This window comes from Cellvibrio fibrivorans (assembly GCF_031457055.1).
In the GTDB taxonomy this organism is placed as follows: Bacteria; Pseudomonadota; Gammaproteobacteria; order Pseudomonadales; family Cellvibrionaceae; genus Cellvibrio; species Cellvibrio fibrivorans.
The window spans coordinates 57,672-115,342 of sequence record NZ_JAVDVX010000003.1 but is presented as its reverse complement, the minus strand read 5'-3'; the positions used below and the strand labels follow the sequence as shown (position 1 = coordinate 115,342).

Here is a 57,671-nt window from a genome sequence, read left to right as displayed (position 1 = left end):
ACGATTACTCAGCAGCGCCTTCGGCAGCTACGTATTCATCTTTGTTTGGAACTGAAGATGCTGATTTACCACCTTCCAGACAAGCGTCAGCAATAGCAGCAACATACAACTTGATCGCACGGATGGCGTCGTCGTTACCTGGAATTACATAGTCAACGCCTTCGGGGTTGCTGTTAGTATCAACGATACCAATAACAGGGATTCCCAACTTGTTAGCTTCTTGAATGGCAATACGCTCGTGATCAACGTCGATTACAAACATTGCATCAGGTAGACCGGCAATGTTTTTGATACCGCCGATAGAACGCTCCAGCTTTTCCATATCGCGAGTACGCATCAAAGCTTCTTTTTTGGTCAGCTTGGTGAAGGTACCGTCCTGACTTTGTGTAGTCAGTTCTGACAGACGACGGATAGACGCACGGATGGTTTTGTAGTTGGTCAACATACCACCTAACCAACGGTGGCTTACGAAAGGCTGGCCAGCACGTTCAGCCTGCTCTTTGATAATTTTTTGCGCAGCGCGCTTGGTACCAACAAACAGAATTTTTTTCTTTTGCGACGCCATTTGTTGCACCAAAGCCAAAGCTTCGTTGAATGCAGGAACGGTGTGCTCAAGGTTAATAATATGGATCTTGTTACGTGCACCGAAGATGTATTTACCCATCTTTGGGTTCCAGTAACGGGTTTGGTGACCGAAGTGGACACCGGCAGACAACATGTCGCGCATGCTTACTTGTGGCATTTTAGTATTCCTACTGGGTTAGGCCTCTATACACCCCGCTAACCAACCATCATGTCCGCCGAAGCGAGCATTGGGCACCCAGGTTTTGCGTGTCGGTATATATGTGACGTTGGTAAATTAAGTGAAAACAAGGTTCTCGGATGGGTCGAGTAGCACTCAGCCCAAAAAGAGGCGCGCTTTATACCACAAAAAAGCTGCCGGAGAAACCAAAAACACGGTCCGACCATGATTTTGCCAGTGTAAGGAACTGCTTAGACTCTAGGCCAACATCCTTTCAACTTGTACACTAGTCATATAAGCTCCCGAAAAATTTCATCAGAGATATCACAATGAAAGAAACCTGGCGTTGGTTTGGCCCTAAAGATACAGTCAGTCTTGAAAATATCTCCCAAGCCGGAGCCACCGGCATAGTCACTTCCCTACACCACATCCCGACTGGAGCCGTTTGGCCGATGGGGGATATCCTCGAACGCAAACGATTGATTGAGGCCGCTGGCCTTGAGTGGGCAGTTATCGAAAGCATCCCACTGCACAACGATATCAAAACCCGCACCGGCAACTTCCAGCAGTATATCGACAACTATAAAGAGTCGATCCGCAATGTCGGTGCCGCCGGTGTTTACGATGTCTGCTACAACTTTATGCCGGTTGTGGATTGGACCCGCACCAATCTCAACTACACCTTGCCCAACAATGCCCGCGCCCTGCGTTTTGAGATGAGCGATTTTGCCGCTTACGATGCCTATATATTGAAGCGCCCCGGTGCTGAACAATCCTATCGCCCCGATGTGCTCGCCAAAGCCAAAGCGCGCCTGGATGTCATGAGTGAGGAAGAAAAAGTCCTACTGGAGAAAAACATCATCGCCGGATTGCCGGGCGGTGAAGGCTCCTATGATCGCGATGGTATCCGTGCGGCTATCGACCTGTTTATCCAAATGGGTGATGAAGGCATGCGCGCGAACCTGTTTGCATTCCTGCGCGAGATTATCCCCGTTGCCGAAGAAGCCGGAGTGCGCATGTGCATCCATCCCGATGACCCGCCATTTTCGCTATTCGGTTTGCCTCGGGTAGTATCAACTGCTGATGACGCCCGCGCGCTACTCAACGCAGTCCCCAGCCCCGCCAATGGCCTGACACTGTGTGCGGGCTCTTACGGCGCGCGCTGCGATAACGATCTGGTTGCCATGGCACGGGAATTTGGCGAGCGGATTTACTTTGTGCACCTGCGCAATATCAAGCGCGAAGAGGACGGCTCCTTCTTCGAGTCGGATCACCTTGATGGCGACAACGATATGGTCGGCTTGATAGATGCGCTGCTGGATGAAGAAGAGCGCCGCAAACGCAACCACATCAACCTTCCTGCAATCTCCATGCGCCCGGACCATGGTCATTTAATGGGGGACGAGATCGGCAAGCCAGGCATTAACCCAGGCTATTCCTATGCTGGCCGGATGAAAGGCCTGGCTGAATTGCGTGGAGTAATTCATACCCTGACCAGTTTGCGAGCGCGAGCTGCACAATAATAAGTGTTAGGGCGGAAACGGCAGACATCCCGTATTCCGCTGCGCTTCATAGCGGGCTACGAGTTTTGGCTATTACACCAATAAAGGATTGATCTTGGTCAAACCGGCATAGAATCGTTTAGAATGCGGCATCTTTTCATTCACCCGCTGAGATCGCCTGAATTCATGTCAGTTACTATCAAAACTCCGGAAGAAATCGAGAAAATGCGCATCGCCGGCCGTATGGCTGCCGAAGTGTTGGAAATGATTGGCCCGCATGTCCAGCCGGGCGTTACTACTGCCGAGTTGGATCAGCTCTGCCACGACCACATAGTGAATGTGCAAAAAGCCATTCCAGCCTGTCTTGGCTATCGCGGCTTTCCCAAATCGATTTGCACCTCTGTCAATCAAGTGGTGTGCCACGGAATCCCCTCCGATAAAAAAGTCCTTAAAACAGGTGACATCATCAACATTGATGTAACTGTGATTTATGAGGGCTACCATGGCGACACTAGCGCTATGTATTTTGTCGGCCCGCCCGCCCCGCACGCCGAGCGATTGGTTAATGTCACCCAGGAATGCATGTACAAAGCCATCAAACTGGTGAAACCAGGATGTCGCTTGGGCGATATCGGCCATGTCATCCAGCAACATGCTGAAGGCGCCTACTACTCGGTTGTACGTGAATATTGCGGGCATGGGATCGGCAAAGTATTCCATGAAGATCCACAAATCCTGCACTACGGTCGCCCTGGCACCGGCATGGAATTAAAAGAAGGCATGGCCTTTACCATCGAGCCGATGATCAACGCTGGCAAACCGCAAACCAAATTGAAAAATGACGGCTGGACAGTAGAAACAAAAGACGGCCGCCTTTCCGCGCAGTGGGAGCACACCATGGTGGTGACTAAAGACGGCGTGGAAGTATTAACCGCACGCACCGGCGAAGTTTTTTAAACGATGAGCTTGCCGGATTTTTTAAAGCGGGTTTTTAACAAACCCGCCTCAGCTACCCCACCAGCCCAGCCGTCAATTCCTCAGGAATCCAGTAAACCCATGTCGATTAATGCGGTGCCCTATTTCGAGCGGCCATTGTTTTTCTTTGACCAAAGCCGCTTTCGCCGCGCGCTGGCCGAAAAACCCATCATCACCGTTTTTAAAGATGCTATCAACGCTGCTGGCACCCAAGCCAATCGCCGCTTTATTGAAGGTGAAGACATACGCGCACTGGTGTATGAACGCGCGTTGTTTATCGACTGTGTATTGCACTACGCCTGGTATCAATTTGAATGGCCGGACAGCATAAGTCTTGAAGCCGTTGGCGGCTATGGACGCGGCGAGTTGCATCCAGGTTCCGATATCGATTTGTTAATTTTGCACCGCCCTGAAATATTGGAAAGCTGCAAAGACAATATCGAAAAATTTCTCACGCTCCTGTGGGACATAGGTTTGGAAATCGGCAGCAGCGTGCGCACCGTCAAACAAACGATTGAAATTGCACGCACCGATATCACCGTCGCCACCAATATTATGGAATCGCGCACTTTGGTCGGCGACCAATCGCTGCGCTATGAACTGCTGCAAGAATCAAACCCCGATAAAATTTGGCCGATCGAAGAATTTTTCCGCGCAAAATATCAGGAACAATTGGATCGCCACAAAAAGTACAACGATACCGAATACAACCTCGAGCCCAATATCAAAAACGCCCCCGGCGGCTTGCGCGACATCCAAACCATCAATTGGGTTACCAAGCGTTACTTTGGTGTACGCACGATTAAACAGCTGGAAGGTAAAGGATTTTTTACCGACGAAGAATTTTCCCTGCTCAATTCCGGCGAAGAATATTTATGGCGGGTGCGCTATGCGCTGCACATGACGGCCAAACGTCCGGAAGAGCGCTTGCTGTTTGATTACCAGCGCGAGATCGCCAAATTTTTTGGCTACGTCGATGGCAAGGAAGGTTTGGCGGTAGAGCAATTCATGCATAAGTACTATCGCACCGTGCTCGCATTGCGCGAACTCAACGATGTAGTACTGCAATTTTTGTCCGAAGCCATTTTGCAAAAAGGCAAAACCAAAAGCGTGGTATCGATCAACGAACGCTTTCAGTTGCGCGACAACTATATCGAAGCAACACATACCTATGTCTTTGAAGAAAACCCGTCGGCATTGCTGGAAATGTTTGTGCTGATGGCACAAAACCCACAGATTGAAGGTGTGCGTGCATCCACTATTCGCTGGATTCGCGAAAGCCGTCATTTAATTGATGACAGCTTCCGCTCCAATCCAAAAAATACGCAGCTGTTTATTAAATTACTGCAACAACCCGCCGGTTTGGTTGAACAATTAAAGCGCATGTCGCGCTACGGTATCCTCGGTTTGTACCTGCCGGAATTCGGCCAGGTTACCGGCCAAATGCAACACGATTTATTTCATATCTACACTGTCGATGCACACACACTCAAAGTTGTGCAGAACATGTGTAACTTCCTGTTGCCATCAGCAAAAGAAGATTTCCCTGTCGCCGCCACCATAATGAACCGCCTGCCCAAACTGGAGCTGCTATACATCGCCGGTTTGTATCACGATATCGGCAAAGGTCGCGGTGGCGATCACTCCACGCTCGGTGCAGTCGATGCCGAAGAATTTTGCGCGCGCCACGGCATATCGCCGCGCGAAACGCGTTTGATTTGCTGGCTGGTTGAAAAACATTTGTTGATGTCGCAGGTATCGCAAAAGCAGGACATTTCCGATCCAGAGGTCATCCATAATTTCGCGCTGACTGTGGGCGACCAGTTACATTTGGATTATTTATATTGCCTCACCGTTGCCGACATCAATGGCACCAACAAAGAATTGTGGAACACCTGGCGCGCGAGCTTGCTGCGCAATTTGTATTTGGATACCCGCCGCGCACTGCGTCGCGGCTTGGAAAACAACGTCGATAAGCAGGATTTAATCGAAGAGACGCAGCAAGCAGCGATTCGCAAGCTTGCGCGCAAAGGTTTGAGTAAAGAACAGGTGCTCGCACTCTGGGGCGATATGGGTGACGACTACTTCCTGCGCGAAAACTTTGTCGATATCGCATGGCACACAGAAGCAATTGCCGCCCGTACCGATGACAAACCGTTGGTGCTGATCAAAAAAACCACTAGCAAAGAATTAGCCGGTGCAACCCAAATTTTTGTGTACAGCAAAAACCAAAAAAACGTATTTGTCGCTGCTGCAACGGCACTCAGCAACTCCAACCTCAGCATTCAAGATGCAAAGATTTACAGCTCGAAATCCGGTTACACCATTGATACCTTTTTTGTACTCAACGAAAATGGAGAGCCATTAGGCAATAACCCCGCACTGCTTAAAAAAATCCAACAGGCATTGATCGATGAGCTGAGTTTGGTGAATGATAATTACCGCGAAGTCATTGGCCGTCGCACACCACGCCGTCTGAAATATTTTGCATCGCCCACACGTACCACACTCAATACCGATACGATTCGCAATTGCAGCGTGCTGGAAGTCATCAGTCCGGATCGCCCCGGCCTGCTTGCCTGTATTGGCCGTATTTTTATGGATTTTGATATTCAATTATTGAATGCACGCATCGCCACCTTGGGCGAGCGCGTAGAAGATATGTTTTTTATCGCCACGAGCGAAGGAAAACCTTTGAGCGACCCCGAGCTCTGCGAAAAATTACAACAACAAATTTGCGAGCAATTGGATAAACGCGTCGATAAACTTTAATTTATTTTGACAACACACTATGAACCCGGATTTAAACCAGTTACATCCCTACCCATTTGAAAAGCTCGCCGCCCTCAAAGCGGCAGTAACTGCACCTGCACAACTCACCGATATTATGTTGTCCATCGGCGAACCCAAACATGAGCCACCGGCATTTGTTCTGGAAACTCTGGTGAAAAATCTGGTGAAGTTATCAAACTACCCCACCACTAAAGGCTTACCGGAATTACGCGAGGCTATCGCTACTTGGGCAAGCAAACGCTTCCATTTAAATAGCGGAACTTTTACCGCGGATAAACATGTTCTGCCCGTAAACGGCACCCGCGAAGCGCTCTTTGCGTTTGCACAAGCGATTGTTGATCGCAGCAAACCAAACCCGTTAATTGTATCGCCCAATCCTTTTTACCAAATTTATGAAGGTGCCGCGATTTTATCCGGAGCAGAGCCTTACTTTTTAAACTGCACGCCGGAGAATAATTTTATTCCCGATTTTGCCGCAGTGCCTGCATCGGTGTGGGAGCGCTGCCAGCTACTATTTATTTGCTCACCCGGCAATCCAACCGGCGCAGTCATGAGTTGCGCGCAACTAAAACAATTAATTGCGCTCGCCGATCAATATGATTTTGTTATTGCTTCGGATGAATGCTATTCAGAATTGTATTTTGATGAACAAAATCCCCCCGTCGGTTTACTGCAAGCTTGCGCTGAATTAGGTCGCGATGATTTTGCCCGCTGCGTGGTATTTCACAGCCTATCCAAACGCTCCAACTTGCCGGGATTGCGTTCCGGCTTTGTCGGCGGTGATGCAAAAATCCTGGAAAAATTTCTGCTATACCGCACCTATCACGGCTGTGCTATGCCAGTACCAACGCAATTAGCGAGCGTTGCAGCATGGCAAGATGAAAGCCACGTGATCGATAACCGTGAAGCTTATCGCCAAAAGTTCGATGCCGTTTTGGCAATACTGGATGGTGTGCTGGATGTAGCAAAACCAGATGCCAGTTTTTATCTCTGGCCTAAAACGCCGATCAAAGGCGAAAAATTTGCCCAGCAATTATTTGCCCAGCAAAAAGTCACAGTTTTACCCGGCAGTTATTTAGCGCGCGAAGCGGACGGCATTAATCCCGGCGAACATTACGTGCGTCTAGCACTGGTCGCACCATTGGCTGAATGTATCCAGGCTGCAGAGCGAATCAAGGCATTTGTGCAATCGCTATGAGTGAGAGCAAGAGCCTAAGCAAAACGGCGCGGGTAGAATTTATTTTGCATAAACTGCAAAGCCTCTATCCCAACCCGCCCATTCCATTGCAGCACAAGGACCCTTTCACACTATTAATCGCCGTCTTGCTTTCGGCACAATGCACGGATGAACGAGTCAACACTGTAACACCAGCGCTTTTTGCACTGGCAGATAACCCTTTCGATATGGCAAAAGTACCTGTCGAAAAAATTCAGGAAATTATTCGCCCCTGTGGTTTGTCACCACAAAAATCCAAAGCGATTTCGGTGTTATCGCAAATCCTGGTTGATGAACACCAAGGCCAGGTTCCCGCTGATTGGGAAGCGCTTGAACGTTTACCTGGTGTAGGCCACAAAACGGCAAGCGTGGTCATGAGCCAGGCGTTTGGGCACCCGGCGTTTGCGGTAGACACCCATATCCACCGCCTTGCACAACGCTGGGGTTTAACAAACGGAAAAAATGTGGTGCAAACCGAAAAAGATTTAAAACGTCTTTTTCCACAAGACACCTGGAATGCATTGCATTTACAAATTATTTATTACGGCCGTGAGTTCTGCTCGGCACGGAGTTGCGATGGCACAGTGTGTGAAATATGCAGGACCTGTTATCCGACACGAAAAAAACCAAAAATTGTATTGAAACCTTAAACCTATGATTACTTTATACGGTATAAAAAACTGCGACACAGTAAAAAAAGCCCGCTCCTGGCTTGAACAGCATAATGTGGATTATCGCTTTCACGACTTCCGTGCCGATGGCTTAACCCTAGCGCAAGTAAAGAACTGGATAACAGAAATCGGTTTGGAAACACTCGTCAACAAACGCAGCACCACCTGGAAAGAATTGGACGAAGCCACCAAGACCCATTTTAACGAAACCACTGCGGCGACTGTTATCAGTGAAAACCCGACGCTGATAAAACGCCCACTGCTCGACACTGGCAAACAAAAATACGTCGGCTTTAAAGACGCCGAATACACCACCATTTTTAATTAATTATTTGAACTATCGTCAGGAAAAAAAATGACTCAACTCTACGCACTCGGTTTAGGTATAGGCACACAGAACGCAAAAGGTGAATGGCTGGAGGTGTTTTATGCACTTCCCGTATTAAATCCAACCGAAGCCAGCGCACGCGCGATTGCCAACATTGTGGGTTACACCGAAGGCAACCAAGCTACCGCCTTAACCAATAACCAAGCAAGCGAAATTGCACAAGCGCTGACGATTGCGGGCGATAGCGCGCAAGCTGAAATCGCTAAAGCATTGGCCAATAGCAAACGCCCGCTGGTCGCCACCTTACTCGCAACAGATACCAACCCCGCGTCAGTGCCGGAAGGTTATTTGAAACTGCATTTGTTATCGCACCGTCTGGTTAAACCGCATAACACTGTGCTAGCAGGCATTTTCGGCGTGCTGCCCAATGTTGCCTGGACCAACCAGGGCGCTATCGATGTCAACGAACTGCCTGCACGTCAACTGCAAGCGCGTTTGAATGGCGAAGAACTGGAAGTTTCCTGCGTCGATAAATTCCCTAAAATGACCAACTACGTTGTACCTAAAGGTGTACGTGTTGCACACACCGCGCGCGTGCGCTTGGGTGCCTATTTAGGCGAAGGCACCACCATCATGCACGAAGGTTTTGTTAACTTTAACGCTGGTACCGAAGGCCCCGCGATGATTGAAGGACGCATCTCTGCCGGCGTTTTTGTTGGCGCCGGTTCCGATCTGGGCGGCGGTAGCTCCACTATGGGTACCCTCTCAGGCGGTGGTAATATTGTGATCTCTGTTGGCAAGGAATCCCTGATAGGTGCCAACGCTGGCATCGGTATTCCCTTGGGCGACCGCTGCAAAGTAGAATCCGGCCTTTACATCACGGCAGGTACAAAAGTAGTTGTCCTGGATGATGCAGGTAGCGAAGTAAAAACAGTGAAAGCGCGCGAGCTGGCAGGCGTTTCTGATTTGGTATTTCGTCGCAACTCCATTACCGGTCGCGTAGAAGTAGTAACGAATAAAAGCGCACTGCAATTAAATACTGCATTGCACAAAAATTAATAGCAGGGCGCCGCTTGCTGCGCCCTGCTTTCAACGCATTATTTTTCGACAATCAAGGCGGGCGCAGCAAGCAGCGCCCCTACCAATAAACCAGGCACAATTGGTTTGTGCAAACAACGAGGCGATAATTATGGGCGCACAATGGAAAGCAAAACACAAAGAAGAAGCCGCAAGTGCTAAAGGTAAAATTTTTACCAAACTCACCAAAGAAATCATGATCGCTGCACGCGCCGGTGCAGACCCGGACATGAACCCGCGCCTGCGTCTCGCCATCGTCCAAGCAAAAAAAGCATCAATGACACGCGAAACATTAGAGCGCGCCATTAAAAAAGGCTCAGGCCAACTCGACGGTGCAGCCAGCTACGAAAAAGTCGTATACGAAGGTTATGCACCGCATCAGGTACCCGTGATCGTTGAATGCCTCACCGACAACGTAAACCGAACCATCTCCAATATTCGCGGTTTATTCCGCAAAGGCCAACTCGGTACTTCCGGTTCAGTCTCTTGGGATTTTGATCACTTGGGAATTATCGAAGCGAATGCGGCGAATAAAGATGCCGATATCGAAACCGCAGCGATTGAAGCAGGCGCACAAAATTTCGAATTAGACGATGATGGCACCGCAACCTTTTATACAGATCCAACTGATTTGGATATGGTGCAAAAAGCATTGCCAGACCAAGGTTTTACTGTTGTGTCAGCCAAACTCGGCTACAAACCTAAAAACCCTGTGAGCTTGTCTGGGGAAGCGCTAGAAGAAGTCGAAGCATTCCTTGCTGCTATCGATAATGATGATGATGTGCATGAGGTTTACGTGGGGTTGGCGGGGTAAGTCCCACATAAAGTTATCGTGCCATTGTTTGCAAAAAAGCCCGGCAGTTTCCTGTCGGGCTTTTTTTTAACAGAGATAAATATAGCGGTTAGTTGGATTTCTCGCCATTTAATATCCCCTGCATTGACTGATTTACCAAATTAGAAACAGGATCAGCTGCTGTATTACTTGAAGTAGATTCACTAGCAAGTAGCGCACCCTTATTCACATTCGCAATACGCTCAAACTCAGTCTGCGATAACTTGAAATACAAATCACGATCGCTGCGCTTCACAAAATAGCCGCCCCCCGCTTTAGTAAATTCAAAGTTAAATTCACCGGCAGCAGATTTGGCTGATAATTTTGTGGTTTCGCCTTGGGGTACTTGTGCTACCACCTCCTGAACTTGCAAGTTACCAATCGCATTCATCAACTCCGTTACTTTAGTTGCATTTACCTTTTGTGTATTTGCATCGTGAGTGGTGGCAACGAACGTCCAGGCTTCACCATTCTTTTGCAGCTCATAGTCAGAAGCTTTGATTGAGGTTACATCCTTGACTGCCAACAAATCGGATTTGAGCCAATCATTTGATGCAGTCGCAAATTCAAATGCTGTTAGCTCGACAGCGTAAACCTGATTCTCACCCTCGCGCCGTAGATGAATTTTTTTGAAGCCGGGTGTGGACCCCAACCAAAGATCTGCTTTTTTGGCATCGCCCTGAAACAGTTCGATTCGCCGTTGGAATTTACTTCCCGCAACTTCAAAACGTTCATGGCTGCTCGCCGTGGTTGTCACCGGCCAGGTCAGTTTTGTGCCATCGAGTTTTTGCAATATCTCATCCAACTTTTGCTTATCAACAGGAAGTTGATGCAACTCCGGCAACTGCCAATGGCTGCCGTTTTTTTGCAAGGTAACTTTGTTGCTGGCATCCTGAATGACCATTCGGTCTATGTCGGCAGATTTAATGCCAAGCAAGGGTTGTGCATCGACCTGTACGCGCGAATTTTCTTGGTACGCGAAGACACCTAGTATCAACAACACTTGCGCTATAAATAAAATCGTCAAGCGCCGCTGCCATAATTTTAGTGGTGACGCAGATGCGGATAACTGCTCCTGCGCCTTGCTTACATCAATAGTGACTGATTGATTCATCATAATTACCTCTAGTCAGGGCAAATTGTATTTGCGATTAACTGGCCAACCATTGGCGATATTGTTGTTCGCGTGCGCGCTTGACGCGGTACTGAACAAACCCGACGACCGCCAGCGCCAGCAAAGCCAATCCATAATTCAAGTATTCCCAGAATGCTTGTGTACTTTGCTCCATGGTTGGCAAGGTACGGTTGAAGTTGCTGCGCGCGCGAATGCTCATCAACCCTTCATCTTCCAGCGCCCAATCAAATGTGTTGGCCATTAATTGCAAACTATTCAAATATTGGCCGCCATTAGCCATGCCCGCCATAGACACCACAGGGTCGCTTAGGAAGTCATTTGAGCTAAACAAAATGATGCGTGCAGAATCGGGCGAGTGTTGGATAACACTGCCGATATTTTTACTTGCATCAGGTTGAGTGTTTTGCTCATTGGTAGAATCGGCATTCTCTTTTTTCAATAATGGTGATTCTTTTCCAGCAAAGAATGAATCAAAACGCCCCTGGGAAATTACACCTAACAATTGCGATTTTTGTTCGCCGCTAGGCAGATAGCGCGTTATACCCTCACTGGTAATTTGCGGCGCGATATTCATATCGCCGCTAAGCCAGGATTGATCCGAGCTGCGCAACAACTCAGTTACTTTGCGCGATTTTTGTTTATCGGCATCCAACACAATCGGCGAAGCCCAAGCCATTGTCGCTTGTGGCAAACTATTGGTGATTGCACTCTCAGCATTTAATCCATCCGCACGCACATCAATAAAATAGGGATAATCCAACATGCGCATTTCCTGCACACTAAAGCCGCCGATGTTGCGGTTAACTGGTAGCGGGAAAGGCACACTTTGTTTATCCATCACTAATTTTTCATCAATGCTTAGGCCGTGATGTTTTAACCATGCACTCAAGCCACTTTCCTGCTTTTGCAAACTCAGGCTGCGCTGGCTTAAGGATGCGGCATAAGGCGAAGTGGCTGCGATAACAGTGCCTCCTTGCATCAGGAATTGGTCCACAGCAAATAATTGTTTTTCATTCAGCGCTTTAGGCGCAGCAAGGAAAAGGACGTCCGCTTCACCGCTGACCGAGCCATCGCCCAGATCTTCGCGCACCACATTCAATTCAGCACCGAGAAATTGTTCCAACTGACCAAATTGTGTACCTTGCGCTTGGTAGTGACTTGCCATGGCTGCTTCAGGTGCAACGAATGCAACCGTTTTGGTAAAGCCGCTGGCAAAGCGTTTTAATGCCGATGCAAAGTTACGCTCAAAGCTGGCAGCACTCATATCATCGAGTGGAATTTGCACCACCTGATCACCCTGTGCGAGGGTCAGATAAAAATAAAAACGCTCATTGCTCAACAGACTGGTTGCCATGGGATTAAAACCGTAGTCCTGCGCGATTTGCTCACCCACTTTTCCACCATCTGCAGCAGGGTCGATGAAATTGACTTTCAAACGATTAGCCGATTTTTCTTGCTGCTTTTTCATTTCAGTTTCAAGCGCGCGTTTAAATTCTTGTAGTGGCTGCGGCAGAGCGGAATCAGTTGATACATAGGCATTGAAGACCAGCTCACCTTTGACGGTGTCAAATAAATTCCCTCCGGCTTGATAGCTGTGCAACACTTTTTTGATTGCGCGCGTCAAATCGTGTTCGGGGTTGCGCAATTTGACATCCAGATCGGCTTCACCACCGGTTTTGACTTCGATCAAATCGCGAAAACCGAGCACTTGATACTCATCGCCATATTGCACCAGCACGTTGAAATAGGAATTCACCACTGATGCTTGGTAGCGATCAGAAATTTGGAAAGGCACAGGTTGTATCGCGTATTTCTGATTGGCTTCTTGCTCCAGCTCAGGATTCGTTGCCGGATCAATAAATTCCACACGCACTTTTCCGTGACTTTCAATTTCATATTCTTTGATCAAGTCGCGAATTTGCGGCACCAAAGGCGATAGTAAAGGATGGGTTTTGCTACTGAAATAACCGCGAATCAACAGTGGTTCTTGCAGTTGATTCAGATAATGTTCAGTCGCCGAAGAAATGGAATATTGATTGCCTTGTGTAGCATCAACCCGCAGGCTGTTGATTTGGCCTAACCAAAGATTTGCACCCAAGGCATTAACCAACAGCAAACCAGTAAGCACGTGCCAGCCTTGGTGATGTTGTTTATTACCGGTTGCTGCCCAGCGCTCGCGTTCAAGCGCAAAGGTATTCAGCGCAAGGAAAATCAAAATCAGGCTGAGGTAGTAATAAAGATCGCGCACATCAATCACACCGCGCGTAATTGATTCAAAGCGCGAACCTGTGCCGAGTAAACGCAGCCACTCGCTAGCAGCGGTTCCAAAGAAATCGGTAATGGCTTTGCTGCCTAACAAATAAAACACACCGCACAAGGCCACTGCGGTAATCAAACTCACAATCTGGTTATCGCTGCGCGAAGAGACAAATAAACCAATACTTAAATATGCAGCTCCCAACAGCAATGTTGCAAGATAGCCTGCAATCACCGGCCCCCAATCCAAATCACCCAGAACAGCAACCGTAATGGGTAATGGTAGCGTGATCACCAACGCAACCACTAACAGTGCAACACAACCTAGAAATTTCCCCAACACAAAATGCCACAAGGGCACTGGCTGAGTCAGTACATATTCCAAAGTGCCGCTGCGACGCTCTTCACTCCACATACGCATGGTGAGCGTGCTGGCGAGGAATATCAGCAAGAGTGGCATCCATTCGAACAGCGGGCGAACATCGGCAATATTGCGCGCAAAAAACGCTTCGCCCCAGAAAAACGTAAACAGGGTTACGCCCGCAAAAGCCGCCAAAAATAAATAGGCGATTGGCGAGGAAAAAAATAGAGAGATTTCTTTATTGGCGATGCGCGCAATCGTATTTTTAGGCTGCATGATCTAACACCTCCTTTTTATTATTGGACGAGACATTGGTTAAGGGCAGATTGCTGTTCACTTCACGGAACAGACTTTCCAGGTCACGGGTTTCCGGTTGCAATTGATAAAGCTCTGCACCGCTGGAGATAATCGCTTTGCCAATTCCAGCGCTGATTGCTTTTACATCGCCAGCCTCACCCATATGCACGCGAACATGGGTTTCATTATTCTGGCTTGTGAGCAAATCAATCGCTTTCACACCCGTAATCGCGCTGAGTAATTTTTGTAATTCTGCCGCCGCCAGATTGGACGTCAGTAACAGTGAACGGCTAATACGCAGTTCAGCCAACTTTTCATCCAACACCAACCGGCCTGCACGCATCATCAATACACGGTCACAGAGTGCATCTACTTCCTGCATGATATGAGTAGATAAAATAACGGTGGCATCTTTAGCGATTGCACGAATTAACTCGCGCATCTGCAATGTTTGTTGCGGGTCAAGGCCGTTGGTAGGCTCATCCAGAATGAGCAGCCGTGGCTTGCCCAGCAAAGCCTGCGCAACACCCACACGCTGTTTATAACCGCGCGATAAAGTTGCAATGGGCGCGAGTAATTTCGCAGCAATATCCGTTGCATTAACAACACGTTTTACCTCATGTTGTTTTTCAAGGCCACGCAATCCTTTTAGTTCAGCGGCATAATCCAAATACTCGCCAACCGATAATTCCGGGTACACCGGCAAACTCTCGGGCAGATAACCAATTTTTTGCTGCTGGGCTTTCAAGTGATCCGCGAGTAGTTTTCCCTCGAAAAATATCTGGCCTGCGCTAGGTTCAAGATAGCCACTGAGCATTTTCATCACGGTGGTTTTACCCGCACCGTTATGGCCAAGCAAACCGACAATTTCTCCTTTGGCGATGGAAAAATCCACGGCATCTGCCGCGACAAAATCACCGTAGGCGCGCTTGAGTTTTGACACTGTCAGCATAAAAGCCTCCCTTGGATAGACGAATGAAGTAACTAGATGGACGAATGAAAAACAGCACAAATAATGGGCGTAACAATTTCCTTCATGCGAGGAAGTAGCACAAAACGGTTGGGAAAACGGGGAATTAATTTGGCGGCGGACGCCAATACAAGGCACGCCGGGAACGCAGCTGAGTGATCGCGTTATACATTGTTTTTTCCTCAGTAACGGGATAATTCCCAGAAAACAATCGTAGTGGACGAAGACGCGGGCTTAGATAGGGACGCCAATAAAAAGTTCAAGATCCCACTACACAAAAATATTAGTAAAAATTTTTATAAACAGTTAGCACGGAATAAATATTTATTATTAAAACAATAACTTGAATCCTGCCGAGGTAACCCTAGATAAGAAACGTGATCGGTGTCGCGTGCGAGCCATCACCTATTAATTGTTTTTATTTTCTATCGCTTCCTACGGAGGATATTTTATGAACGCAATTGATCTCTCTCCCCTCTATCGCAGCACCATAGGTTTCGACCGTTTAGGTGCATTGTTAGATACAGCTCTACGCGCCGATCAAAGCGCGGCTGGCTATCCACCTTACAACATCGAAGTTACCGGCGAAAATCGCTACGGCATCACCCTCGCGGTGGCGGGCTTTGAGCAACACGAGTTGGATATCCAAACCGAGCGCGGCGTACTGACTGTGCGCGGTAAAAAAGCCGAAGACAGTAAAGAGGAGCGCAAGTATCTGCATCAGGGCATAGCCACACGCAGTTTCGAGCGCAAGTTCAGCTTGGCCGACCACGTAGAAGTGACCGGTGCCCAACTCAATAACGGCTTGTTAAGTATCAGTTTGGTAAAAGAAATTCCGGAGGCGATGAAACCCAGAAACATCGCCATTAACAACACCGGAAACTTGATCCAACACAATGCGGATACCAGCAAAGCCGCTTAAGGTATACAGCGGGGGCAATTGTTTTGCCCCCGCTGATTTACTCAATTGATTGAGCAGTGATGACATCTTCTTTGCGATATTTGCTTTGCGATAGGAGGCATTTATGAACCTGCAACAACTTAACCCCTGGAATTGGTTTACCCATGAAGAAACCAATAAAACATCCACTATTCCCGTAAAACGTAATCTGGAAAAAACCGAGGAGAAAACCGCTCCAAACACAGCGCACCCGATGCTGCAATTGCATCGTGAAATAGATCGATTGTTTGATGATGCATTTCGCGGTTTTTCGCTGCCGGCATTCAACGCCCGCTGGCCAGACGACGGCATCTTCAGTGCAGCTGGCTTCCAAGCCAAACTGAATGTAGCAAGTGATGAGAAGGCATATCACATCAGCCTGGAAGCGCCCGGTCTGACCGAAAAAGATATTACCCTTGAGCTCAATAAAGGCGTGCTCACCATTCGTGGCGAGAAGAAAGAGGAATCGGAAACAAAAGATCGCCATTACTATCGCGTTGAGCGCAGTTATGGCAGTTTCCAACGCGTGCTGGCGCTACCCGATGACTGTGACCAAGGCAGTATCAACGCGAGCATGAAAAATGGCGTACTGGACATTAGTGTCGCGCGCAAGGCGTTGCCAGCCAGTGAGACCAAACGTATCCCCATCAACTAACCCGTTTTAATGCACCTCCTCTGCCGCAGCCTTGGCTCAATTGCGGCAGGGGCTTTTTTATCCGCAGGACTCATCGAATCCGGCGCAAAATCGCGTAAAATTCACCGCGAACTTTTCCCGAATTGATGCCCAACTGCCGGATGACACCATGACTGCTGCGTTAACCCCCACTTTGCAACTCGCCACCGACCTGATCCGCTGCCGCTCAGTAACCCCTGAAGACGACGGCTGCCAGGAAATGATGATTAAACGCCTTGAAGCGATTGGCTTTAAAACCTCGCGTTTACGCTTTGGCGAAGTGGATAACTTCTGGGCCATTCGTGGTGATAGCGGCCCTCTTCTCGCTTTTGCGGGCCACACTGATGTAGTACCAACAGGCCCCGAGGCCAACTGGAACAACCCTCCCTTTGAGCCGCAAATTATCGATGGCATGCTGCATGGCCGCGGTGCGGCTGATATGAAAGGTTCGCTCGCGTGTATGGTGATCGCTTGCGAAAACTTTATTGCGCAACACCCCAACCACAAAGGACGCATTGCGTTTTTAATCACCAGCGATGAAGAAGGCCCATCAGTTAATGGCACCGTGAAAGTGGTGGAATGGCTGGAAGCGCAGAACACCAAAATGACCTGGTGCATTGTGGGCGAGCCTTCCAGTACCAAGGTGGTGGGTGATGTGATTAAAAATGGCCGCCGCGGTTCACTGGGCGCGATTTTGAAAGTGAAGGGCATCCAAGGTCACGTTGCCTATCCGCACTTGGCGGACAACCCTATCCATAAGCTCGCCCCTGCCCTCGCCGAACTTGCCGCGGAGCATTGGGATAATGGCAATGAATTTTTCCCGGCAACCAGTTTCCAGGTATCCAATATCAATGGCGGAACCGGCGCTACTAACGTGATTCCCGGTGAAGTAGAAGTGGTATTTAATTTCCGTTTTTCTACAGAATTGACTGAACAAATCTTACGTGAGCGCACCGAAGCGATTTTGAACAAGCACAAGGTTAACTACGACCTGCAGTGGATTTTAAGCGGCCAACCGTTTTTAACACCGCGCGGTGATTTGGTGAATGCCGTGGTGGATGCGATTAAAGTAGAAACCGGACTGGATACCGAATTATCAACCTCGGGTGGCACTTCAGACGGGCGCTTTATTGCACCCACCGGTGCACAAGTGGTTGAACTTGGCCCTATTAACGCAACCATCCATAAAGTGAATGAATGTATTAGTGTCGAGGATTTGAATAAGCTGACCAGAATTTATGAGCGCACGCTGGAGAAATTGCTAGTGTAAACAAACGGATCTGCTGATAAACACACAGCAAATAATCCAGCATAATAAGGCGAGCGATGCTCGCTTTATTCCATCCGAATGCTTCACATAATTTTTGATTATTAATCCATTAAAACTCCACGCAACTTATCCACACTTACCTTCTTCTGCAAAATTAATAATGCACACTTTTTTATAATTACAATCCCGCTTTTAATCTGCCCTCTTGTCGCTTAAATCACCATAACTAAAAACGCACTACAGGATTGAAGCGTCAATTTGATGGCATCAACTACAAAATAATAATTAAACCCGTTGAAAACGTTAAGAAATTTAGATTTGTCATAGTTCTTGCTGATGCTTGTGTGACTGCCGCAAAAATGTCGAATTTTTGAACATATTTAAGCGAGCAGTAACAAGCCCACCTTTGCTCTTCAAGCAATTTTTGTCATTCAGCATTTGAAAGGAAGATGAACATGACTACCTCTTTTTTCAGCGAAGTATTGCGTATTCCCGGTGCCAAAGTCTTGAGTCGTGAAGAAGCGGCTTTTCATTACGGAGCAGATACCGGCGCAAGCCAACGTTTGCCCGCCGGTGCCATTGTCATTAAAGAAGTGGATGCAATTCAGGAAGTATTAGCACTCGCCAATGAATTTAAAATACCGCTCTGGCCAATTAGTGGCGGACGCAATTTTGGTTACGGTACTTCGCTACCCGTAGACAGCCGCAGTTTTATTGTGGATTTATCGCAACTGCGCCGCGTATATATCGATGTGCAATCCTCTACCGCATTAATTGAACCGGGAGTTACCCAAGCGGATTTACATGCGGCGATTAAAAAAAGCGGTGCGGATTTATTAGTTCCCACCACCGGCGTTGGCCCCAACGGCAATATTCTCGGCAATGCACTCGACGGCGGTTATGGCTTAACACCCATTACCGATCACTTTGATGCCATCAGTGAATTGGAAGGTTACTGGGGCAACGGCACCGAGTTTCGCCACACCTATCAGGATTTAAATTGTCCCGAGATGGCCAAGCGCTGGAATGCGGGCACCGGTTATTCATGGGCGGGATTATTACGACAAGGTAATTTCGGAATAGTCACCAAAGCGCGCGTGCAATTGGCTCGTTCACCGGAAGCTACCCGAATTTTAGTCTTCGAATGGAAAACCAATGACGCTTTTATCAATAGCCAATCCGAGCTAAACAAACTTGCAGAAGATATCCCCGGTATCGGCGGTATTATTATGATGAATGATTGCCGCATTCTCTCCACTCAAGTCGATACGCCTTTAGCATCGCTCCTAATGGGTGAGGCGCGTGCAAATTATTTAAAACGACTTGCTAAAGAACGAAAAATTTCTGCCTGGACAGGATTGGGAACCTTATACGGTTCACGTGCGGCAGTTGCTGGTTCTGTAAAAGATATTCGCCGCCGGTTAAAAAATTGTCGCGTATGGAGTTTTAGCCCGAACCAAATTAAACAGCTGCAAAAGATCCAGAGTTATTTACCACAATGGGGTTTCTCATCCTTGCGCCGTCACTTTGGTGCACTGGTGAATACTCTCGGCACTGTTGAAGGTTATCCGATCGTTGCGTTTTTAAAAATTGCTTACGCACTCGACCCCACCGCAAAAAAACTCGATGTGCATTCGCATCCCGCTAAAGATGGCGCTGGTATTTTATGGTATGCACCGCTGGTGCCTTTTACATCCGATGAAGTAGAGCGCTATCGCACAGTAATGAGCAAATGTTTAACCGATAATGGATTTGATCCGCTGCTCGCCGTAACTTCACGCTCATCGCGTACACTGTCAGGCACGATTCCAGTGTTGTTTGATCGTAAAAACCCTGAAGATGTCGCGCGCGCGAAAAACTGCTATCGCCAATTGGTAAAAACCGGCTTGGAAAATGGTTGGCCACCCTATCGCCTGGGTATTGATTATATGGATATGATCGCCTGCCCTGCCGATTCACCCAGCGCACAAGTGCAACACATATTGAAAAAGGCATTGGATGAAAATGAAGTGATTGCATCTGGCCGTTATGAGCACGTTAAACCAGTTGCGCCTTTTGTTCCTGCAGCCCCCGTCAAGGAAATGGAAAAAATTGCAGAGGCGGAACACAAGACTACCGAACCACAGCTCGACTACACCAAGGTATTCGGTTCCCGCTTGATTGAAACCGAATCTACCGAAGTGTAAGTACTAAATAACTAAGACCTGACAATAACGACACGAGAAGGAATTTCTCATGAACAGAATAATTGCCCAGCGCATCAGGGACGATGCTCTTGCCAACCTTGCCGCTAATCTGCTTTTTTATCCAGATTGACAATCAACAAGCTACCGGTAAACCGCTTGGGCTCCAGACAGTACCAGGTATGCATATCACAATCCCAACGCTCGTAGCACTTATCCACTAATTTTAAAAACGGGCTGCGCCCCGGATCGGCTAATACCAATTTTTTTACACCCGCGCTCGCGGCACGCTTAAGCATTGCAAACCATTCATCGGTCAATTCATCCCAGAAACAAATATCGCCACCGACAATTACATCGTATTTGCTCAAGTCGGCTTTTTTCATAGAGGCCATTGCTCCCTGGCGGGTTTTTACAGCAACACCATTGAGTTCGGCTTGTACATCCAAAAAAGCAAACACTTCATCGTCCACGTCCAAACCGGTAACGCCGTGGCCGCTGTTAGCCAGGTAAATGGAGGTGGGACCCCAGCCGCAACCCACATCCAATATCCGGCTTTTTTTCTTGAGCGGGTTATGGGTAAAGTAATCCATCAACAGGTAGCTTGAATCCCAATGTTTATCGCCATGTACACTTGGGCTGCGCTCTTTTTTGAGGCTTTTAATTTCCCGGCTTTTTTCGGTGTACAACCAAATTCCGTAAGTGTGATAGGTGTTCTTGGCAGGTGGGGCTAATAGTTCTGGCACTGTGTCATCTCACTCGTAAAGGGCTTGGGGAGAGTTCGCTCAATAACGTCGGAATTCTATGACAAAATTAAGACACTTATGTGACCGCTGGCCACAAAACATCACGGAGAGTTTATTTTTAATGATGCAAAAGCACTAACAAAAAAGCCGCAGAAGATTCTGCGGCTTTCATTACTCACTACATTTTACTTCACACGCACAGACGCACATCGCCGGGAGATGAGTAAAGAGCATAAACCCATTAGCAACAAGAGTGCGATATTGGATTCAGAGACTCTCAGTAATGGCTCACCAGATCCGAACAAGAATAAATTAGACAAACCACCACCCGTACCCGAAATTCTCTCATAAGAAAAGTAACCCGAGATTTCACCCGGTGTAATCAACCAGGCAAATGCATCAGGATTACCACCACCGTGACCAACATGCATGGTGATCACCGCACGACTGTAGTTATCCCAAAAAGAATCCGCGATATACCACTGTCCTTCGACATCAACGCCCCAGCTATCTGCAACAACAGTGAACAAATCATTTGCACCCGATCCGGTAAGCTCACCTTCTTTGACCCAAGGATCGCCGAGATCGTCGTAAAGCGCATCTATTTGGGCAGGTGAATTAAGGTTTACCGAGTTAAGTGTCTTGCATTCAATCGCATCACTTAATATGGCAACTCGCTGATTGTCCGGCAGGCATGTAATTTCACCGCCAAAAGCAGATAAGGCGGACCAGCCAGTTACCATAGTTAATGCCACAAATTTCCACAGAAGTTTCAACTGGCACTTCTCCTTCAAAGACCCATTAATGTGAGAAAAGCATCACATACCTATAGGCAATTTAGGTGCCACTAGCTTAAAAATACGCTCAAGTCATTGTTTCTATTAGGCACCCATATCGACAATATGGCACCTAAAACATCAAATGTGTTCATTTTATCGACAAATTGGCACCTAAAAAACGTCAATAAACTGACTGCATTAATAGGTCACCCACAAGACCATGTAGGCGATGCATCTCTGTAGCCGGGTTTTGATCGCCGTGCTATTTTTGCCGCGCTGCTATTTCGAGTCACACACCATGATGAAACGCGTTATTTTCTGGCCCTTATTTTTTACCTGCCAACTGATAGCACTCGCATTAGTGAGTTGGCATTTACTCGCGCAATACCATTTTGCTTATCCCGTTGGCTATAAGCTGTTGCATCTGGATAAACACATCGCAGACTTTGCACCGCAGAATCGATACAAAGATGATTTTGAATGGACGACACCTGCGGAGCACTGGCGTCTGTTTGGTGAGATCAGCGATGCAGTGCAAGCCAGTGGTAAAGGCTTACGCGAGATTAGCTACCATTTAAAAAACGGCGAAACCACAGCGTTAATGCATGAGGCAGAAATTATTCATTTGCAAGATGTGGCAAACCTCATCGACGTGTTTTATGTAACGGGCACAATGTGTTTATTGGTATGGATCGGACTGATTTTTTTCGCACACCACCAAAAATTAAAACTCCCGCCCGTAAAAAAAGTTCTACTCGGATTTTTAGCAGGCTTTGCAGCCATCACTACAATTGTCCTGATCATTGGTCCTACCGAAGTATTTTATTGGTTTCATGTGCAGGTATTTCCTGATGGGCATCAGTGGTTTTTTTATTACCAGGATTCATTGATGACCACCTTGATGAAAGCGCCTGATATTTTTGCTTTTATTGCCACACTCTTACTTTTATTACTTATTGCACTATGGTCTGCGAGCCTATATGGCATGAATCGCTTACTGCGCTTTACCCCACAACAACAATCTAACACCAAGGCCAGGAAGCGATAATGTTTAAGCAGTTCTCAACTTTGCCATGAGATCTAATTTATTAAGCTAGCGTTAAGCGAAAAAGCGCCCATACTGGCCGCACCTGCTGTAAATACAGCTGTTTACGTTAGCGAGGATGATCTTATGAACAAATCGATGATTATGGGTACTGTACTGGGTTTGGGTGTAGCCACCATGGGTGGCGCCATTGCTGGTTATCAATACGTAAAAGAGCCAGATCACGCCAAAGTGCTCAAAACCCTTGCAGTGACCAAAGAGATAAAAATACCGCACGAAGAATGCGTTGAGAAAACAGTGGTACGTCAAAAACCGGTGAAAGATACCAACCGCATTGCCGGTAAGGTGTTAGGCGCAGTCGTTGGTGGAGCCCTAGGCAATCAGGTAGGCGGCGGCAACGGTAAAAAGGTAGCGACAGTTGCAGGCGCAGTTGCAGGCGGTTACGCCGGCGATAAAGTGCAAGAAAACATGCAGAAAGGTGACACTTACACTACAGTCGAGCAAAGCTGCAAAACGGTATACGAAACCCGTGAAGAAATTACCGGTTATGATGTTACCTATCGCATAAAAGACAAAGAAGAAGTTGTGCGTATGTCTTACGATCCCGGTCAAAAAATTCCGCTGCAAAATGGTGAGTTAGTATTGAACCAACCTACCTCAACCACTAAATAATGAGTAAAGCTCCCAAGCGCAATGCTTGGGAGCTTTTTTATCCTTTTGAAACCCTGTAGCTACGCAATTTAAAAAACGCCCAACTAAACAATCCCAAAATAACCGCTACAAAAAATGGTACTTGCCACAGTAATGCACTGCGCAGTGCTGCGCCTTCTGGCGTATCGGGAAAACTGGCCAGCAAACCGGAAAAACCTAAGCTGAATAAACCGTAGCCCAAATTAAAAATTAATCCTTTAACTGACAGCACGGTTGCGCGCCGCGATGAATCTGCCTCTTCATGCAACACGCGGCTAACGGTAAAACCGAGAAATCCCATCATCATCATTAAAAATAATGTCGGCACTACACCATAGATTGGCCAAGCGGGCACCAATACCACCAAACCAATCAGTGTCATTACTGCAACCAAGCCCAAATTCGCCAACATGCCAAAACGCGCATTTAACTGTTTAGCTATCCCAGGGACAAACCAACCGAGTAAACCCATGGCTGCACCAAAAAAACCATAGGTCCATTCCGGCAAATCAATCAGCCGATAGTAACTACTGGTGATGGTTGCGAAATTGCGCACGATGGAATCCAGCGCAACGCCAATTAAAATAACCACCAACGTTTTGGGATTGGTAAACACCCAACGTGCAGTTGAAAGGGTGAGATGAAAAGCATGGGATAAAGTCGAACCCGCTGCCGCGTGAACCGGCTCAACCATCCGCCAGGTAATAAATAAACAAGCCAGCGCTTGCATCAGCACCAATAACACCGGCAATCGATGAGCCGTCTCACTACTGATGTGAAAGCTCGCGGGAAGAATAGAATTAATTGTATCCGCATCATAAAGCACACCGCCGATAATCATCGCCAGCACAAAACCTACCGAGCGCCAACGCATGGCATGGGCAAGCAAGTGATCCCAGGCACTGGCGCGATTTTCTGGCGGTAGTGAATCATAAGCGAGCGCCTCATCTGCCCCACTCGCGCAGGCTTCTGACAGCCCGGAGCAAATACGGTTGATTACACACATTATAAGCAACAGCATTCCCCCATCGCGCGGCGCGATCAGCAAGCACAGCATTTCAATCACCATCAATACTGATGCCGTCATCAATAATGTTCTGCGCCCAATCGTATCCGCCAAAGCACCCGAAGGAACTTCAAATAAAAAAATCGTCAGCGCCCAAATCAGATTGAGCATCACAAACTGATCGAGCGTTAAACCCAAGTCGATAAATAAAATTGCCAATACCGGATAGTAAGCACGCGCGGTAAAAAAAACGGTGAAAGTGACAAAGCGATTGGCGTTGCGGGATAGGTCTTGGGGCATGGCAGTTGGCCTACAGAGAATACAACAATGATGACAGAAACTTTCATTACCTACAGATTAACTAAAACGCCTTGCTTGGCACTCTGCTCAGCCGCCAACAACAACTCAACGCCCAACAAAGACTGCTGCGGCAAAAATGCCAGTGGGGCCTTGCTGTTAATCGCATCCACAATATTTTTATAATAATGCTCGTAGTAACCGCGTTGACCAGGAATGATCGAGCGTGTCGCTTCGCCATTATTGTGAACATGCAAAATACCGTAGTTATCTTCACCGGGTTGCGCCCAGCCTGTCATGCCGGGAATAACGCCACGCATCATTTGACTCTCTTGAACATCTTGCCCGAATTTTAAAAAGGAACCTTTATCGCCGTGAATGGCAACGGTAGCTCCCTTTTCACTAACGTAGGTACTGGAGCGGAGAATGACACGCATGTCAGCGTAGTGAAAACACACATTAAAATAATCAGTCGAACCTTCGGCGCGGCGCAGGCTGCGCATATCGGCGTAGACAGCGTTCGGTTTTCCGAATAGGCACAGCATGGAATCCACCATGTGAATACCCAAATCAAACCAGGTGCCGGAACCGGGCAGATTATCTTCCTTCCATTTTTTGTGAGTGACGTTAGTGCGATAGCGGTCGTAATGCCACTCCACTTCAACGATGCGCCCCAACGCACCTGATTCGATAACTTTTTGCGCATCCAAATGATCACTTTCCAAACGTTTATTTTGAAAAACAGAAAGGATTTTTTGTTGGCTATTTGCCAGTGCGATTAATTCATTGCCTTCGTCGATATTTAAGGTAAAAGGTTTTTCTACCACGACATGTTTACCGGCTTGCAGTGCCGCTTTGGTCATTGGGTAGTGAAGTTCGTTGGGCGTATTGACTACCACCAAATGGATATCCGGATTCGCCAGAATATCTTCAAAGGTTTTTACAATAGCGACCTGCGGGTAATCAACTAATGCAGTGGGCTCACTGCGCTGCAATATAGTGTGAAGTTTCAAACCTGGTTCAGCGGTAATCAGCGGGGCATGAAACACTTTGCCTGACATACCATAAGAACAGAGAGCGACATTAAACATAATATTTTCCGGCTATTAGGAATTTCAGGCGTGAATTTTCACTCTGTACGCGCACGCGGTTTTAATTTGATATAAACGCGCCGTTTTACACGCGCAACTAAATGTCCGTGATCATCCTTAATTTCAACCAAAAATTCCGGCACATATTTATCGCCATTGGCTGTTTTTGCGCGTATATCACTAAGGATTTCATCGTTAATCACAAAGTGCGCATGCACGTGGGTTTTACCGGGAGCGATGTAATCTATCTCGGCGTGTTTATCCCATACAAAATAATCGCGCCCGAGATTGTTCATGATCATCAACATGTACCAGGGGTCAGTCATAGACATCAAGCTGCCGCCATATTGCGTACCGACATAATTGCGGTTATACCAGCGTAACTTTAAGGTAACGCGTACTTCGCGGTAATCCGCGGCGAGATAGGTGATCTTGATAGCGGAGAAAAATAATGGTGGCCATAAATTGACGATGAATTTAAACAGACCTGCTTTCATTTTTTCCAATCTCACTCGTAAAGATAGATTTGATAAGATCTTGATGAGTATTTAGTGAAAAAACCCATTTGTGTTGGGCTATATTTAAAGCACCCTCTTACGCGGGATAATGACTACGCCATCATCACGACAATCAACATAGGCACTGATGCCGTAAACCTGTTCCAAATTTTCCGTAGTTAATACGTCAATCGGTTGACCATCGGCAACAATTTTTCCGTGATGCAATAGCACCAACCGCGAACAAAAACGGGCGGCCAAACTTAAATCATGCAGTGCCGCCAAAACAGCTCCGCCCTGCTGCGCGTGTTCAGCAAGCAATTCCATCATATGCAACTGATGGTAGGGATCGAGCGCAGCGATGGGTTCGTCAGCGAGAATAATTTGCGTCTCACCAGCAAATACGCGCGCCAGCAAGGTGCGCTGCAACTCACCACCGGAAAGCGTAGTCACGATCCGCTGGCGTAGCGATTGCAACTCAGTGATCTCAAGCGCGCGCTCAATGGCCCGCTTATCGCGTTCCGATTTGCCACTCATGGGTTTATGCCAGGGTGCACGCCCCAAGCCAACCAAATGCTCAACTTGCAAGGGCCATGCGGGGGTTTCCTGTTGCGGCAAGTACGCCAACAATTGCGCGCGCTCCCGCCCGGACAGCTCGTTTAGCAATTTTTGCGGATGAACTTCGTTCGACAAATAAATCTGTCCGGAATCGGGTTGCTGTAATCCCGCCATCATCCGCAAGAGTGAACTTTTACCAGCCCCGTTGGGGCCGATCAACCCGACTAATTCGCCCTGCGATAAAGTTAAATCCGCATTATCCAGAATGACATTGCCATCGCGCGCAAAAGAAACCTGTTGGGCACTCAATGTTGTTGTCATCATGCCCACCGTGAACGGGTTTTTAAAATTAATAACAAAAAGAACGGGCCACCCAATAACGAAGTCACTACGCCCAGCTTTAATTCGCGCGCACTGTCAAACTGCCGTACCAGAATATCGGCAAGCACTAACAACAAGGCGCCGCCAAGTGCACTGGCAAACATCAAGCGACCGGGTCTGTATCCTACAAAGGGACGTAACAAATGCGGCACAATTAAACCGATGAACCCGATACTGCCACTTACCGCAACGCACGCGCCGACACCTATCGCAATACCGAATAACAAAATGCCTCGCTCACGGTGATTATCAAAACCCAGCGAGCGCGTACTCTCTTCGCCCAAGCTCAATGCATCCAGAAAACGGCTGCGACTGAGCATTAACAACCAGCCAATTATCGCCAATGGTAATGCGATACTAACGTGATCCCATTGACGATTGGCAAGTGAACCCATCAACCAAAATACAATTTCCTGCATCGCATATAAACTCGGTGCAAAATTTAATGCGACAGCAATTAATGCACCGGTGATTGCACTCATGGCCACGCCCGCAAGAATTAGCGCAAGCATACTGCTGTGCATGCCCGCCAATAGATAAACCAATACCAATGATAAGAGCGCACCGATAATCGCTGCGCTTGGCAACCAATACCACGCCGTAGCTGCAGCACCAAAATACAATACGCACACAGCGCCAAAGGCGGCACCACTGGTAACACCGAGAACGCCGGGATCAGCAAGGGGATTGCGTAACAAACCTTGCATAGCTGCGCCAGCCATGCCGAGCGTTGCACCGACAATAATCGCCAGCAGCAAACGCGGAATACGAATTTGCCCGAGGATGGTTGCACCCAAACTCTGCTCACCACTCCACATATCCACAAAAGATTGCAGAACCGGGATATCGGCCGCACCGCTGTTCAGCGCCAGAGTAGCAGTGGCAAAAATGGCGATGACCAAAACGATCACCACCTGCAGAAATGAAATTTTGATTTGCAAATTCACCTCGGGATAAATTTATTTCGCTAGTTCTTGTTTTAATGCAATTGCAACATCACCCAACACTGATGCTGCGCAACCCGACAAGCCTGCCGGTAAACGGACAATTTTGAATCCTGCATTTGCTAACGCCGGATGCGCCAAATATTCACGCGCTAATGAAAAAGCTTCTGCATTGCCCTCTTCGATAATTAATACTTGTGGTTTGGAACTGAGCAGCAATTCCAAATCCAACTGATTAAAACCAAACATGCCACGCTCCGCTGCTAGATTACGCAAACCGGCGAGCAGCATTAATTCATGCTCCAGAGTTCCATCACCAATCACCACACCATTTGATGAATACCAAAACGCCGTCAGTGGTTGTTGAGTTTTGTTGGCTGCCTGTAACTCGGCGACTTGCGCACTGCTTTTTTGCGTGATTGACAAGGCTTTTGCAGTAGCACCTACCAATTCACCCAATTGCAAAATTTGGGTGTTGATATCCTCAAGCTTGCGCGGTAAAGGTAATCGCGTAACCGGGTGCCCCAATCGTTCGAGTAATGCGATGGCGTCGGGCGCATCAAACTCACCCGCAAAAATAACATCGGGTTTCAAAGGCACAATTTCTTCTGCGAGGCCATGATTGAGTGGTATTCCTTTTACTTGCGCAGCGATGGGTGACCACATAGGGTTTGCAGTCAGGTAACTGATTGACACCAATCGCTCGTGCGGTACTAATTCCCAGAGTAGTTGATCGATACAAATATTGAGTGACGCAATTCGCTGCGGAGCTGTTTGTGCTGTTACCGCTGTTTGTGAAAAACAAAAGCTCGACAAAATAAAAAACAAAAAGCCCATCGCAAGCAGGATGGGCTTTTGGACCGCAGTAACTATTTTCATCTTAAAGCGGATTCAACCAGGCCGCACCGCGCACGCCGCTGGAGTCGCCATGCACCGCAGGAACAATTGGAGTATCGCACTCGCGCCCGAATACATATTTGGGTAAGAGTTTGTGCACTTCAGTGTAAATCGCCGCGATATTGGAAGCGCCACCGCCCAGTACAATCACATCCGGGTCCATCACATTAATGATGCACGCTAAACCACGCGCGAGTTGATCGAAATAATCGGCGAGGATTTTTTGTGCAATCGCTTCACCCGCTTGCGCGCGCTCCACAATTTCATGCCCTTTGATTTTTTCACCAGTTGCTAACTGATAAGAAAGACACAAACCAGTACCGGACAAAAACGTTTCCTGACATCCCGCCTTGCCGCAGTAACAAGGGCGCGCATTTAACTCGGCATCACTTGTCCAGGCCAACGGATTGTGCCCCCACTCACCCGCTACACCATTGGGTCCGACAATCGGCCTACCCTGATAGGCAACTCCCGCACCGCAGCCAGTACCGAGAATACCTGCGAACACCAGATCATAACCACGACCAGCACCATCAGTGGCTTCGGAGACGGCAAGGCAGTTAGCATCGTTAGTGACTTTGACATCGCGCATTAAAAACGCTGATAGGTCTTTTTGGAAAGGTTTGCCGTTAAGCCAAGTTGAATTGGCATTTTTCACCCAACCAGTTTTACGCGAAATTGTGCCCGGAATACCTATCCCGACCGGCAACAGGGTCTCGCCTGCGGCCACCTCAGCTTGCGCCACCAAACCGGCGATATCGCGCAGGGTTGCATCATAGTCGTCGCGCACTGTGGGGATGCGCGTGCGGAACAGCTCCTGGCTACGGCCATTGAGCAGGATCACCTCGGTTTTAGTGCCGCCGAGATCGATACCAATACGAAAATCTGTCATATGAATCAGCCTGTTATCAAATCTGGCGGGATTATAGGTGCCGCCCCTTGCCTGAGGCAAATAAGCATCTCAGGTAAATTCAATAATGGCGAAACGGCCGCCAAGGACTACACTCAAAAACAGGCTTATCCGCAATCTGGATAAGCCCATCAGTTACTGAAAGACCACTTGCGACTAAAAGCACACAATATGACCGATACAAGAAAAACAGCCGCCGCTCATGAGCGCCGCAAATTTAGCCGCATCCTGTTTGATGCGCATGTTGAACTCGCGCAAGGTGAATTTCACTGGCGCGCCAGTCTGCTCGATATTTCACTCAAAGGTTTGTTGTTACAACAGACACTGCCGGTGGAAGTAGTCCATAGCGAACCGATCCTGGTGAAAATCTTGCTGTCCGACAACACCAGCATCGCCATGTCTGTGACGGTGGCGCACCAACATCATAACCAAACCGGTTTGATGTGTACCTCCATTGATATTGATAGCGTAAGCCATTTACGCCGCTTGATTGAATTGAATTTAGGCGATGCATTGGCAGCAGAAAGGGAGCTGTCTGAATTAATCAGTGATTACTAAATCAGCCTTTGGAGCCAACGCCAGGATGGCTCCACAGAGAATCCCGACCAGCGGAGCCAACAAAAATAATGAACGAAGAAAAAAAACCGGACGATTTAAGCGATGAAGACAAGCGCAGACATCCGCGCTTTCCGTTACGTGCTTATGCCGATTTACAGTACTCCACAAAAAAATGGGAAGCACATGTATTGGATCTCTCGGAGTCCGGCGCACGCTTGGCTATTTTGGGGGAACACCTACTGCAAAAAGGCGACCCGCTGCGCGTGCACATCCAATTGGAAGATATCAACCTGCTCACATCGCCCAAAAAACAACTCAGCCTGCATGGCCGGCTAATCCATGTACGCGAGCATCTTTTAGGGTTTGAATTCCAACCCGACACGCCCGTTGATAAAACATTGCTTTATGAATTATTAACCCAGATAGAAAACGGTCACTAAACAGTAAGCCCTTATATGCAACACGCTGTATTTTTTTATGCATGCTTGTGCCTGTTATTTCTTTTTGCCCATAACAGCACGGCGAGCGGCATGACCAATGACGTGCTGCAGATCACGCTGCCCAAAGCAGGCTCACTTGAACCAGAATCGACCAGCCGTTTTTACGAACAGGCATTGCGCTTGGCTCTGGAAAAAACCCGCCACGCGTCTGAACGTATCCAATTTAATTACCACATGCACGACGTAAGGCGCGAGCGTGCACGCCTGTTAGTGAAAAATGGCACACTGGATATTATCTGGAGTAGTAGCAATAAAAAGCGCGAGACAGAACTCATGCCCGTTAAATTTAATTTAATCCGCGGCATCAATGAATATCGGTTGTTGCTAATTCGCGCAGATGATCAACCGCGCTTTGAACAAGTGAAAAATTTAGCTGATCTACAGAAATTTAAAATTGGCAGCGGAACCCACTGGAGCGATACCGGCATTTACCGTTTTAATGGTTTGCCTCTGGTGACCGCCTACTCCTACGAACCTATGTTTCGTATGTTAAAAGTCAAACGATTTGATTACATGGCGCGCAGCATTCAGGAAGTGAATTATGAATTGGAGCATTACGGAAAATCGGGACTGACCATTGAAAAAAACCTGGCAATTCACTACCCACAACCGATTTACTTTTTTGTGAATCACGACAACCGCGATTTAGCAGAACGCATTCAACGTGGATTGGAAATTGCCCGCGATGATGGCAGCCTCGATGCGCTATTTTTTAGTATCCCCAACTTCAAGCAGGCCTGGGAGCAGCTGCAGCAGCTCAATCGCAAAGTGATTGAGTTGAAAGCGCCTGAATGATTTTTACCTAGAGTGCGTTCAGCGCTTCTTGCAAATTTTTTACTGCAACCACTTCAATGCCCAGATTCTTTTCACGCGGGGCATTGGCAAAAGGAACTATCGCACGTTTAAATCCATGCTTGGCTGCTTCGCGCAAACGTTCATGGCCACTGGGCACCGGACGGATTTCACCCGACAAACCCACCTCGCCAAACACAATTAAATCCTGCGGCAAAATGCGGTCACGAAAACTGGAGACAATTGCCAGCAACACGGCTAAGTCCGCACTGGTTTCCATCACCTTCACACCACCAACCACATTCACAAATACATCCTGATCACCCACCATAATGCCGCCGTGGCGATGTAATACGGCAAGCAACATGGCGAGACGATTTTGGTCCATACCTACGGCCACACGCCGCGGATTGCCCAAGTGGCTGTCATCTACCAAGGCTTGTATTTCAATTAACAGCGGACGTGTGCCCTCCCACATCACCATCACCACTGAACCAGATGATGCATCTTCCGCCCGTTGCAAAAAAATCGCTGAGGGATTATTTACCTCGCGCATGCCCTGCTCGGTCATCGCAAATACACCCAATTCATTCACCGCACCAAAACGATTTTTATTTCCGCGCAGGGTGCGGAAGCGGGAATCGTTATCTCCCTCTAACAAAATGGAGCAGTCGATCATATGTTCCAGTACTTTAGGACCAGCAAGCGAGCCGTCTTTAGTGACATGCCCCACCAGAATTAATACGGTGCCGGTTTGTTTTGCAAACCGGGTTAGATACGCCGCACTTTCGCGCACTTGTGATACCGAACCGGGAGCGGAAGAAATGTCTTCCATGTGCATGACTTGGATGGAATCAATCACCATAACTTTGGGCGCAGTCTGTTGCGCAATCGTGCAAATACCTTCCACACTGGTTTCACTGAGCATTTGCAATTGATCCGTGGGTAACCCCAAACGTTGCGCACGCATCGCTACCTGCTGGAGCGACTCTTCACCAGTGATATAAAGCGCTGGCATAGTGCGCGCAAGGTTGCACAGGGTTTGCAATAAGAGTGTGGATTTTCCGGCGCCGGGATTTCCGCCAATCAACACCACCGAGCCGGGCACAAAACCGCCGCCGAGTACACGATCAAACTCTCCTGCTCCGCTGCTAAAGCGCGGTACATCATTGAGTGAAATTTCGGCGAGGGTTTGGATTTTATTGCCTGCTGCACCACCGGCATAACCTTCAAACTTTGCTGAACGGTTAGCGGGCGTTGGGCCCAAGCGCACTTCGCTTAAACTATTCCACACACCACATTCAGTGCACTGCCCTTGCCATTTTTTATAATCGGCTCCGCAGTCGTTACAGACAAATGCACTTTTGGTTTTTGTACTCATTAATTATCCCTAGGTGGAATTATTTCTTTTCGCTGGTTAATTTTAAATACGCGCCCAAACCTACCAACAGTGCCACTGCAGCAAACAACATAAATACGGCAGAATTCAAATGGGTGGCATCGCCGAGCAAGGATTTAAACATCAGCAGCAAAGATTCAATCGATACCGCAATTACAATCGCCGACATAAACCGCGCAATGGTGCGGCGTGTGGAACCTGTGTGGTGAATGTCTTTGTGCAGCAACACTTCTTCTTCGAGGATCGTTTTACCCAGATCAAAAATCGCCAAGCCCAAAGTCACTAAAATAACCGATTGGAACGCTTGGGTAGCGGTATTGGTATGTTCGTGGATCATCTCATAAAGCGATTGCCCCGCCGAAAATAACAAGAGCATCGATACCAACACCAGCATGATACCGATCACACCGTAAATCACCTGGAACAATGGATGCACCACGCGGCGCAAACTGTCGCCATTCAAAAAGGTGATCAGCTTTTCCAAATTAAAATTGATCACCAAATAACGCGTTGCATTATCGGCATCCACAAAACGTTGCACTGCGGAAATCGCCAACTGGTGAGTGGCGCTGGAGAGATAAGGCTGGGTTACGGTTGCAGTCGCAGTGTTATCGCGCGCGAGGGTGTAATAAACACGATTGCTGCGATCAGAGCCAAAACCTGGCTCGCGGCGTTTGGGGTCGGGTACTGTGGGCGACGCGGCAGACTCGGTGGTTTGTATACCTTTTTCGTCGAGACAATAGAGCAACTCTACAAAAGGATAAGAGAGATGCAAACGTTTAACGACTTCATTCAATTGCTCGTGCGAGGTTTCCAATTTATTGGGCGATAATGAAGTCACAATGGATTCCAGCAAACGTTCGATTTGGACCTGGTACTCATCGTATTTTTTAAGCAGGTATAAATAATTGCGTGGGGTCATATTACACACTCATCAACACAGCGGGGCTGCAAAACGGGCAGCAGTTTACCCTAATCTATTAGCAGTTATTGCGCCATCACCGCGTAAATTCTGGTGTAAAAAATAAACCCCGGCAAGCCGGGGTTTATTTAAACAGAACAACAGGAAACTAATTAATCAGTTTGCAGGCAGTTCAATATTGCCCGGCGCACCGCCACCCACGGCAACACCACCGTTATTCAATACAAATGTGACCACCTGGGTTTGCAACTCCGCCGTTACCTGAGGTGCACCACCCTCCGGGCGCAACAGCGAAGAGTGACCGCCTGCCGTGTGTTTCACATAACCGCGCCCCAACTGGGTGCTACCCAACCCTAATTGCGACGCATTCAAAAGAGATGCCATCGCAGAGGTACCGGTTAAAGGGGCGCTGGCAGCGCTATTGGGTATCACTGCATCATTGTTAATTTGCTGCACCAACGCGGGCACGCCTAAGCTAGCCAGGGTTTGCATATAGTTCACTGGGTCGCCCGCATCCATCGCACTCTGCGCGGCGTAGAGGAAACGCTCGTAGTTGCTGGTACCCACGTTGACGCCACTAGCGGCCAAACCGCCATTGATGACCGGGGTAAAGGTGGCTGAATTCACCAGAACCTGAGCCACTTGAGTACCTGCTGCACTGGTTACGATCCCGCGGATGGGATTGAGGTTTGAAGGCAAGCCTACCTTGCCATCATTGGCGATAGCCAATTGGTTCACGGTTGTAAACACGCTACCCAAAATACCCCCCAGCGATACACCGACCACATACACACGGTTCAAATCCAGGCCGGTAGTGACTGATTTCAACATCTCCGTATTAACCCCGCTGAGGCTGGCATTGAGGTTGAGTAAATCCATCACCGCCTGACGGTTGTTGTCGCGAGTATTGGTCAGGTAGCCGAGGTTAATAAACTGCGCACCTGAGCCATCCGTCGTACCGGGAGTATCAAAGTTCATAGGGGCTGGTGCACCGCCGGAGCCAGCGACGTTGAAATGGCGTTCGTGCGGAGCATTAGCACCATAGAGTGCAGCAAAGGGAATCGACTTACTCTTTTCCACATTCAATACATTGACTAGTGCACTGTTGGCTGGAACACCATGAACCGGCAAATCGATCGCGACAGTGGCAATACACCGACTGGCCAGAGTGTGGCCAAGCGCCAGAACAGAGGCACGATCACTGGTAATACCGTGCACATAGATCACCGTTGGATAACCGGTTGCAGCGTAGATCTGGCCGCAATTCGCGGCGCCGGCGTAACCAGGCACCCAGTTATCTTGCGGCAGTGTGACTTGCAGGGGCACAGATTCATCGCCGGTTTTCGCGGCAAATGGATAACGATAGGTGACGTTATAGCTGCCATCTACATCGGTAGGTACGGTTACCCCCAAGGCGCTGGCGAGGGTTAGATCCGGCTTCCAACTGCGTTTTAAATATTCGCCAAAGGCCAATCCAGTCGCTGAAGTCTGGTAATAAGGCAGTTTGATATAGCCGGTGTAGAGCTTGCCCACGTTGGCCGCAAGCGCGGGACTAAAGCTATTGAAATCGATACCGGTAAGCCCCGAGACACCAAGGTCGCGCTTTTTCGGAGTAGGCAATAAACCGATGGAGTCTAACGTCATCGCATTGGCAACTGCCGCTGATGGCGCAACGCCCGCGGTTATCTGGGTGCTGGCAACTGCTGCGCGCGGCGATGCCATGGCCACCAAACCCGTTATTGGGTCAGTAGTGGTGAAGGTATAGGTCAGCACCAATTTTTCTTTTGCAGCCGCCACCGTCAGCTGACCTCCGCTCACTGCGGCCAAAAATCCACTGGCGAGGGTTTCCCAACCGACAATCGCATTGCGCACTGGCACTAGACCACCCAGGGTTTCATAACTTGTATCGCGCAGGGCGTTGTAGGTCCAGGAGCGGGTCAGACTGGCGCCGCTGGCATTCTTCACATCATCGGTGATGAACACCAGATATTTGCTTTTGGATTTCAGCGGCTTGGTCGGGCGAATGCGGATCACATTATTGGTACCGCCATCCTGCGACACCACCACCGCATCATAATTAGCAGGGCCAACCACACCGACGATATTGGCGGGGTTCAACGCATCTTTACCACCGGTATTCAATTCAATCAAAAACACACTTTTGGATGCCAGGACAGTCGCTGGATTGACGCTGCCACTGATTAAAATATCGAAGAAAGCCGAGGTAGAAAATCCATCGAGCTGATTGATAGTTGTCCGTACCGGGTCGGTCGCCGCACCCACACTGGCAGTGCCATCCGAAGTCGCTGCCGCCGCAAAGACCAAATCGGTATTAAACGGAACATCGGAAATGACCGGATCAAAACGCGGATGAGTCCCCGCTACATAAGCATCAGGGCCGGAAGGTACCGGCGCTTTCTCGGTATCGCTGCCGCCGCCACAACCGTGCAAGGCCAATAATGAAACCGTGAGGGACGATAATAGGAGCTGGTTCGACTTATTTTTCATGGTGACTTCCTGGGCAGACGTTATGGGAATTATGTAGAAAGTGTAGCCAGATTTTTACAAGGCGCGAGTTTGTAATGTACAGAATTATCCTTGCAGGCGGGATCTTATCCAAACCCACAAACAAAAAAAGCAAACCACTTCTGGTTTGCCTTTTCAGAACAGTAAAGACAGTGCCTTTTAGATGCGGATTATGGGATAAGTTTATAAACCCGGCGCGGAACTATCTAGGTTATGGACGATTTATAGGAATTGCTTCGCTACAAATTTATAGGAATAGTTTATAAAAAATTCCATGCCGCGATTCTAAATCACCAAATCTCAACTGCCGCAGCAAAAAAGAGAAAATAGGCACTGCTATGCTTTAAGCACCCGAAGTACAAGTTATATCCATCAACGTAACATATTGTTTTCATAATCTTTTCCGTGGACTACAAATGAAAAAACCGCCCGAAGGCGGTTTTTACGTCCCAGACAAGAGCCAACTTAATGACGCCTGCTAGGGATGAGTTGTAGGTTCATCATATGGATTTGTGGTTTTAATACTAATTGCCAATTTATATTGATCATAATTGATCAATTAAATCCGGCAACTCATTAAACGATATGAGGCATATCTGAGCTCCTAAATTTACCATCAAGTCCCTTCCGAATAACCAGGTCTTTATTCCCTATAATCCTATGTAGGAAAATGCAATCTGATTGTACAGTGCAAATATTGTGAAATTTAACTCGTGTTAAAACGCTAGTTGACTTATGGGTAATCCAAAAGAGTTTTCAAACAACCTGAATTGATTGGACATTGCCGGCAGTCGATTATCAGCATTTTGCTACAGGGTGATAAGAAACCGTCGACTTTGTTGATTGAATTCAATGTGTTAACGTCACGTTTTTAAACAAATGAAAAGGAGATTCAAACTGTGCTGATTTTGGCTCGATACGAAGCGGAGGAGATTCATTTGCACACAAATGAGGGGTTGGTAAGAATTAAGGTGACCAGCGTCAGCCCCCAATCGCGATTGGTTCGTTTGGGCATAAATGCCCCAGATTCTATTGATATTGTTCGAGCCGAGATTGACATTCTGGATCCGTCTCAGATTAAGCTATAATGGACGCTCGATCTCGCGTATCGCGCTCTCGCTGGTTGATATCGAAATCAACATTTCGATCTTTGACTTTGGCTGTTGCTCGGGAGGATGATCCATATCTGTAGAGCCGCCCATGCTTGGGTGCTCTCTCAGGAATGGAGCGTTTACATTTCATGGAAAAAGGGATTTGTTATTCAACGTGTCAGTGTTGAGATAATCAGCTATTGAAGTCTGGAATGCGGTTCATTCTGATATCCCTATCCTTAAGGTGAAACCTGTGTCCGATATGAAAGACCAACTTGATGCTCTGCTAGCACGTATTCGTTCTCCAAATACCCGCAAAGCAGGCGAGGCTTTTTTCTCTGCCGATCCATTGGATTTATCTGTTACATACTCACCAGACAATTTCGTTAGGCTTGATGCTCAGCCCGACCCCAAGCCGACTAACCCTCCCAGTAAGAAATCGTAACCTTTAGCAGAGTATCCTCTTGAGCAGGTCACTGACGTAATTTTTCCCCTAGCCCTGCAAAAAAGGCGGACAATAAAAAACTGCCACCCTTTTCAGTGAGCATTAAGAAACATTCAAAGCCCCATGTCGGCCAAGAATAGACATACAGATTTCAACTACAAAATCATCTTAAACCAGGAGATGTGTCAGTAGCTAGCGCGATGAATTTATAACACTCTCAAGTGAATTTTCATCACTCATGTTCTTCGTCGCCCGTACGTCTCTTAAAAAAACCTTTGGAGGAACCAACGGTTTTTTTAACAACAGAAATAATTCCTGGCCGATCTACGAAGACTGATACCTCATCCCCCGGCTCAATGCCAGCTAAGAGACACAAATCGATAGGCAATGTGACTTGTCTTTTGGAACTTACTTTTGACATAAGCACCTCTTTAAATACTGGCTCACTCATCGAATCCGAAATTAAAGAGCAAGATTTTTGATATAAGGTAAAACATATGTAACACTTTATTTACGGAAAAAACAGATAACTGAATCCGCTCCTCTTATCGCAGTTCGGCCAATTTCGGACATTGATATCTCCAGCGGTCAACCTTCAAATCATTCTTAAAACCCAGCCTGAAATTCCGCTTTCGTAATTTGCCTCTGTTATAGCCATTGGATTCATCGTCAGGCCAACTAACGTTAGAAATTATGTTGTTATGACGGCTTTCCAAAACGTTTTTGTAATACAATGCGTGCCCATTTTACATTTTCTTTGAAATCAAAAATACTTGGCTGGTTTTCAACATAAAAGGCAGCTTCAAACCCAAAACTTGCAAATGCGTTAATGGTAGAAGATACGTCGGTAGGATAAACTCTTGTACCCATTCCTGGTGGACCATTTCTTAATGAAATTGCGCATCGACCTCCCGGTTTAATAATTGACGAAAGGCACGCTATTGAAACTGCTCGTTCTTCCTCATTGAGATGATGCCAAACCCCTTCAATTAAAACAAAATCAAACATTTCATCATGTGGATTTAAGCAGGCCAATTCGGGAAGGCCACCTTGCATCCACCGCACAGAAAGTGTTCCATACTTATTCAAAGCCGCATTCAAAAACTCATACATCGGCTCCACCGCGGTGACATGATAACCAAGTGAAGCAAGGGCAGCAGCGTTTTGTCCTGCGCCAGACCCGATATCAAGCAGTGAGGCAGGAGCAGAGGGCAAGAACTTTTTATAATCCTTACATGATTGATGGAAATCAAGACTCTGGGCACTCTCGATAAAAAGAGGAATAAATCTTTCATAACCCTCTGTTCCAGCTGTCATCAAAGTAAGGCCTTATATAACGTTTATATTTTTAACTGTAACTTGGGCCAAAGCTCAAGCCAATTTTTATCTTTAACACGTGACAGGAAAATTCCTTTCTCGCGATTTTTATTATGAGTTATATAACCATCAAATATAGCTGAAATATTAAACGGGGATGCAAGCACCAGCTTGGAATCCGAACATAATCTCGCTCCAATTGCAGTTTCAATTTCCGGCCAATATCCCATAGCATGAATACTATTTCGGTAGGGTTGATCGCCATTCTTGATATGCATAGATGCCTGATTCTTTAACTGCCAATTTATTTCAGGATGGGAGACTAATAATCGATCAATGATAGGTTGTTCGTCTATCGTCGTTTCTGAAAAATAAATTACGTCAACATCATTCAATTGGGTATAAGAAAATCCGTGCAGATGATCCCAGACTAGGTTTCTTACAAAACCGGCAGCGATAAACCAATCAGGAAGGCCAATGGCGTGGACGGCAGATAGCAAGTCCATTCTCAGATTATCTTTCTGAATCAAATCAATTAATTTTTTCATAAAATATAAAAAAATAATACTCGTGATAAGTCATATTGGTCATGCGAGAAGATCCATACCAAAACAAAGGTGAGAATTCGCTTATCTTCACTTTCGGCCAAAAGCGGACCTCAATATATTCGAATTCAGACCATGACAATTTGCTGAGCCTGATACTTCTCTTGGATATTGAGATCAAGCCCTTTTACTGTTTAGTCAGCTTTGCAGCCAGTACGTCTGCCTTCTCAATAATTGGAGGCTCCGCTAAGAGTTCTGTCGCATTCGCCATGAGTGCGGCCGCTATGGGGCCAGCAAGGTGAGCCTCGCGACTTGCCTCATCAGGAAAAGCATCAAATATTCCAAATCTGGATGAGCTGAGTTTTATCGCAAACCAAACAGTGGTACCTGCTTCCTGATTGGCAAGTTCCAAAGCACTTTTTAAAAATTCCTCTACCGCGCTTTCTTTACCGGCTTTGGCTGTTACTTGGGCGAGAATTGCAAATTTGACCATGATAGTTTCTCCTGTAGCGGTGAATGGTTTTAAAACCTGATTTAATGTTGCGTTGTTACGGCAGCCATTGTACTGATGCGGCTGCAATCGCTGCAGTGGCAGAAACGTCTGTTATGGTATCATTCCCGCCATGCTCATTTATATTCTTGCCCTCGATGGCGTTTTTGATACCGGCCTGTCGTCACTTATTGATGTGATCTCAACTGCCAACGAATTAGCCTTAATTAATGGCATCAATATCCATTTGGATATGCGTGTCGTGAGTGTGCGTAAAAAAGTGCGCACATCGCATGGGCTGGCAATACCCAGTGTTTTGGCTGCCCAACTGCCGGCTCCTGATGTAGTTTTGATTCCTGCGCTAGGTGCAAAGATGCCTGGTCCGCTAGTGGCAGCACTCGAGTCCAAGGAAATAAAAGAAGGTGGGGATCTGCTACAAAAATGGGCGGCGTCAGGTGCGCTCATTGGTACTGCTTGCACGGGCACATTTGTGTTAGCGGAAATAGGGCTGTTAGATGGAGAACATGCAACAACTTCATGGTGGTTATCTGCATTATTTCGGCAACGCTATCCTGCAGTTGTTCTCGATGAATCCAAAATGTTGGTGAACTCCGCTTGCTTCATAACCGCTGGTGCTGCTCTTGCACATTTAGATTTAGCGTTGAGTGTAGTGCGAAGTTGCAGTCCCTCATTGGCTGCTCTGTGTGGACGCTACCTACTGATTGAGTCACGAGCGTCACAAGCGGGATTTGTTATACCTGATCACGTAGCACACACGGATGTCGTGGTAGAGCGCTTTGAGCGTTGGGCACGCGAGCATATGGCCGAAGGCTTTTCAATGAGTAACGCTACAAAATCTATAGGCGTTGCAGAACGCACTTTAGGCCGACGTATCCAGGCAGTTCTCGGTAAATCGCCCCTGGAATATTTTCAAGATTTACGCGTTGAGCGCGCAGTGCATTTGCTACAAACGAGCACGGAGAGTGTTGATCAAATTGCCTCGTTGGTCGGGTATACCGACGGAACAACATTACGAAGTTTGTTGCGTCGAAAATTGGGGAAAGGAGTACGTGAATTGCGTGAAAGAAAACGTTGATGCAACGAGATTGAGCACACCAATTATCTTGAGGGATAACCGCTTCGGTTGAATCATTTTTACTTGCGCGGAACGGAGTGATTGCTCAAGTAATATTTACTATAGAAATTTTGGTTAAAAAATTTACTTCAGTGTTCGGCCAATTGCGGACATTCAAACAGCCAATATCACCTGAAATTTATCAAGGTTGCTTTTACGCATCATGAGCTCGTACGAGATCACTAGCTTTAATTCGCATTAATGGCAAGCCAATAAATCGTGCTATACGTAACTCTAGGCGAACCCATCTCGATGAAACGGTAGCTGGTGATTCCACTAAAAGAACGGCGTGCGAAGTTACAAGTGCCCACAGTACACGAACCTGCTCCCATTTAGATTCTGATTCACATAGACAGTGAATAAATGTTTTGGACACACCCTGTAAATGAGTATTTAAGACTCGTAGGGTTTCTGAAGTAACCGCCCCATCTCTGCGAGAGTAACTTACAAAAATTCTCACTTAAAAGCTCCACTGAGATATAAAGCTAAAAGCAACAGATCAATAGCAACTAGCAGCAAGTAAAGCCACATGGAATGGTTGAATGCGGCACTTAAAATACGCTTATGGCGTGGTGCTGATATACGTGATAACTCGATAACATGCCCACTGAGAGCCACAACTATTTTTTCCTCGCCACGTGAAGAAAGTCTAATGCGTATAGCCTCCATTGCACCTCTTATTTTCACCTGATAAAAGTAGCCCGTCGCATCTAGAAACCAAAAGCATAATGGAATCACTAATCCAGTAACGAATATTGATAGGTCAAGCTTATCTGATGTGAATTTTATTATGAGCGTCATAGCAACAAATAGCGTTGTCACACAGAATTTCTTGATTTCAAAACAGAAGTTACTGATTTGCGCTACAGCGCCATGTAACTGATCAAGAAGCTTCCAATCTAGTTCATCTTGTAAGGTTTTGACGTAGGGCTTTATTGTCATCACTTGCTTTCCATTATGGATTTAGGGTAACTGGCGTCCGGGGCGTGAGGCGCGGAGCCATTACAGAACGAAATTTTGAATACATCGAAGTGGATTACGATCGCTATCGCCGCCACAGCACCATTGGCTTTATTGGCCCGGAGCGTTTTGAAGCAGAAATGTATGTTAATTAACTGTCCGAAATTAGCGGTAGGGGTCATTCTTATTTATTGATTTTTCAAGGGTGATTTTCAGTTTATATAAGAGATTTTTTTTGAAATTCGTATAGTCCTGTTATCTGTCTAATAAAATCTGTTTGACCACCATAACTAGGGTGTCGAACTTTAATTACGCTTGTGCTAGCGGTGGCAATTCGATTAGCGCAAATTTCCGCATCATTGCCAATTGCGATAATTTTTTTAGGTTTTAGTAATTGAATGAGAGAAGCCAATAGTTCCTCTCCCGCATCTCGTTCTCTCGCATTATGTGCTCGATTGCTAAAAGGAACTCCAGCCTCGAACGGGTGCAAAGGAAATACGTTCCATAAAAATATGGGGTTCGATATTTGTGAAAGCATATTCCAAATCACAGCAGCGGTTCTTTCAGGTATGGCGACTCCTTTTGTTAACTTATCTATTTCAACTCCCCATCTCTGAGTATGATTAGAAAGGTGCACATCGTCTGTAAGTGCCAGACCAGTTCTTCTGCCACCTCTGTACCCTAAATCTCTACCTATCCAGATGGCATCAATTTCTATCTTGCTGGCTGCCTTTAAAATTTTAATCAATACCTTTTTTCGTCTTTGAGGCGCATCAAAGTAATCATATATCTCACATCGATCTGAATAAGGATTAAAGGTATGCTCGAAAGATAAGCTACATATATCTCTGACGAAACTTTCAGCGTTCATTTTCTCTTCCTATTGGTCGATAACCGATTTTTCTCTTTGTTCTATCTCCGACAACTATTCCACCATTATTTTCTTTTAATTTTCTAAAAACTTCATAACCTTGGAGTATGGCATCCTCCCAGAGTTTAAGCGGGCATCTTTCGACCTCATAACCTTGGACAAATTTTTGAATAGTTTTTAAAACATCGAAGGACACACCGCCATGACCATCAAAATTATCAAGCTCTTGTGCGTATGAAAAAAGCCAAGCTGTTAAACCTTCTTCAACTACTATCGCGCGACCTCCATCTTGCTCCCTATCAGTTGCAGGATTGCTCTTCCTTTTGTGTTTAATCAGCGCTCTAAAAGTGGGTGACCAATGTAGTACGGCAGCATTAGCCATATGGAATACATCATGAAAGCGATATCCATCCGGCTTATTTATATTATCACTGAGAGGATCGCCAATAAAAACATTATTCCATCTAAGATAACTTAAGCCGCTCTTTTTTTGAAAAATTTGAATTTCAAAGTACCGAGGAAGCTGTTCATCTTCTGGGTATAAACCATCAAAATCTTCGAGATCACCAAGTTGTGGGGTAGCAAATCTTCCTATAGCTTTGGATAAATTCCCCTCGATGATCCTGAATAAATCTAGCCCCGTTAGTTTAAGAGCAGCCAAGTAAAGCTGAGCAAAGTTTGGAGCTTCCTTTCGCAAGAACTCGATACCACCTCTCCCCCCAAGCAGCTGCGAAGCTGAAACCCCCAAAGCAATTAAAGCTATATCTAATTCTTTTGATGCAGGCGAATTTATTTTTTCTGGAATGCCATTAGAGCGGTTCGTGGTATTACATTGTATCTCAAACACAGTTTCAATTTTCAAACCTAAACGACGACACAAGGCAGAAAAATACCAAAATGCATCACCGAACTCTTCTTCAACAGCAGCTTGGTGTCCTACATATGCCTTTTTTTCACGATAATACTTTTTTGAAGTGGCCATGATACTACCCACTTCTCCATAAAGCCCCATGAGAATTGGAGTAAACTCATCTTTTGAAAATCTGTCTGTTTTCTCTATGGAAAGCTCGTATTGTCGAAGAAAAGTCACATCAGCAGTGTTATCCATTTTCATGCCTTTCAAGTCAATCAAACATTTATAAATCCTTAAAAAGGCCGCTTTAATGGCACAATTTAAGGTTTTCCTAAACTCAATATTTTCAATCCTTTCAGCATCAAATGAAGACATTCATCAATAAACTGGGAGTCCATAATTTGTATGTATTCTTGTTCAGACAGTCCACAACGCGCCGCCAAGTCTGATATGTTTTGCTGTTGCAATAACTCTATTATTTCGGTGTATTCACATCCATGCCCATGGTTTTTGGCAATAGCCTGAATGTCAGAGTAGCTTGCATTATGAGAAACTTGCCATTCTTCAGTTAGCGCTTCTGGCACATCTTTTCCTAGTATGACTCTACAAACATTTTCAACCACACCACCAAACGCTCCCATTAGGAATATCGGCTTCTGAGAATTGAGCGATAAAACTATTTCTTCAAGTACTCCAGGCATTTTTCCTTTGTAGCCAGACAGTTTTCCACCAGCACAAATTCTGATAGTTGAGGAGGCAATAGATTTTTCCCTCATTTCGGTCAAACACCTAGACCAAACATAGGAATTTTCTGGCGAATTAGGAAGTAAAAATAATCTTTCTGGAATGCCTGCTGCCACGTCAGCTGGTATTTCGTGCTCTTTTGTTTTCATGACTTGGCTGTATCTTGCTCTCCAAGAAACAATTTCAGGCTCTGAAACGTATAGCGGCCAAGCCAAATGATTTTCTATTATTTGCAGCTCTCCGCGGATTCGCTCTTTCAAGATTGCTGCCTCATCAAGAATGAACTCAGTAAAACCATCGGGACGCAAATCACCGCCATATACCAACGTCGCTGAACGCGCTAGTAAATGTCTGGCGAGGTCTTGCGCCAATCGTATAAGAAGGTCTGGATGTAGATGATTGCTTGCAAATCCATCTCCCTGTACATCCGAAATCGAAATGCCTATTCGTTGCCGGGCGAAGCAATCCTTCTCCGAGGCATTCCAGAGCGGAGTATAGGCTTCAATACCTACATGCCCATGCCAATCAGCCTCGTCAGAATATATTGGCGGCTCTGGATAACATATTTTTTTCAGGTTATCGCTTTTTATTACTTTCAGCGCCTGCCGGATTTCTGGGGGGCGAGCAGATAAATCACAATCACTCCCTATCCAGCCAATCTCCCTGTATAGCTCAAGACACTGCATTGAATGAAAGTGGCGGACGGTTTCGAGAATTGCCGCAGCGAGAATGCGCAAGATATCTCGCTTACTAATGGGGGAATCCGATAAAACATGAATACATGGAACATTGGATGCGGCGGGGAAAATTCGATCCTCGTAGTCATTAAGACTGTTAACAACTATGATCGGTCGATTGTGTTGTTTGGCGCACAAGATTTCTCGCTGGCACCAGTAGCGAGACGAATATGCGTCGCTTTCAATCGCAACAAGTGTTGAAACCTGAACACTTTTTTCAATTTCCTGATTGAACTGAGAGCCCGGAGAAATTTCAGTTGAATCAAAAAAACGGTTCATGTTCGTATCGTCTATGAACCTTTTGATTTCTTCGGCATGTAGCTTGCCGGTATCACCCGCCTTTGCATGACTTAGAAAAATCGTTATAGATGAGCTTTTTCCTGTGTCGGCAGGATCAATAGAAATACAGCCATAACGATATATCTCATGTGCCAGTGAGACTATCGCGTACAAATCTTTATTTTCTGTTGGCCAGTCGTACACGCGGATGCAATTTAAGCCAGTCAAAGCTCCTGCATGCACCAAACCATTCCTATCAACAGCGATAGGAACAATGTGGATGTTTTGCGATTTTGAAAACGCTTCAATATATTTTTTCCAGATTTCTCTGCCTGTTGTGTTGATACTCGTAAAAATAAAAATAATATTTTTTTTTGCAATAGAAGCAGGACCGGTTTGGGGAATTTCATTGGGGTTTTGAGAGCTGAAATAAAAAATTGGGATATTTAATCCTCTTGAAAAAGGCTTATCCTTATCTCGTGCAAAATTATTTTTCACAGCATTGATAATTGGATTAACCACATCAATATCTGCAATATTCCAAACAAAATTTATAGCAAGCGGAGGTACGTATTGGTTGCTCATCAGTGGGTCACGCTGCAAATGGAACATTTTGAGTTGTAGCCCATCATGGCTAATGAATTGTCGATCAAATGAGCTCGCGTTTTACGTGCCTGGTTTGCATCTTCAATCCACTCCCATAATTGTTGCTGGGACGAAGGATACGACCAATATCGAGCATAACAACCTTTATGATCCTTACTCCAGTTAGCTTTCAGTCTATCTGGTAGGTGTGCAATGTTGTTCTGGCTTGGAAGAACGATACCCATTAAACCATTGGGTGAATATTGCCCTTGTTGTAAAGAGCTTTTTATCTCCCAATCCACATATCGCCTGCTATGAGTGCATGAGCCGAGAAGTACGATTGTTACGCTGCTATCTTCCAGATATTTTTCACGAATGCGTTGCATTACGTACTCTGGATTTGTGCTTTTAATGAATTCATCATTGTCGTTTGCGCCAAGTACTCTAGGAATAAACACGCTCTCGAACCCCTGAATGAAAGCATCGACCTCCTTTCTATCTTCTCTAAAATGAGAGATGAAAACCTTTCGTCTTACAAAATTCATAATATCTCCTTTACGTGATTTTTCCTGTACCTTGATCAACTCGCTGATGCGAATTCATAAACTGGTAGGGATCGGCGATCAATAAGTTAATACTTTTTCTATTATTTTTATAGATTGAATTAATTAATTCTCTTCCCCCTAAAGATTGAGAAAGATTGATTTTTTTAAACCCAAGACCAGAGACATAGCTGATTGATTCCAAATCTACTAACACAGCTTTCTGTCCAAAATAAAAGAAAAAATTTGATATCAAAACCTGATCACTTGTACCCACATCTCGATCCAGGTTCACTCGATTTATAGTTCCGTCAGCATTGCTATGATGGGAATCTTCTTGCACCCATTCATCGTGTGCATTTCGGTGATATATGTTGTCTCCCAGCATTTTTACCTGACTGCCATTTCTACATGGTTTTTTTATTTCAAAGCGAAAATCATCCCAATAATTCTGAAAGCTCATTTTTTCTGATACTTTCATCAATAAAATGCACTTTCTATATGCGGAGCCCAATTTGCTCCCGCCAACTCCAAGAATCCAATCACCTATTTGGGCAGATTTCCGTATTCCTGGTTTACACGTTGCAAGAGTGCACACGCCATGAAAAGGATTTGGGGCAAACCCAAAATCACGAGCAATTACATATGTATACAAATGAGAATTTGGTTCAATCAGCATACAATGTTGCGTCCCGTCGTTTTGGCTCGTGAACTACCATCTGGATTTTGAAATTGGCTTTTGCCTTCAAGAGCGTCAATTACCGAGTCAGCCCTCCAACCAACTATCGATGTAGCATATTTCTCCAAATTTTCTGGCAACGGAACCTTTTCTTTTAATCCATTTTCAAATACGCCAATTATTGGCTTTCCAAGCTGATGGGCAACCTTGATCTCCCACTCAACCCAAGGCCTTGTATGGGTTTGGCTGCCAATTATAACGACAACCTGACTTGCCCATCGCATTTTCATCCGCAACAAACGTTCAATAGTCCTATCGCTGACCTTTTTTTGATCTAGTCGATTCTGATTTTCTGGCTTGGCTCTGATTGAACTATTTCTTATCTGATAGTTTTTTCCTGAGAGGATATTCGCCAGCCCATCCACACTAGCATCATCTTTGTGGTGGTGACTTACGAATACATTTTTTATGATCTCAGACACTTTTTCCTCCTTCGCTTGCATCCATGATGCACTTAATAAATCAATAGTCGTAATTTTCTATAAATATTTGTATCCTAATTATTCCAGTCAAGCACTGAATCAAGTGAATGATTCGCACTCGAATGGCTTTCTAGAGAAACATTGATATTAGGTACACCTTTAACGAGCCTTGCTTCAGTTATAATTTTTTGAATATATTCATTTAAGGATTTTGTTCCATATATCAAATCACCAATTTTCAAAAAATCGGGAAGCTCTACATTACCTTTGAGTTTCAAGCTACAAATTTTTTTCCCAGCCTTTTTTGCGTATCCTAATTCGTAGGGTACCCACCAAGAATTAATAGTTTTTTCACTAATCAAACACATTGCGTGTGTGCTATTTGTTATTCCACGCTCAATTAAAGCTGTAATTTTTGATGGATCTTTTAAAGTAACTGCATTTTGGAGGTCTTGATCATAGATATCTAAATAAACATCGATATCAGCTTTCTCCATAATATAATCAGCTAACTGCTCGGCATCTTTTTTATCTACGTATATATGAGATAGAAAAATACATGGTTTCTCGTATCCACTCGAAAGACTTTTGTTCAAATTATAATTAGCCGATTCCAGTTGTAGGGTTGGCTTGGCTCTGTTAACTCCTGACATATATGTTTCCGTTTAAGTTACGTTAGAATTAGGTACGTTGCATTTTCGATAACATTAGATATTTGTTAAGCGTCCTCTCTAGGGACACGACGACCATGTGCCCAAGGTCCGCTTTGGGCACAACTGAGTCAGTCTGGATACATTGAATTTTGAATCTAGTCAATTACATCGCATAACGGTCAAAAGCGGAAGTTTACGATTAATAAATCGTCTTACCAATTAGGTGATTGTTAAAGAGACACCAACCATCGTTTGTTACGTTTGGTTTAACCCCACAAACGAAACCACCAGCCCAACCAGCGCCGATATGCCAATCACCTTCATCACATTCATTTTGTAACGAAATAATGCAATGCCCGCTGCGATGGCGATCAGTGCTGATATCCATTCAAACTGCCCATCAAAACCTGATGGCCACAAAATGTGGTAACCAAAAAACAGGGCGAGATTTAAAATGACACCTACTACCGCCGCCGTGATGGCAGTCAGTGGCGCAGTGAATTTCAAATCGTTATGAGTGGTTTCTATGAAAGGCGCGCCTGCAAAAATAAAAATAAACGAAGGTAAAAAGGTAAACCAAGTGACAATAGTGGCGGCTACTGCGCCCGCCAGAAATACCATGTCGGGGCCAAATACGGCTTGCACATATCCGCCCACAAAACCGACAAAAGCCACCACCATAATCAGCGGCCCCGGTGTGGTTTCGCCGAGTGCGAGACCATCGATCATTTGCGTGGGTGTGAGCCATGCATAGTGGCCGACCGCGCCCTGATAAACGTAAGGTAATACCGCATAAGCTCCACCAAAAGTGAGTAGTGCCGCTTTGGTAAAGAACCAGGCCATTTGTGTCAGCGTGTGATCCCAACCGAAATAACTCCAGAGTGCAGCTAGCGGAATTGACCAGAGTAATGCACCGCAGATCAAGATCATGCTGAAACGCGACCAGCGAAAAATCGCGTGAGCGGGCGTTGGTGTGTGATCATCGATTAACGCAGTGCCGAAGGATTTATCGGCTTTGCCGTGGCCACCACCGCCGTTGAAATAATCAGGCAGAAAGCGCCCGCCTAAATAACCAATCAGCGCTGCGGAAATGACTATGTAAGGGAATGGAACATTGAGCGCAAAAATGGCGACAAACGCTGCGGCGGCAATCGCCCGCATCACATTATTTTTTAATGCGCGTGAGCCGATGCGATGCGCGGCATGCACGACTATCGCAGTCACCGCCGGTTTGATGCCATAAAACAAACCCGCCACCCAACTCACATCACCATAAGCGATATACGCCCAGGAGAGCGCAATCAAAATAAACAGTGATGGCAATAAAAACAGTACACCGGCGAATATGCCGCCCCAGGTGCGATGCATTAACCAGCCGATGTAAGTGGCGAGTTGTTGCGCCTCCGGGCCGGGCAACACCATGCAGTAATTGAGTGCATGCAAAAAACGTTTTTCGCTGATCCAGCGTCTACGTTCCACCAGTTCCTGATGCATGATGGCGATTTGCCCTGCCGGGCCACCAAAGCTGATAAACCCAAGTTTTAACCAGAAACGAAAGGCTTCCCAAAAGCTGACCGGCGCAGGCGCATCAACGGGTTGATCGGTGGTTAATTCCGTGTTGTTCATACTGTTTCCTTATCGGTAAAAGCGGCCAATAGCGCATCGAAGACGCCATTGGCAGTGGCGATGAGTTGGTCGTCGTCATGAATACTATTGCGCAATCCCCACAGGATTTGCTCCAGCCCACTGGCTTCGCTGGGCTGGATTCCGCCTGCATCCAGAAAATGTACCAAGGCACCCATGCGTGCTAAGCCGGGGTGATCAAGGCCAAAACTTTCCAGCAGGACTTCAAAGGTCACCTTGCCATTGAGGTGAGTGAAACTGGCGCCGTCAAAATCAAATCCCAGTGCATCGGCGGGGCAATCCTCTGGTGCTTGCAACCACATAAAACGGGCTTCGGGGTCGATAAAACGGCGAACCAACCAAGCACTGGCGAGTCGATCCACCCAAGGGCGCTTGCGGGTTGCCCATAACCGCCCGCGATAGAGGCTGATGTCCAACCGAGGGATTTCACCAGTGTGCTCATGGGGTTCGTTGGGTGATAACTGGCGATTGAGCTGAAGCTCAAGTTGTTGCAGTGCCTGCTGGGTTTGCGCCTGGGCTTCGCCGGGGAAAAAATCAGTCGCGGTGATGGCGGTGAAGTTTTTGCGCAGCTTGCGCAACTGTCTGGTCGCCTCTTGCAGTGAGCTGGTTGCCAATTCTTTTAGCGGAGGCAGCTCCTGTAACAGGTTGGCGTAGTCATCGCGACGGTCAAACAGGCCGCTAAATTGGCTAGCGTCTTCAGTATCGACCAGAAGCACATAAGCCGAGCCTTCACTCGCCTCTACTTCCTGCGCCAAACCATCAAACAATTGTTGATGCTCTTGTCGCTGGGGAAGCAAATAAACACCGTCACGCAATACTGCTGCACCAGCAGACTTGAGGGTTCGCCACACCCGCATACGCACTGTGGCGTTTGGGGTAGGCAGGGATAAAATCAGTAGTATCCATTTCATAATGAGTAGAGTAATTTACAAATGAGTAACGAAATCTACATTATTTGATAACGAGTGTATAGCCACATAAAAACCGATTGCGCATCGGTTTTTATGGCTTTAAGCTCTGCCACATTGATAAGCCATTAAAGCGAGCGTTTTCTGTGCAACTGGGCGAATTGGAAAAATTGGTATTGAATTACTTGTGGGAGCACGGCACTGCCGATGCAAAACAGGTTCACGATCATTTTAAAAAGACGCGCGGCGGTAGCCTCAATACCATCCAGAGCACTCTGGATCGCCTTCACAAAAAAGCGATTCTCGCGCGGGAGAAACAGGGGCACGCCTACCAATATCGCGCCGCTATCGAAAAGAAAGCCTTTTTGGGCGAGCTGATCCGTACAGTTACCCAGGATTTCTCCTCTGACCACAATCATGTGCTGGCCGCGTTTGTCAGCCTGTCTGCCGATCTTGATGAAGCGCATCTGGATCGCCTGGAGGCGTTGATCAAAGCGTCCCGGCAACAAAAAAAGGATGAGGCACCATGATCACCGGAGCTGGCGGACTATTGCTTCACCTGTGGCTGGTCGTTGGCCTGAGCGTGTTGGGCGCTGCCCTGTTGATGGCACTTATCCAGTCCCGATTACTGGCATGGTTGAGCTGTTTCAATGTGGCTGCCAAGCAGCGATTTCTCTGGTGTATCGCCTTGTTTCCCTACGGTGCAGGGCTCTACGCCGCCACTTTGGTGCTCACACCCGCGCTCACCCATGAATTCCTGAGCGTTGACCATGGACACCTGCATTCCCTTCAGGGTCACTTCCATTGGTTCAGTTGGCAAGGTGCCGGGGTTTTGCTGCTATCGATGGTTGCTGGTGGGAAATTACTGGCGATGTTGTGGCGCAAATCCCGGCAGCATCACCAGCTGCAAACACTGCTGGCCTTTTCCGAGGTCGATGGAACCGGCTGTTATCGGGTAGAGAGTGATATCCCCAACGCCTTTACTCTGGGATTGTTGAACCCCAAAATCCTCATCAGCCGCGCCCTTGACCGTGCACTGACTGCGGACGAGCTGGATATTGTGTATCGCCATGAATTGGCGCATCAGCGTGCGCGCGACCCGCTGCGTTTGTCGCTTTTCGGGATGCTTATCTCGGTATTTATCCCCTCAGCCCGCCAGGAACTTTACGCAACGTTGGAGCTATTGATTGAACAGCAGGCCGATGCGGAAGTGGCCAGTCAGTTTTGCGATCCGTCTACCGTTGCTGCCACGCTGGTCAAAGTGAATCGCCTTGCGCTGCGCTACCAGCGTCAAGCTCCGGATTTTTCTGCCTGCGGATTTTGCACCACCGCAATAGAAGCGCGCATTCGACAATTATTGGGCAGTGATCATGGCCGCGCTTTTCCGATCCCCAGTTTTCTTCTGAGTACTTTTGCGCTGGTGGCGGTCGGTACGTATTACGCCAATAGCCTGCACCACAGCATCGAAACCCTTCTGCATTACCACCCTTAATTACCGGCACTGGAATCCATCACTATGTTGATTTTCCCTCTACTCACGCACTTAAAACCGATCCGCAATCGGTTTTTTGCGCCAAAAGGCCTACTGCTACTGCTGTTGATTGCACCCTTGGCAAACTCTGTAGAACAGACAAAACCTGCTCAAACCCTCGGTTTGCAACAGGCGGTTAGCAAAACTCTGGAGCAAAATCCGACTCTGGTTGCATTCGGTTACCAGTTCGAGGCGCAGGCTGGCCGGGTGCAGCAATCGGGTTTAAAACCGAATCCCGAATTAACGCTGGCGGTTGAAGATGCCTTCGGCAGTGGTGAATTGACCGGTATGGATAGTGCGGAAACCACGCTTGGGATCAGTTGGGTGCTGGAAGGACAACAGCGCCGTGAGCGGGTCAATGCGGCGCAGGCACGCACCTCGGTGCTGGAGGTGGAGCGTGATATCCAACGTCTGGATGCCGCTGCCAAGAGTGCGCGCTTGTACATGCTTGCACTCGCCCTGCAAACCCGTTTGCAACAAGCCGAACAGGCAATCGATTTTGCCCGCACTGTGGTGAAAGTGATCGAGCAGCGGGTCAACGCCGGTAATTCGCCCGCTGCTGAAAGCGCCCGCGCCAGAGTAGAACTGTCGCGCCGGTTACTGGAGCATGAGGATATTGAACACGAACTGCTGGTGGCAAAGCGCCAATTGGCCGCGCAGTGGGGTGCAACCCAGGTTGACTTCACAGCGGTAGAGGGGTCACTGACCCAATTGCCCAAGGTTGCTAGTTACAGTGACTTGAAAAGCCGTCTCGACCAGAATCCACGCCTGCAATACTTCGTTACCAGCGAGCGTTGGGAGGAATCGCAGCTGACGCTGGCCAAGGCACAGAGCAAACCCCAGTGGCGATTATCCGCCGGAGTAAAACACTTATCCGCCACTGACGACCAAGCGCTGGTTGCCGGTGTTGCAGTTCCGCTGGGAGTATTTGATCGCCAGCAAGGCCGGATTACCGAAGCCCGCGCCTTGATGGCGCTCAACCGCGCCGAACGTGAGGCCGAGCAGATCCAGTTGGACACCAATTTGTACGGCACCCATCAGGAATTGCTGCACAGTCTGCATATCGTGAATGCCTATCAGACCGAAATCCTGCCCGCCCTCGCTACCGCCCTTAAAGAAACCCGCCGCGCCTATGACCTAGGGCGCTATAGCTATCTCGAATGGCAAGCGGTACAGCGCGATTATCTGGATGCGCAAAACACGCTGATTGAGGCCAGCCTTGCTGCACACCTCAAAGCGATTGAACTGGAACGCTTGACCGGTGTGGCGATTGCCCCGGCGGCCCCGATGTCAACAACGACATCAACAACTCATTCCACTACACACTAATATGAGGCTCTGTATGAACCCAATGATAAAAAACTGTGCCTGCGCCCTGACGCTGATAGTGGTAGCCGCATGTGGACTCAGCGCCTGTAGCGATTCTGGATCTGGTGCAAATGCAGACCATGGCGATGGCCATGCCGCTGAAGCGCCCGCCGTCGAAAAAGGTGAGCACAATGGCCGCTTGCTGCACGACAAAAACTTTACCCTCGAACTCGCCATTTTTGAAACCGGTGTGCCGCCCGAGTACCGCGCTTGGGCGTTGGTGGATGGCAAACCGATTGCACCCGCTGAGTTTAGCCTGCAAGTTCGCCTGACCCGTTTGGGCAACAAAATCGATACGATTAACTTTGCTCCGCAAGGCGACGCACTGCGCGGCGATAGCGTTATTTACGAACCACACTCGTTTATCGTGACTGTCGAAGCGAACTACAAAGGCAACCAACACCGCTGGGAATATGAGAGTTTTGAAGGTCGCACCCGCATCGAACCCGCCGTTGCAGAAGCGCTGGAAATTGCCACTGAAATTGCTGGCCCGGCGCTGCTCAAGGAAACCATCGCCGTCTACGGCAAGGTCGTCCCCCACCCGAATTTGGAGCGCGATGTACAAGCACGTTTTGATGGTGTGGTGACCGATGTTCAAGTCACTCCTGGGCAAACCGTCGAAGCCGGGCAAGCGTTGTTTACGGTCGAAAGTAACGAGAGCCTGAAATCCTACACCGTCAAAGCGCCGATCAAGGGCGTACTCACGGTGCTCCACGCCAAAGCCGGGCAACAAACCGGCGGTAAAACATTGGCTAGAATTCTGGATAACAGCCGCGTTTCCGTTGAACTGGCCGTTTTCCCCGAACACTTGAATAAGGTTAAAACCGGCGCGCCGGTTACCTTGACCTTTGCAGGCTCCACGCTTGAATCCCGCATTGAACAGATCGCTTTGGAAACCAACGCCAATCAATCGGTAAACGCCCGCGTCACCCTCGACCAGCCTTTTCCGTTGGGCGCTATGGTGAAGGCGCAGATCCAGATTGATGAGTATGAAGTGCCGCTTGCGGTTAAACGAAGTGGCCTACAAGCCTTCCGCGATTTCACCGTGGTCTACGCACAAATTGGCGATGAATACGAAGTACGCATGTTGGAGTTGGGGCGCGAAGCAGGAGATTGGGTGGAGGTCCTCGGCGGATTGGAACCCGGTACAACTTATGTGACTGAAAACAGTTTTGTGATTAAAGCGGATATTGAAAAGTCCGGCGCTTCTCACGATCACTAAGCTCATCAATCAGTACGGGAAAAAATCATGTTGGAATCCATTATCAATTTTTCGCTACAAAGGCGCACGCTGGTTCTCAGCCTTGTGCTCGCGGTGTGCGCGCTCGGCCTCTGGAATTTCAATCGCCTGCCGATTGATGCGGTGCCCGACATTACCAATGTGCAAGTGGTGATCAATACCGAAGCACCGGGTTACACACCGTTAGAAGTAGAACAGCGCGTAAGTTTTGCGCTGGAAAATTCCATGAGCGGTTTGAAGGGATTGAAATACACCCGCTCGCTGTCGCGCTATGGATTGTCGCAAATCACGCTGGTGTTTAACGACGGTACGGATATTTATTTTGCTCGCCAGCAAATCACAGAGCGGTTGCTCTCGGCCGCCGATGAATTGCCCGCAGGCCTCACACCAAAGTTAGGCCCGGTGGCGACTGGCCTGGGTGAAATTTTTATGTTCACCGTGGATGCTGAACCAGGCGCGACCAATGCCGATGGATCAGTGGTGACACCGACGGATTTGCGCTCGGTACATGACTGGATTATCCGCCCGCAATTGTTGCGCGTACCCGGCGTGGTTGAGGTCAACCCGATTGGCGGTTACAAGCGCGAAATTCTGGTTGCGCTCGATCCACAAAAATTGCTCGCGTTAAAACTGAATCAGGAACAGGTGATCGCGGCGCTGGAACGCAGCAATAATAATCGCGGTGCCGGTTTTATCGAACACAGCGGCGCCCAGTGGTTGCTGCGTGTTCCCGGTCAGGCACAAACACTCGCCGATATCGAAAATACGCTGCTCTATCAACAAGACGGAGTACCGATCCGCATTAAAGATGTGGCCAACGTGGAAGAAGGTTTGGAGTTGCGCTCCGGCGCCGCCTCGCAAAATGGCCGCGAAGTGGTGATGAGCACTGTGTTTATGTTGATCGGCGAAAACAGCCGCACGGTTGCGATGAATGTCAGTGAAAAGTTAGCGGAAATCCAGCGCAGCCTGCCCGAAGGCATCACGGCTACTGCTGTGTATGATCGCACCAACCTTGTGAATAAAACGCTCAATACCGTACAGAAAAATCTGTTGGAAGGCGCGTTGCTGGTTATCGTGGTGTTATTTGTTTTGTTGGGCAATATGCGTGCTGCACTGCTCACTGCTGCGGTCATTCCTATTGCGATGTTGATGACGATTACCGGCATGGTGCAAAGCCAGGTGAGTGCAAACCTGATGAGCCTGGGCGCGCTGGATTTTGGTTTGATCGTCGATGGTGCGGTGATTATTGTAGAAAATTGTTTGCGCCGATTGAGCGAAGCCAATCGCACACGCCAGTTGCCGCTTAACGAACGGCTTGCACTGGTATTTGACGCAACACGCGAGGTAATTCGCCCGGCGCTCTTCGGTGTCTTTATTATCACCGCTGTGTATTTGCCGATTTTTGCGCTCACTGGCGTCGAAGGAAAAATGTTCCACCCCATGGCCATTACCGTGATTATTGCGCTGGTGAGTGCAATGATTTTGTCGATTACCTTTGTGCCTGCGGCTGTCGCCCTGTTGTTTAAAAAACCACTCGAAGAACGCCCCAATAAAGTCATGCAGCGCGCGTTTTCTTTTTACCAACCGTTGCTGCAACACTCCATTAAGTGGCGTGTCGGTGTAGTGAGTATTGCGGCGATTTTTGTCGTGCTGTGCGGATTGTTATCGAGCCGCTTGGGAAGCGAATTTATTCCCAACTTGGATGAAGGTGATATCGCCATGCATGCATTGCGCATTCCCGGCACCTCACTCACACAAGCGCTGCAATTTCAGGAACAGCTCGAAGCCAAAATTAAAACCATGCCCGAAGTCG

Annotated in this window: 56 protein-coding genes and 1 pseudogene (1 of these 57 only partly in view); 27 read left to right on the top strand and 30 right to left on the bottom strand. The window is 47.3% G+C overall.

Annotation, left to right across the window (positions count from 1 at the left end):
• Positions 1 to 4: 4 nt before the first annotated feature.
• Complete coding sequence (rpsB, locus tag J2X05_RS09170; protein WP_310071629.1) at positions 5 to 742, bottom strand: 30S ribosomal protein S2; 738 nt, start codon at positions 740 to 742, stop codon at positions 5 to 7.
• Positions 743 to 1,071: 329 nt separating this feature from the next.
• Between rpsB and uxuA the strand changes: the two genes are divergently transcribed.
• From uxuA to J2X05_RS09130, 8 genes are all read left to right on the top strand, one after another.
• Positions 1,072 to 2,265 carry a mannonate dehydratase gene (gene uxuA / locus J2X05_RS09165; RefSeq protein WP_310071628.1) on the top strand — a complete coding sequence of 398 codons (1,194 nt, stop codon included), beginning with the start codon at positions 1,072 to 1,074 and terminating at the stop codon, positions 2,263 to 2,265.
• A 165-nt stretch (positions 2,266 to 2,430) separates the two neighbouring features.
• Entirely contained in the window at positions 2,431 to 3,201 is a 771-nt protein-coding gene (gene map, locus J2X05_RS09160; protein WP_310071625.1) for a type I methionyl aminopeptidase, read from the top strand.
• Between the two features lie 99 nt (positions 3,202 to 3,300).
• On the top strand, positions 3,301 to 5,991 hold the full coding sequence (locus tag J2X05_RS09155; RefSeq protein WP_310071623.1) for a [protein-PII] uridylyltransferase: 2,691 nt from the start codon (positions 3,301 to 3,303) through the stop codon (positions 5,989 to 5,991).
• A 19-nt stretch (positions 5,992 to 6,010) separates the two neighbouring features.
• Positions 6,011 to 7,210, top strand: coding sequence for a succinyldiaminopimelate transaminase (gene dapC, locus J2X05_RS09150; RefSeq protein ID WP_310071621.1), 1,200 nt, complete (start codon positions 6,011 to 6,013; stop codon positions 7,208 to 7,210).
• Positions 7,207 to 7,878: an endonuclease III gene (gene nth / locus J2X05_RS09145; protein ID WP_310071618.1), complete on the top strand. Its 672-nt coding sequence runs from the start codon at positions 7,207 to 7,209 to the stop codon at positions 7,876 to 7,878. The genes dapC and nth overlap by 4 nt, the downstream gene beginning before the upstream one ends.
• A gap of 4 nt (positions 7,879 to 7,882) precedes the next feature.
• Entirely contained in the window at positions 7,883 to 8,227 is a 345-nt protein-coding gene (locus J2X05_RS09140) for an ArsC family reductase (RefSeq protein WP_310071615.1), read from the top strand.
• Between the two features lie 27 nt (positions 8,228 to 8,254).
• The gene (gene dapD / locus J2X05_RS09135) at positions 8,255 to 9,286 is read left to right on the top strand and encodes a 2,3,4,5-tetrahydropyridine-2,6-dicarboxylate N-succinyltransferase (protein ID WP_310071612.1); all 1,032 of its coding nucleotides are present in this window, start codon (positions 8,255 to 8,257) and stop codon (positions 9,284 to 9,286) included.
• Between the two features lie 130 nt (positions 9,287 to 9,416).
• Complete coding sequence (locus J2X05_RS09130) at positions 9,417 to 10,118, top strand: YebC/PmpR family DNA-binding transcriptional regulator (protein ID WP_310071609.1); 702 nt, start codon at positions 9,417 to 9,419, stop codon at positions 10,116 to 10,118.
• Between the two features lie 88 nt (positions 10,119 to 10,206).
• On the opposite strand, the gene J2X05_RS09125 is transcribed toward J2X05_RS09130, so the two are convergent.
• From J2X05_RS09125 to J2X05_RS09115, 3 genes are read right to left on the bottom strand one after another with little or no spacing between them, the layout of a single operon-like run.
• Positions 10,207 to 11,253: a DUF4340 domain-containing protein gene (locus J2X05_RS09125; protein ID WP_310071606.1), complete on the bottom strand. Its 1,047-nt coding sequence runs from the start codon at positions 11,251 to 11,253 to the stop codon at positions 10,207 to 10,209.
• Positions 11,254 to 11,287: 34 nt separating this feature from the next.
• Entirely contained in the window at positions 11,288 to 14,164 is a 2,877-nt protein-coding gene (locus J2X05_RS09120; protein ID WP_310071604.1) for a Gldg family protein, read from the bottom strand.
• On the bottom strand, positions 14,154 to 15,137 hold the full coding sequence (locus tag J2X05_RS09115; RefSeq protein ID WP_310071602.1) for an ABC transporter ATP-binding protein: 984 nt from the start codon (positions 15,135 to 15,137) through the stop codon (positions 14,154 to 14,156). The genes J2X05_RS09120 and J2X05_RS09115 overlap by 11 nt, the downstream gene beginning before the upstream one ends.
• A gap of 469 nt (positions 15,138 to 15,606) precedes the next feature.
• Here J2X05_RS09115 and J2X05_RS09110 point away from each other — a divergent pair, with 469 nt between their 5' ends.
• The 5 genes and pseudogenes from J2X05_RS09110 (at position 15,607) to J2X05_RS21175 (ending at position 19,916) form a co-directional block, all read left to right on the top strand.
• Positions 15,607 to 16,077 (top strand): Hsp20 family protein, encoded by a 471-nt coding sequence (locus J2X05_RS09110; protein ID WP_310071600.1) that lies wholly within the window; start codon positions 15,607 to 15,609, stop codon positions 16,075 to 16,077.
• A 103-nt stretch (positions 16,078 to 16,180) separates the two neighbouring features.
• Positions 16,181 to 16,750, top strand: a complete 570-nt coding sequence (locus tag J2X05_RS09105; protein ID WP_310071598.1) for an Hsp20/alpha crystallin family protein — start codon at positions 16,181 to 16,183, stop codon at positions 16,748 to 16,750.
• A 148-nt stretch (positions 16,751 to 16,898) separates the two neighbouring features.
• Positions 16,899 to 18,038, top strand: a complete 1,140-nt coding sequence (gene dapE / locus J2X05_RS09100) for a succinyl-diaminopimelate desuccinylase (protein WP_310071595.1) — start codon at positions 16,899 to 16,901, stop codon at positions 18,036 to 18,038.
• A 449-nt stretch (positions 18,039 to 18,487) separates the two neighbouring features.
• A pseudogene (locus J2X05_RS21180) lies at positions 18,488 to 18,997 on the top strand (FAD-binding oxidoreductase); the annotation flags it as partial.
• 859 nt (positions 18,998 to 19,856) lie between these two features.
• Complete coding sequence (locus J2X05_RS21175) at positions 19,857 to 19,916, top strand: hypothetical protein (protein WP_374725272.1); 60 nt, start codon at positions 19,857 to 19,859, stop codon at positions 19,914 to 19,916.
• Between the two features lie 412 nt (positions 19,917 to 20,328).
• Here J2X05_RS21175 and J2X05_RS09090 read toward each other — a convergent pair whose 3' ends face one another.
• A complete protein-coding gene (locus tag J2X05_RS09090; protein WP_310071590.1) occupies positions 20,329 to 20,967 on the bottom strand; it encodes a class I SAM-dependent methyltransferase in 639 nt (212 codons plus the stop codon).
• Positions 20,968 to 21,152: 185 nt separating this feature from the next.
• Positions 21,153 to 21,743: a hypothetical protein gene (locus tag J2X05_RS09085; protein WP_310071589.1), complete on the bottom strand. Its 591-nt coding sequence runs from the start codon at positions 21,741 to 21,743 to the stop codon at positions 21,153 to 21,155.
• A gap of 301 nt (positions 21,744 to 22,044) precedes the next feature.
• Here J2X05_RS09085 and J2X05_RS09080 point away from each other — a divergent pair, with 301 nt between their 5' ends.
• Positions 22,045 to 22,794: a lipoprotein intramolecular transacylase Lit gene (locus J2X05_RS09080; RefSeq protein ID WP_310071587.1), complete on the top strand. Its 750-nt coding sequence runs from the start codon at positions 22,045 to 22,047 to the stop codon at positions 22,792 to 22,794.
• Positions 22,795 to 22,917: 123 nt separating this feature from the next.
• Positions 22,918 to 23,463 (top strand): glycine zipper 2TM domain-containing protein, encoded by a 546-nt coding sequence (locus J2X05_RS09075; protein ID WP_310071584.1) that lies wholly within the window; start codon positions 22,918 to 22,920, stop codon positions 23,461 to 23,463.
• Between the two features lie 37 nt (positions 23,464 to 23,500).
• On the opposite strand, the gene J2X05_RS09070 is transcribed toward J2X05_RS09075, so the two are convergent.
• From J2X05_RS09070 to J2X05_RS09040, 7 genes are all read right to left on the bottom strand, one after another.
• Positions 23,501 to 24,787 (bottom strand): MFS transporter, encoded by a 1,287-nt coding sequence (locus tag J2X05_RS09070; RefSeq protein WP_310071581.1) that lies wholly within the window; start codon positions 24,785 to 24,787, stop codon positions 23,501 to 23,503.
• Between the two features lie 50 nt (positions 24,788 to 24,837).
• The gene (locus J2X05_RS09065; protein WP_310071579.1) at positions 24,838 to 25,875 is read right to left on the bottom strand and encodes a Gfo/Idh/MocA family oxidoreductase; all 1,038 of its coding nucleotides are present in this window, start codon (positions 25,873 to 25,875) and stop codon (positions 24,838 to 24,840) included.
• A gap of 38 nt (positions 25,876 to 25,913) precedes the next feature.
• Positions 25,914 to 26,372, bottom strand: coding sequence for a DUF4442 domain-containing protein (locus J2X05_RS09060; RefSeq protein WP_310071575.1), 459 nt, complete (start codon positions 26,370 to 26,372; stop codon positions 25,914 to 25,916).
• 84 nt (positions 26,373 to 26,456) lie between these two features.
• Positions 26,457 to 27,254, bottom strand: coding sequence for an ABC transporter ATP-binding protein (locus J2X05_RS09055; RefSeq protein ID WP_310071572.1), 798 nt, complete (start codon positions 27,252 to 27,254; stop codon positions 26,457 to 26,459).
• Entirely contained in the window at positions 27,251 to 28,252 is a 1,002-nt protein-coding gene (locus J2X05_RS09050) for a FecCD family ABC transporter permease (RefSeq protein ID WP_310071569.1), read from the bottom strand. The genes J2X05_RS09055 and J2X05_RS09050 overlap by 4 nt, the downstream gene beginning before the upstream one ends.
• Before the next feature lie 18 nt (positions 28,253 to 28,270).
• Positions 28,271 to 29,134 carry an ABC transporter substrate-binding protein gene (locus tag J2X05_RS09045; RefSeq protein WP_310071566.1) on the bottom strand — a complete coding sequence of 288 codons (864 nt, stop codon included), beginning with the start codon at positions 29,132 to 29,134 and terminating at the stop codon, positions 28,271 to 28,273.
• 1 nt (position 29,135) lies between these two features.
• Positions 29,136 to 30,044: an ROK family protein gene (locus J2X05_RS09040; protein WP_310071564.1), complete on the bottom strand. Its 909-nt coding sequence runs from the start codon at positions 30,042 to 30,044 to the stop codon at positions 29,136 to 29,138.
• A 189-nt stretch (positions 30,045 to 30,233) separates the two neighbouring features.
• Here J2X05_RS09040 and J2X05_RS09035 point away from each other — a divergent pair, with 189 nt between their 5' ends.
• The 3 genes from J2X05_RS09035 to J2X05_RS09025 all read left to right on the top strand — a co-directional run bounded on the left by J2X05_RS09035 (position 30,234) and on the right by J2X05_RS09025 (position 31,915).
• Positions 30,234 to 30,620, top strand: coding sequence for a PilZ domain-containing protein (locus J2X05_RS09035; protein ID WP_310071561.1), 387 nt, complete (start codon positions 30,234 to 30,236; stop codon positions 30,618 to 30,620).
• Positions 30,621 to 30,688: 68 nt separating this feature from the next.
• Positions 30,689 to 31,060: a PilZ domain-containing protein gene (locus tag J2X05_RS09030; protein ID WP_310071558.1), complete on the top strand. Its 372-nt coding sequence runs from the start codon at positions 30,689 to 30,691 to the stop codon at positions 31,058 to 31,060.
• Between the two features lie 90 nt (positions 31,061 to 31,150).
• Complete coding sequence (locus tag J2X05_RS09025) at positions 31,151 to 31,915, top strand: substrate-binding periplasmic protein (RefSeq protein ID WP_310071555.1); 765 nt, start codon at positions 31,151 to 31,153, stop codon at positions 31,913 to 31,915.
• Between the two features lie 7 nt (positions 31,916 to 31,922).
• Here J2X05_RS09025 and radA read toward each other — a convergent pair whose 3' ends face one another.
• The 3 genes from radA to J2X05_RS09010 all read right to left on the bottom strand — a co-directional run bounded on the left by radA (position 31,923) and on the right by J2X05_RS09010 (position 36,741).
• Complete coding sequence (gene radA / locus J2X05_RS09020; RefSeq protein ID WP_310071552.1) at positions 31,923 to 33,293, bottom strand: DNA repair protein RadA; 1,371 nt, start codon at positions 33,291 to 33,293, stop codon at positions 31,923 to 31,925.
• Between the two features lie 19 nt (positions 33,294 to 33,312).
• Positions 33,313 to 34,233: a PDC sensor domain-containing protein gene (locus J2X05_RS09015; RefSeq protein WP_310071550.1), complete on the bottom strand. Its 921-nt coding sequence runs from the start codon at positions 34,231 to 34,233 to the stop codon at positions 33,313 to 33,315.
• A 156-nt stretch (positions 34,234 to 34,389) separates the two neighbouring features.
• Positions 34,390 to 36,741, bottom strand: coding sequence for a hypothetical protein (locus tag J2X05_RS09010; protein WP_310071549.1), 2,352 nt, complete (start codon positions 36,739 to 36,741; stop codon positions 34,390 to 34,392).
• Between the two features lie 917 nt (positions 36,742 to 37,658).
• Between J2X05_RS09010 and J2X05_RS21170 the strand changes: the two genes are divergently transcribed.
• Both J2X05_RS21170 and J2X05_RS09005 read left to right on the top strand, forming a co-directional pair.
• Positions 37,659 to 37,847: a carbon storage regulator gene (locus J2X05_RS21170; RefSeq protein ID WP_374725266.1), complete on the top strand. Its 189-nt coding sequence runs from the start codon at positions 37,659 to 37,661 to the stop codon at positions 37,845 to 37,847.
• A gap of 256 nt (positions 37,848 to 38,103) precedes the next feature.
• Complete coding sequence (locus tag J2X05_RS09005) at positions 38,104 to 38,295, top strand: hypothetical protein (RefSeq protein ID WP_310071548.1); 192 nt, start codon at positions 38,104 to 38,106, stop codon at positions 38,293 to 38,295.
• A gap of 232 nt (positions 38,296 to 38,527) precedes the next feature.
• On the opposite strand, the gene J2X05_RS21165 is transcribed toward J2X05_RS09005, so the two are convergent.
• The 4 genes from J2X05_RS21165 to J2X05_RS08990 all read right to left on the bottom strand — a co-directional run bounded on the left by J2X05_RS21165 (position 38,528) and on the right by J2X05_RS08990 (position 40,650).
• Positions 38,528 to 38,716: an AbrB/MazE/SpoVT family DNA-binding domain-containing protein gene (locus tag J2X05_RS21165; RefSeq protein ID WP_374725265.1), complete on the bottom strand. Its 189-nt coding sequence runs from the start codon at positions 38,714 to 38,716 to the stop codon at positions 38,528 to 38,530.
• 278 nt (positions 38,717 to 38,994) lie between these two features.
• Positions 38,995 to 39,612: a class I SAM-dependent methyltransferase gene (locus tag J2X05_RS09000; RefSeq protein ID WP_310071545.1), complete on the bottom strand. Its 618-nt coding sequence runs from the start codon at positions 39,610 to 39,612 to the stop codon at positions 38,995 to 38,997.
• A 23-nt stretch (positions 39,613 to 39,635) separates the two neighbouring features.
• Entirely contained in the window at positions 39,636 to 40,160 is a 525-nt protein-coding gene (locus tag J2X05_RS08995) for a nucleotidyltransferase family protein (RefSeq protein WP_310071543.1), read from the bottom strand.
• Positions 40,161 to 40,344: 184 nt separating this feature from the next.
• Entirely contained in the window at positions 40,345 to 40,650 is a 306-nt protein-coding gene (locus J2X05_RS08990; RefSeq protein WP_310071542.1) for a putative quinol monooxygenase, read from the bottom strand.
• A gap of 130 nt (positions 40,651 to 40,780) precedes the next feature.
• Here J2X05_RS08990 and J2X05_RS08985 point away from each other — a divergent pair, with 130 nt between their 5' ends.
• Complete coding sequence (locus tag J2X05_RS08985; RefSeq protein ID WP_310071541.1) at positions 40,781 to 41,743, top strand: GlxA family transcriptional regulator; 963 nt, start codon at positions 40,781 to 40,783, stop codon at positions 41,741 to 41,743.
• 495 nt (positions 41,744 to 42,238) lie between these two features.
• Here the strand turns inward: J2X05_RS08985 and J2X05_RS08980 are convergent, their stop codons facing one another.
• Positions 42,239 to 42,727: a hypothetical protein gene (locus J2X05_RS08980; protein WP_310071539.1), complete on the bottom strand. Its 489-nt coding sequence runs from the start codon at positions 42,725 to 42,727 to the stop codon at positions 42,239 to 42,241.
• 41 nt (positions 42,728 to 42,768) lie between these two features.
• Here J2X05_RS08980 and J2X05_RS08975 point away from each other — a divergent pair, with 41 nt between their 5' ends.
• Positions 42,769 to 42,897: a hypothetical protein gene (locus J2X05_RS08975; RefSeq protein WP_310072542.1), complete on the top strand. Its 129-nt coding sequence runs from the start codon at positions 42,769 to 42,771 to the stop codon at positions 42,895 to 42,897.
• Between the two features lie 62 nt (positions 42,898 to 42,959).
• On the opposite strand, the gene J2X05_RS08970 is transcribed toward J2X05_RS08975, so the two are convergent.
• The 9 genes from J2X05_RS08970 to J2X05_RS08930 all read right to left on the bottom strand — a co-directional run bounded on the left by J2X05_RS08970 (position 42,960) and on the right by J2X05_RS08930 (position 51,722).
• Entirely contained in the window at positions 42,960 to 43,613 is a 654-nt protein-coding gene (locus J2X05_RS08970) for a uracil-DNA glycosylase (protein ID WP_310071536.1), read from the bottom strand.
• Positions 43,603 to 44,841, bottom strand: a complete 1,239-nt coding sequence (locus tag J2X05_RS08965; protein WP_310071533.1) for a nucleoside triphosphate pyrophosphohydrolase family protein — start codon at positions 44,839 to 44,841, stop codon at positions 43,603 to 43,605. The genes J2X05_RS08970 and J2X05_RS08965 overlap by 11 nt, the downstream gene beginning before the upstream one ends.
• The gene (locus tag J2X05_RS08960; protein WP_310071531.1) at positions 44,787 to 46,811 is read right to left on the bottom strand and encodes a TIR domain-containing protein; all 2,025 of its coding nucleotides are present in this window, start codon (positions 46,809 to 46,811) and stop codon (positions 44,787 to 44,789) included. Before J2X05_RS08960 ends, J2X05_RS08965 begins: the two co-directional genes overlap by 55 nt.
• Positions 46,811 to 47,356, bottom strand: coding sequence for a TIR domain-containing protein (locus J2X05_RS08955; RefSeq protein ID WP_310071529.1), 546 nt, complete (start codon positions 47,354 to 47,356; stop codon positions 46,811 to 46,813). The genes J2X05_RS08960 and J2X05_RS08955 overlap by 1 nt, the downstream gene beginning before the upstream one ends.
• Positions 47,357 to 47,366: 10 nt before the next feature.
• Positions 47,367 to 48,032 carry an Nmad2 family putative nucleotide modification protein gene (locus J2X05_RS08950; RefSeq protein ID WP_310071525.1) on the bottom strand — a complete coding sequence of 222 codons (666 nt, stop codon included), beginning with the start codon at positions 48,030 to 48,032 and terminating at the stop codon, positions 47,367 to 47,369.
• Positions 48,026 to 48,514, bottom strand: a complete 489-nt coding sequence (locus J2X05_RS08945; RefSeq protein ID WP_310071521.1) for a TIR domain-containing protein — start codon at positions 48,512 to 48,514, stop codon at positions 48,026 to 48,028. Before J2X05_RS08945 ends, J2X05_RS08950 begins: the two co-directional genes overlap by 7 nt.
• Before the next feature lie 74 nt (positions 48,515 to 48,588).
• On the bottom strand, positions 48,589 to 49,167 hold the full coding sequence (locus tag J2X05_RS08940) for a toll/interleukin-1 receptor domain-containing protein (RefSeq protein WP_310071518.1): 579 nt from the start codon (positions 49,165 to 49,167) through the stop codon (positions 48,589 to 48,591).
• A 255-nt stretch (positions 49,168 to 49,422) separates the two neighbouring features.
• Positions 49,423 to 50,793 (bottom strand): chromate efflux transporter, encoded by a 1,371-nt coding sequence (gene chrA, locus J2X05_RS08935; protein WP_310071515.1) that lies wholly within the window; start codon positions 50,791 to 50,793, stop codon positions 49,423 to 49,425.
• Entirely contained in the window at positions 50,790 to 51,722 is a 933-nt protein-coding gene (locus J2X05_RS08930; RefSeq protein WP_310071512.1) for a chromate resistance protein ChrB domain-containing protein, read from the bottom strand. The genes chrA and J2X05_RS08930 overlap by 4 nt, the downstream gene beginning before the upstream one ends.
• A 143-nt stretch (positions 51,723 to 51,865) precedes the next feature.
• On the opposite strand from J2X05_RS08930, the gene J2X05_RS08925 reads away from it, so the two are divergent.
• The 5 genes in view from J2X05_RS08925 to J2X05_RS08905 are tightly spaced (at most 27 nt apart) and all read left to right on the top strand, a layout consistent with a single transcriptional unit that may run on beyond the window.
• The gene (locus J2X05_RS08925; RefSeq protein WP_310071510.1) at positions 51,866 to 52,249 is read left to right on the top strand and encodes a BlaI/MecI/CopY family transcriptional regulator; all 384 of its coding nucleotides are present in this window, start codon (positions 51,866 to 51,868) and stop codon (positions 52,247 to 52,249) included.
• A complete protein-coding gene (locus tag J2X05_RS08920; RefSeq protein WP_310071509.1) occupies positions 52,246 to 53,211 on the top strand; it encodes a M56 family metallopeptidase in 966 nt (321 codons plus the stop codon). The genes J2X05_RS08925 and J2X05_RS08920 overlap by 4 nt, the downstream gene beginning before the upstream one ends.
• A gap of 24 nt (positions 53,212 to 53,235) precedes the next feature.
• On the top strand, positions 53,236 to 54,579 hold the full coding sequence (locus J2X05_RS08915) for a TolC family protein (protein WP_310071506.1): 1,344 nt from the start codon (positions 53,236 to 53,238) through the stop codon (positions 54,577 to 54,579).
• Positions 54,580 to 54,592: 13 nt separating this feature from the next.
• Positions 54,593 to 55,840 (top strand): efflux RND transporter periplasmic adaptor subunit, encoded by a 1,248-nt coding sequence (locus tag J2X05_RS08910; RefSeq protein WP_310071502.1) that lies wholly within the window; start codon positions 54,593 to 54,595, stop codon positions 55,838 to 55,840.
• Between the two features lie 27 nt (positions 55,841 to 55,867).
• Positions 55,868 to 57,671 carry the 5' portion of an efflux RND transporter permease subunit gene (locus tag J2X05_RS08905; protein ID WP_310071498.1) on the top strand. 1,340 nt of this gene lie beyond the right edge of the window, so the window shows 1,804 of its 3,144 coding nt (coding positions 1-1,804); the start codon lies at positions 55,868 to 55,870; its stop codon lies off the right edge, out of view.

What these genes read in the sequence shown, in the direction of transcription:
- rpsB (WP_310071629.1), bottom strand. Translation starts at nt 742, where the DNA reads ATGCCACAAGTAAGCATGCGCGACATGTTGTCTGCCGGTGTCCACTTC.
- uxuA (WP_310071628.1), top strand. Translation starts at nt 1,072, where the DNA reads ATGAAAGAAACCTGGCGTTGGTTTGGCCCTAAAGATACAGTCAGTCTT.
- map (WP_310071625.1), top strand. Translation starts at nt 2,431, where the DNA reads ATGTCAGTTACTATCAAAACTCCGGAAGAAATCGAGAAAATGCGCATC.
- J2X05_RS09155 (WP_310071623.1), top strand. Translation starts at nt 3,301, where the DNA reads ATGTCGATTAATGCGGTGCCCTATTTCGAGCGGCCATTGTTTTTCTTT.
- dapC (WP_310071621.1), top strand. Translation starts at nt 6,011, where the DNA reads ATGAACCCGGATTTAAACCAGTTACATCCCTACCCATTTGAAAAGCTC.
- nth (WP_310071618.1), top strand. Translation starts at nt 7,207, where the DNA reads ATGAGTGAGAGCAAGAGCCTAAGCAAAACGGCGCGGGTAGAATTTATT.
- J2X05_RS09140 (WP_310071615.1), top strand. Translation starts at nt 7,883, where the DNA reads ATGATTACTTTATACGGTATAAAAAACTGCGACACAGTAAAAAAAGCC.
- dapD (WP_310071612.1), top strand. Translation starts at nt 8,255, where the DNA reads ATGACTCAACTCTACGCACTCGGTTTAGGTATAGGCACACAGAACGCA.
- J2X05_RS09130 (WP_310071609.1), top strand. Translation starts at nt 9,417, where the DNA reads ATGGGCGCACAATGGAAAGCAAAACACAAAGAAGAAGCCGCAAGTGCT.
- J2X05_RS09125 (WP_310071606.1), bottom strand. Translation starts at nt 11,253, where the DNA reads ATGATGAATCAATCAGTCACTATTGATGTAAGCAAGGCGCAGGAGCAG.
- J2X05_RS09120 (WP_310071604.1), bottom strand. Translation starts at nt 14,164, where the DNA reads ATGCAGCCTAAAAATACGATTGCGCGCATCGCCAATAAAGAAATCTCT.
- J2X05_RS09115 (WP_310071602.1), bottom strand. Translation starts at nt 15,137, where the DNA reads ATGCTGACAGTGTCAAAACTCAAGCGCGCCTACGGTGATTTTGTCGCG.
- J2X05_RS09110 (WP_310071600.1), top strand. Translation starts at nt 15,607, where the DNA reads ATGAACGCAATTGATCTCTCTCCCCTCTATCGCAGCACCATAGGTTTC.
- J2X05_RS09105 (WP_310071598.1), top strand. Translation starts at nt 16,181, where the DNA reads ATGAACCTGCAACAACTTAACCCCTGGAATTGGTTTACCCATGAAGAA.
- dapE (WP_310071595.1), top strand. Translation starts at nt 16,899, where the DNA reads ATGACTGCTGCGTTAACCCCCACTTTGCAACTCGCCACCGACCTGATC.
- J2X05_RS09080 (WP_310071587.1), top strand. Translation starts at nt 22,045, where the DNA reads ATGATGAAACGCGTTATTTTCTGGCCCTTATTTTTTACCTGCCAACTG.
- J2X05_RS09075 (WP_310071584.1), top strand. Translation starts at nt 22,918, where the DNA reads ATGAACAAATCGATGATTATGGGTACTGTACTGGGTTTGGGTGTAGCC.
- J2X05_RS09070 (WP_310071581.1), bottom strand. Translation starts at nt 24,787, where the DNA reads ATGCCCCAAGACCTATCCCGCAACGCCAATCGCTTTGTCACTTTCACC.
- J2X05_RS09065 (WP_310071579.1), bottom strand. Translation starts at nt 25,875, where the DNA reads ATGTTTAATGTCGCTCTCTGTTCTTATGGTATGTCAGGCAAAGTGTTT.
- J2X05_RS09060 (WP_310071575.1), bottom strand. Translation starts at nt 26,372, where the DNA reads ATGAAAGCAGGTCTGTTTAAATTCATCGTCAATTTATGGCCACCATTA.
- J2X05_RS09055 (WP_310071572.1), bottom strand. Translation starts at nt 27,254, where the DNA reads ATGATGACAACAACATTGAGTGCCCAACAGGTTTCTTTTGCGCGCGAT.
- J2X05_RS09045 (WP_310071566.1), bottom strand. Translation starts at nt 29,134, where the DNA reads ATGAAAATAGTTACTGCGGTCCAAAAGCCCATCCTGCTTGCGATGGGC.
- J2X05_RS09040 (WP_310071564.1), bottom strand. Translation starts at nt 30,044, where the DNA reads ATGACAGATTTTCGTATTGGTATCGATCTCGGCGGCACTAAAACCGAG.
- J2X05_RS09035 (WP_310071561.1), top strand. Translation starts at nt 30,234, where the DNA reads ATGACCGATACAAGAAAAACAGCCGCCGCTCATGAGCGCCGCAAATTT.
- J2X05_RS09030 (WP_310071558.1), top strand. Translation starts at nt 30,689, where the DNA reads ATGAACGAAGAAAAAAAACCGGACGATTTAAGCGATGAAGACAAGCGC.
- J2X05_RS09025 (WP_310071555.1), top strand. Translation starts at nt 31,151, where the DNA reads ATGACCAATGACGTGCTGCAGATCACGCTGCCCAAAGCAGGCTCACTT.
- radA (WP_310071552.1), bottom strand. Translation starts at nt 33,293, where the DNA reads ATGAGTACAAAAACCAAAAGTGCATTTGTCTGTAACGACTGCGGAGCC.
- J2X05_RS09015 (WP_310071550.1), bottom strand. Translation starts at nt 34,233, where the DNA reads ATGACCCCACGCAATTATTTATACCTGCTTAAAAAATACGATGAGTAC.
- J2X05_RS09010 (WP_310071549.1), bottom strand. Translation starts at nt 36,741, where the DNA reads ATGAAAAATAAGTCGAACCAGCTCCTATTATCGTCCCTCACGGTTTCA.
- J2X05_RS21165 (WP_374725265.1), bottom strand. Translation starts at nt 38,716, where the DNA reads ATGTCAAAAGTAAGTTCCAAAAGACAAGTCACATTGCCTATCGATTTG.
- J2X05_RS09000 (WP_310071545.1), bottom strand. Translation starts at nt 39,612, where the DNA reads ATGACAGCTGGAACAGAGGGTTATGAAAGATTTATTCCTCTTTTTATC.
- J2X05_RS08995 (WP_310071543.1), bottom strand. Translation starts at nt 40,160, where the DNA reads ATGAAAAAATTAATTGATTTGATTCAGAAAGATAATCTGAGAATGGAC.
- J2X05_RS08990 (WP_310071542.1), bottom strand. Translation starts at nt 40,650, where the DNA reads ATGGTCAAATTTGCAATTCTCGCCCAAGTAACAGCCAAAGCCGGTAAA.
- J2X05_RS08985 (WP_310071541.1), top strand. Translation starts at nt 40,781, where the DNA reads ATGCTCATTTATATTCTTGCCCTCGATGGCGTTTTTGATACCGGCCTG.
- J2X05_RS08970 (WP_310071536.1), bottom strand. Translation starts at nt 43,613, where the DNA reads ATGAACGCTGAAAGTTTCGTCAGAGATATATGTAGCTTATCTTTCGAG.
- J2X05_RS08965 (WP_310071533.1), bottom strand. Translation starts at nt 44,841, where the DNA reads ATGTCTTCATTTGATGCTGAAAGGATTGAAAATATTGAGTTTAGGAAA.
- J2X05_RS08960 (WP_310071531.1), bottom strand. Translation starts at nt 46,811, where the DNA reads ATGAGCAACCAATACGTACCTCCGCTTGCTATAAATTTTGTTTGGAAT.
- J2X05_RS08955 (WP_310071529.1), bottom strand. Translation starts at nt 47,356, where the DNA reads ATGAATTTTGTAAGACGAAAGGTTTTCATCTCTCATTTTAGAGAAGAT.
- J2X05_RS08950 (WP_310071525.1), bottom strand. Translation starts at nt 48,032, where the DNA reads ATGCTGATTGAACCAAATTCTCATTTGTATACATATGTAATTGCTCGT.
- J2X05_RS08940 (WP_310071518.1), bottom strand. Translation starts at nt 49,167, where the DNA reads ATGTCAGGAGTTAACAGAGCCAAGCCAACCCTACAACTGGAATCGGCT.
- chrA (WP_310071515.1), bottom strand. Translation starts at nt 50,793, where the DNA reads ATGAACAACACGGAATTAACCACCGATCAACCCGTTGATGCGCCTGCG.
- J2X05_RS08930 (WP_310071512.1), bottom strand. Translation starts at nt 51,722, where the DNA reads ATGAAATGGATACTACTGATTTTATCCCTGCCTACCCCAAACGCCACA.
- J2X05_RS08920 (WP_310071509.1), top strand. Translation starts at nt 52,246, where the DNA reads ATGATCACCGGAGCTGGCGGACTATTGCTTCACCTGTGGCTGGTCGTT.
- J2X05_RS08915 (WP_310071506.1), top strand. Translation starts at nt 53,236, where the DNA reads ATGTTGATTTTCCCTCTACTCACGCACTTAAAACCGATCCGCAATCGG.
- J2X05_RS08910 (WP_310071502.1), top strand. Translation starts at nt 54,593, where the DNA reads ATGAACCCAATGATAAAAAACTGTGCCTGCGCCCTGACGCTGATAGTG.